Origin of the sequence: Cupriavidus sp. USMAHM13, from assembly GCF_001854285.1 — a bacterium.
In the GTDB taxonomy this organism is placed as follows: Bacteria; Pseudomonadota; Gammaproteobacteria; order Burkholderiales; family Burkholderiaceae; genus Cupriavidus; species Cupriavidus malaysiensis.
The window spans coordinates 1183559-1239333 of the sequence record NZ_CP017752.1 but is presented as its reverse complement, the minus strand read 5'-3'; the positions used below and the strand labels follow the sequence as shown (position 1 = coordinate 1239333).

Annotated in this window: 52 protein-coding genes and 1 pseudogene (1 of these 53 cut by a window edge); 19 read left to right on the top strand and 34 right to left on the bottom strand. The window is 70.6% G+C overall.

The genetic code is table 11. The features are described 5' to 3' along the window. Positions 1 to 35 precede the first annotated feature (35 nt). Entirely contained in the window at positions 36 to 995 is a 960-nt protein-coding gene (locus BKK81_RS23885; RefSeq protein ID WP_071018256.1) for an MBL fold metallo-hydrolase, read from the bottom strand. A 336-nt stretch (positions 996 to 1331) separates the two neighbouring features. Here BKK81_RS23885 and BKK81_RS23880 point away from each other — a divergent pair, with 336 nt between their 5' ends. Next, positions 1332 to 2120: an IclR family transcriptional regulator gene (locus BKK81_RS23880; protein ID WP_071018254.1), complete on the top strand. Its 789-nt coding sequence runs from the start codon at positions 1332 to 1334 to the stop codon at positions 2118 to 2120. After that, positions 2117 to 2974: an IclR family transcriptional regulator gene (locus tag BKK81_RS23875; protein ID WP_083384392.1), complete on the top strand. Its 858-nt coding sequence runs from the start codon at positions 2117 to 2119 to the stop codon at positions 2972 to 2974. The genes BKK81_RS23880 and BKK81_RS23875 overlap by 4 nt, the downstream gene beginning before the upstream one ends. 100 nt (positions 2975 to 3074) lie before the next feature. On the opposite strand, the gene BKK81_RS23870 is transcribed toward BKK81_RS23875, so the two are convergent. The 7 genes from BKK81_RS23870 to BKK81_RS23835 form a co-directional block, all read right to left on the bottom strand. Beyond that, positions 3075 to 3530, bottom strand: coding sequence for a GFA family protein (locus BKK81_RS23870; protein WP_071018252.1), 456 nt, complete (start codon positions 3528 to 3530; stop codon positions 3075 to 3077). Between the two features lie 352 nt (positions 3531 to 3882). Continuing rightward, on the bottom strand, positions 3883 to 4935 hold the full coding sequence (locus tag BKK81_RS23860; RefSeq protein ID WP_071018250.1) for an alpha/beta fold hydrolase: 1053 nt from the start codon (positions 4933 to 4935) through the stop codon (positions 3883 to 3885). A 241-nt stretch (positions 4936 to 5176) separates the two neighbouring features. Next, positions 5177 to 5731 carry a thioredoxin family protein gene (locus tag BKK81_RS23855; RefSeq protein WP_071018248.1) on the bottom strand — a complete coding sequence of 185 codons (555 nt, stop codon included), beginning with the start codon at positions 5729 to 5731 and terminating at the stop codon, positions 5177 to 5179. 82 nt (positions 5732 to 5813) lie between these two features. Next, positions 5814 to 6233 (bottom strand): organic hydroperoxide resistance protein, encoded by a 420-nt coding sequence (locus BKK81_RS23850; RefSeq protein WP_071018246.1) that lies wholly within the window; start codon positions 6231 to 6233, stop codon positions 5814 to 5816. A 69-nt stretch (positions 6234 to 6302) separates the two neighbouring features. Beyond that, complete coding sequence (locus BKK81_RS23845; protein WP_071018244.1) at positions 6303 to 6635, bottom strand: hydroxyquinol 1,2-dioxygenase; 333 nt, start codon at positions 6633 to 6635, stop codon at positions 6303 to 6305. A 372-nt stretch (positions 6636 to 7007) separates the two neighbouring features. Then, the gene (locus BKK81_RS23840) at positions 7008 to 8312 is read right to left on the bottom strand and encodes an ATP-binding protein (RefSeq protein WP_071018242.1); all 1305 of its coding nucleotides are present in this window, start codon (positions 8310 to 8312) and stop codon (positions 7008 to 7010) included. Beyond that, on the bottom strand, positions 8309 to 9052 hold the full coding sequence (locus BKK81_RS23835) for a response regulator (protein WP_071018241.1): 744 nt from the start codon (positions 9050 to 9052) through the stop codon (positions 8309 to 8311). The genes BKK81_RS23840 and BKK81_RS23835 overlap by 4 nt, the downstream gene beginning before the upstream one ends. A gap of 263 nt (positions 9053 to 9315) precedes the next feature. Between BKK81_RS23835 and BKK81_RS23830 the strand changes: the two are divergent. The 3 genes and pseudogenes from BKK81_RS23830 to BKK81_RS23820 form a co-directional block, all read left to right on the top strand. Further along, positions 9316 to 10110: pseudogene (locus BKK81_RS23830) on the top strand (cytochrome c biogenesis CcdA family protein); the annotation flags it as partial. 64 nt (positions 10111 to 10174) lie between these two features. Continuing rightward, a complete protein-coding gene (locus BKK81_RS23825; RefSeq protein WP_071018239.1) occupies positions 10175 to 10561 on the top strand; it encodes an ArsR/SmtB family transcription factor in 387 nt (128 codons plus the stop codon). Continuing rightward, entirely contained in the window at positions 10558 to 11637 is a 1080-nt protein-coding gene (locus BKK81_RS23820; RefSeq protein ID WP_071018237.1) for an SRPBCC domain-containing protein, read from the top strand. Before BKK81_RS23825 ends, BKK81_RS23820 begins: the two co-directional genes overlap by 4 nt. A gap of 85 nt (positions 11638 to 11722) precedes the next feature. Here BKK81_RS23820 and BKK81_RS34605 read toward each other — a convergent pair whose 3' ends face one another. From BKK81_RS34605 to BKK81_RS23805, 3 genes are all read right to left on the bottom strand, one after another. Further along, positions 11723 to 12445: a DUF6683 family protein gene (locus tag BKK81_RS34605; RefSeq protein ID WP_083384391.1), complete on the bottom strand. Its 723-nt coding sequence runs from the start codon at positions 12443 to 12445 to the stop codon at positions 11723 to 11725. 135 nt (positions 12446 to 12580) lie between these two features. Then, the gene (locus BKK81_RS23810; protein WP_071022161.1) at positions 12581 to 12850 is read right to left on the bottom strand and encodes a hypothetical protein; all 270 of its coding nucleotides are present in this window, start codon (positions 12848 to 12850) and stop codon (positions 12581 to 12583) included. A gap of 166 nt (positions 12851 to 13016) precedes the next feature. Further along, a complete protein-coding gene (locus BKK81_RS23805; protein ID WP_071018235.1) occupies positions 13017 to 14561 on the bottom strand; it encodes a DHA2 family efflux MFS transporter permease subunit in 1545 nt (514 codons plus the stop codon). A gap of 142 nt (positions 14562 to 14703) precedes the next feature. Between BKK81_RS23805 and BKK81_RS23800 the strand changes: the two genes are divergently transcribed. Then, positions 14704 to 15147: a MarR family winged helix-turn-helix transcriptional regulator gene (locus BKK81_RS23800; protein ID WP_071018233.1), complete on the top strand. Its 444-nt coding sequence runs from the start codon at positions 14704 to 14706 to the stop codon at positions 15145 to 15147. A 51-nt stretch (positions 15148 to 15198) separates the two neighbouring features. Here BKK81_RS23800 and BKK81_RS23795 read toward each other — a convergent pair whose 3' ends face one another. Next, positions 15199 to 16686 carry an SLC13 family permease gene (locus BKK81_RS23795; protein ID WP_071018231.1) on the bottom strand — a complete coding sequence of 496 codons (1488 nt, stop codon included), beginning with the start codon at positions 16684 to 16686 and terminating at the stop codon, positions 15199 to 15201. A gap of 146 nt (positions 16687 to 16832) precedes the next feature. Between BKK81_RS23795 and BKK81_RS23790 the strand changes: the two genes are divergently transcribed. Then, on the top strand, positions 16833 to 17711 hold the full coding sequence (locus BKK81_RS23790) for an AraC family transcriptional regulator (RefSeq protein WP_083384390.1): 879 nt from the start codon (positions 16833 to 16835) through the stop codon (positions 17709 to 17711). A gap of 31 nt (positions 17712 to 17742) precedes the next feature. Here BKK81_RS23790 and BKK81_RS23785 read toward each other — a convergent pair whose 3' ends face one another. After that, a complete protein-coding gene (locus tag BKK81_RS23785; RefSeq protein WP_071018230.1) occupies positions 17743 to 18153 on the bottom strand; it encodes an FKBP-type peptidyl-prolyl cis-trans isomerase in 411 nt (136 codons plus the stop codon). A gap of 148 nt (positions 18154 to 18301) precedes the next feature. Between BKK81_RS23785 and BKK81_RS23780 the strand changes: the two genes are divergently transcribed. Together BKK81_RS23780 and BKK81_RS35605 are read left to right on the top strand one after the other, a co-directional pair. Then, positions 18302 to 18937: a nucleotidyltransferase family protein gene (locus BKK81_RS23780; protein ID WP_083384389.1), complete on the top strand. Its 636-nt coding sequence runs from the start codon at positions 18302 to 18304 to the stop codon at positions 18935 to 18937. A 219-nt stretch (positions 18938 to 19156) separates the two neighbouring features. After that, positions 19157 to 19975, top strand: a complete 819-nt coding sequence (locus tag BKK81_RS35605; RefSeq protein ID WP_071018228.1) for an SH3 domain-containing protein — start codon at positions 19157 to 19159, stop codon at positions 19973 to 19975. Positions 19976 to 20098: 123 nt separating this feature from the next. Here BKK81_RS35605 and BKK81_RS23770 read toward each other — a convergent pair whose 3' ends face one another. The 12 genes from BKK81_RS23770 to BKK81_RS23715 form a co-directional block, all read right to left on the bottom strand. Continuing rightward, the gene (locus BKK81_RS23770; RefSeq protein WP_071018226.1) at positions 20099 to 21127 is read right to left on the bottom strand and encodes an FAD-binding oxidoreductase; all 1029 of its coding nucleotides are present in this window, start codon (positions 21125 to 21127) and stop codon (positions 20099 to 20101) included. A 75-nt stretch (positions 21128 to 21202) separates the two neighbouring features. Then, a complete protein-coding gene (locus BKK81_RS23765) occupies positions 21203 to 23134 on the bottom strand; it encodes a feruloyl-CoA synthase (protein WP_335582889.1) in 1932 nt (643 codons plus the stop codon). Continuing rightward, the gene (locus tag BKK81_RS23760) at positions 23131 to 24324 is read right to left on the bottom strand and encodes an ABC transporter substrate-binding protein (RefSeq protein ID WP_071018225.1); all 1194 of its coding nucleotides are present in this window, start codon (positions 24322 to 24324) and stop codon (positions 23131 to 23133) included. Before BKK81_RS23760 ends, BKK81_RS23765 begins: the two co-directional genes overlap by 4 nt. A gap of 75 nt (positions 24325 to 24399) precedes the next feature. Further along, on the bottom strand, positions 24400 to 25179 hold the full coding sequence (locus BKK81_RS23755; RefSeq protein ID WP_071018223.1) for a 2-keto-4-pentenoate hydratase: 780 nt from the start codon (positions 25177 to 25179) through the stop codon (positions 24400 to 24402). 179 nt (positions 25180 to 25358) lie between these two features. Next, a complete protein-coding gene (locus BKK81_RS23750; protein WP_083384388.1) occupies positions 25359 to 26393 on the bottom strand; it encodes an NAD(P)H-dependent flavin oxidoreductase in 1035 nt (344 codons plus the stop codon). Between the two features lie 75 nt (positions 26394 to 26468). Further along, positions 26469 to 27284 (bottom strand): 3-(cis-5,6-dihydroxycyclohexa-1,3-dien-1-yl)propanoate dehydrogenase, encoded by an 816-nt coding sequence (gene hcaB / locus BKK81_RS23745; protein WP_071018221.1) that lies wholly within the window; start codon positions 27282 to 27284, stop codon positions 26469 to 26471. 7 nt (positions 27285 to 27291) lie between these two features. Beyond that, entirely contained in the window at positions 27292 to 27852 is a 561-nt protein-coding gene (locus tag BKK81_RS23740; protein ID WP_083384387.1) for a 3-phenylpropionate/cinnamic acid dioxygenase subunit beta, read from the bottom strand. Next, positions 27849 to 29309, bottom strand: coding sequence for an aromatic ring-hydroxylating dioxygenase subunit alpha (locus BKK81_RS23735; protein ID WP_083384386.1), 1461 nt, complete (start codon positions 29307 to 29309; stop codon positions 27849 to 27851). Before BKK81_RS23735 ends, BKK81_RS23740 begins: the two co-directional genes overlap by 4 nt. Before the next feature lie 10 nt (positions 29310 to 29319). Next, positions 29320 to 29664 (bottom strand): non-heme iron oxygenase ferredoxin subunit, encoded by a 345-nt coding sequence (locus tag BKK81_RS23730; protein WP_071022142.1) that lies wholly within the window; start codon positions 29662 to 29664, stop codon positions 29320 to 29322. 42 nt (positions 29665 to 29706) lie between these two features. Next, on the bottom strand, positions 29707 to 30546 hold the full coding sequence (locus BKK81_RS23725; RefSeq protein ID WP_071018219.1) for a protocatechuate 3,4-dioxygenase: 840 nt from the start codon (positions 30544 to 30546) through the stop codon (positions 29707 to 29709). 72 nt (positions 30547 to 30618) lie between these two features. Beyond that, complete coding sequence (locus BKK81_RS23720) at positions 30619 to 30915, bottom strand: extradiol ring-cleavage dioxygenase (RefSeq protein WP_071018218.1); 297 nt, start codon at positions 30913 to 30915, stop codon at positions 30619 to 30621. 11 nt (positions 30916 to 30926) lie between these two features. Beyond that, the gene (locus BKK81_RS23715; RefSeq protein ID WP_071018216.1) at positions 30927 to 31748 is read right to left on the bottom strand and encodes an alpha/beta fold hydrolase; all 822 of its coding nucleotides are present in this window, start codon (positions 31746 to 31748) and stop codon (positions 30927 to 30929) included. Between the two features lie 188 nt (positions 31749 to 31936). On the opposite strand from BKK81_RS23715, the gene BKK81_RS23710 reads away from it, so the two are divergent. Together BKK81_RS23710 and BKK81_RS23705 are read left to right on the top strand one after the other, a co-directional pair. Then, on the top strand, positions 31937 to 32530 hold the full coding sequence (locus BKK81_RS23710; RefSeq protein ID WP_071018214.1) for a TetR/AcrR family transcriptional regulator: 594 nt from the start codon (positions 31937 to 31939) through the stop codon (positions 32528 to 32530). A 211-nt stretch (positions 32531 to 32741) separates the two neighbouring features. Further along, positions 32742 to 33251, top strand: coding sequence for a hypothetical protein (locus BKK81_RS23705; protein WP_231908206.1), 510 nt, complete (start codon positions 32742 to 32744; stop codon positions 33249 to 33251). A 161-nt stretch (positions 33252 to 33412) separates the two neighbouring features. On the opposite strand, the gene BKK81_RS23700 is transcribed toward BKK81_RS23705, so the two are convergent. Both BKK81_RS23700 and BKK81_RS23695 read right to left on the bottom strand, forming a co-directional pair. Further along, positions 33413 to 35389 (bottom strand): PhoX family protein, encoded by a 1977-nt coding sequence (locus BKK81_RS23700; protein WP_071018212.1) that lies wholly within the window; start codon positions 35387 to 35389, stop codon positions 33413 to 33415. A 220-nt stretch (positions 35390 to 35609) separates the two neighbouring features. Then, positions 35610 to 35975: an ArsR family transcriptional regulator gene (locus BKK81_RS23695; RefSeq protein ID WP_335582888.1), complete on the bottom strand. Its 366-nt coding sequence runs from the start codon at positions 35973 to 35975 to the stop codon at positions 35610 to 35612. Between the two features lie 233 nt (positions 35976 to 36208). Here BKK81_RS23695 and BKK81_RS23690 point away from each other — a divergent pair, with 233 nt between their 5' ends. From BKK81_RS23690 to BKK81_RS23675, 4 genes are all read left to right on the top strand, one after another. Then, positions 36209 to 38539, top strand: coding sequence for an FdhF/YdeP family oxidoreductase (locus BKK81_RS23690; RefSeq protein WP_071018210.1), 2331 nt, complete (start codon positions 36209 to 36211; stop codon positions 38537 to 38539). Between the two features lie 113 nt (positions 38540 to 38652). Beyond that, positions 38653 to 40047: a cytochrome ubiquinol oxidase subunit I gene (locus BKK81_RS23685; protein ID WP_071018209.1), complete on the top strand. Its 1395-nt coding sequence runs from the start codon at positions 38653 to 38655 to the stop codon at positions 40045 to 40047. A gap of 69 nt (positions 40048 to 40116) precedes the next feature. Continuing rightward, entirely contained in the window at positions 40117 to 41103 is a 987-nt protein-coding gene (gene cydB / locus BKK81_RS23680) for a cytochrome d ubiquinol oxidase subunit II (RefSeq protein WP_071018207.1), read from the top strand. A 36-nt stretch (positions 41104 to 41139) separates the two neighbouring features. Next, positions 41140 to 41910, top strand: a complete 771-nt coding sequence (locus BKK81_RS23675) for a hypothetical protein (protein ID WP_071018205.1) — start codon at positions 41140 to 41142, stop codon at positions 41908 to 41910. A 52-nt stretch (positions 41911 to 41962) separates the two neighbouring features. Here the strand turns inward: BKK81_RS23675 and BKK81_RS23670 are convergent, their stop codons facing one another. From BKK81_RS23670 to BKK81_RS23645, 7 genes are all read right to left on the bottom strand, one after another. Beyond that, positions 41963 to 44239 (bottom strand): FdhF/YdeP family oxidoreductase, encoded by a 2277-nt coding sequence (locus tag BKK81_RS23670; protein ID WP_071018203.1) that lies wholly within the window; start codon positions 44237 to 44239, stop codon positions 41963 to 41965. 196 nt (positions 44240 to 44435) lie between these two features. Continuing rightward, positions 44436 to 47279 (bottom strand): ATP-dependent Clp protease ATP-binding subunit, encoded by a 2844-nt coding sequence (locus tag BKK81_RS23665; protein ID WP_071018202.1) that lies wholly within the window; start codon positions 47277 to 47279, stop codon positions 44436 to 44438. 225 nt (positions 47280 to 47504) lie between these two features. Continuing rightward, positions 47505 to 47702, bottom strand: a complete 198-nt coding sequence (locus tag BKK81_RS23660; RefSeq protein WP_071018200.1) for a hypothetical protein — start codon at positions 47700 to 47702, stop codon at positions 47505 to 47507. Between the two features lie 157 nt (positions 47703 to 47859). Beyond that, positions 47860 to 48015: a DUF2474 domain-containing protein gene (locus tag BKK81_RS34595; RefSeq protein ID WP_083384385.1), complete on the bottom strand. Its 156-nt coding sequence runs from the start codon at positions 48013 to 48015 to the stop codon at positions 47860 to 47862. A 51-nt stretch (positions 48016 to 48066) separates the two neighbouring features. Beyond that, entirely contained in the window at positions 48067 to 48984 is a 918-nt protein-coding gene (locus BKK81_RS23655) for a bestrophin family protein (protein WP_071018198.1), read from the bottom strand. Positions 48985 to 49115: 131 nt separating this feature from the next. Beyond that, a complete protein-coding gene (cydB, locus tag BKK81_RS23650; RefSeq protein ID WP_071018196.1) occupies positions 49116 to 50123 on the bottom strand; it encodes a cytochrome d ubiquinol oxidase subunit II in 1008 nt (335 codons plus the stop codon). 4 nt (positions 50124 to 50127) lie between these two features. Beyond that, positions 50128 to 51528, bottom strand: a complete 1401-nt coding sequence (locus tag BKK81_RS23645) for a cytochrome ubiquinol oxidase subunit I (RefSeq protein ID WP_071018194.1) — start codon at positions 51526 to 51528, stop codon at positions 50128 to 50130. A 345-nt stretch (positions 51529 to 51873) separates the two neighbouring features. On the opposite strand from BKK81_RS23645, the gene fdhD reads away from it, so the two are divergent. The 4 genes from fdhD to BKK81_RS23625 all read left to right on the top strand — a co-directional run. Further along, positions 51874 to 52740, top strand: a complete 867-nt coding sequence (gene fdhD, locus BKK81_RS23640) for a formate dehydrogenase accessory sulfurtransferase FdhD (RefSeq protein WP_071018192.1) — start codon at positions 51874 to 51876, stop codon at positions 52738 to 52740. 6 nt (positions 52741 to 52746) lie between these two features. Next, positions 52747 to 53961 (top strand): molybdopterin molybdotransferase MoeA, encoded by a 1215-nt coding sequence (locus tag BKK81_RS23635; RefSeq protein WP_071018190.1) that lies wholly within the window; start codon positions 52747 to 52749, stop codon positions 53959 to 53961. A gap of 249 nt (positions 53962 to 54210) precedes the next feature. Beyond that, the gene (gene moaA / locus BKK81_RS23630) at positions 54211 to 55335 is read left to right on the top strand and encodes a GTP 3',8-cyclase MoaA (protein ID WP_071022135.1); all 1125 of its coding nucleotides are present in this window, start codon (positions 54211 to 54213) and stop codon (positions 55333 to 55335) included. Positions 55336 to 55378: 43 nt separating this feature from the next. After that, positions 55379 to 55775, top strand: partial view of a molybdenum cofactor biosynthesis protein MoaE gene (locus BKK81_RS23625; RefSeq protein WP_071018188.1) — the 5' portion only. 185 nt of this gene lie beyond the right edge of the window; 397 of the gene's 582 nt are visible here — the first part of the coding sequence; its start codon is at positions 55379 to 55381; the stop codon falls past the right edge of the window.

Genomic DNA, 55775 nt, shown 5'->3' with positions numbered 1-55775 from the left:
ATTCTTCTCGGCTGTCCCTGCGTCGCGTCGCTGCCTCAGTCCTGCAGCGCGGCCCACATTTCCTTGTCGCGCTCGGCGGTCCAGATGCGCGGGTGGCCGATGCCGCTGGCCTCGTCATAGGCGCGCGACACGTCGAAGGGCAGGCAGTGCTCGTAGATGAAGACCTGGGCGAACTTCGGGTCCATCGACTTGCGCGTATGCGCCATCGCGCCCTTCAGGTCGAGACGCTCGGCCACCGCTTCCTTGCCGGCCTGGTACAGCGTGGTGACGAAGTCCTTGGTGTAGGCGATGCCCTTGGCCACTTCCGCCGGCGTGGTCAGCGCCGGGCCGCGGCCGGGCACCAGCTTCTCGGGCTGCAGCGCGGCCAGCGCGTCCAGCGTGGCCGGCCATTCGGCGAGCTGCGCGTCGCCGCAATAGCAGGCGGCGTCGTACTCCACCAGGTCGCCGGAGAACAGCACCTTCTGCGACGGCAGCCAGACCACGGTATCGCCCTTGGTATGGCCCGAGCCCAGGTGGGCGATGCGCACTTCCAGCTTGCCGAGGAACAGCGTCATCTCCTTCTCGAACACCAGCGTGGGCCAGGTCAGGCCCGGCACCGTCTCGACGCCGGCGAACAGGCGCGGGAAACGTTCGATCTCCGACTTCATGTCGGCCTCGCCGCGCTCCACGATCATCTCGTAGGTGCCGCGGCTGGCGATCACCTGCTGCGCGCCCTCGGCGAAATAGGCCGAGGCGCCCAGCACGCGCACCGCGTGGTAGTGCGACAGCACCACGTACTTGATCGGCTTGTCGGTGACCGAGCGGATCCTGGCGATCAGGTCCTGCGCCATCGCGGGCGTGGCCGTGGTGTCGACGATCAGCACGCCGTCGTCGCCGATGATCACACCGGAATTGGGGTCGCCTTCGGCGGTGTAGGCGTAGGCGTTCTCCGAGAGCTGGGTGAAGGTGACTTTCTTGGCTTCCAGGTCGGCCTGGGACGCGAATGCTTTTGCCATGCTTGCCTCTCTCTAGGGGGGGTTGGATCGAGGCGGACAGCGTGGCGGGCGGCGGGCGGGCCGGCTGCGCGCGGGGGACTGTCTCGCCCCGTATTGGTCTTGGATCTTGGCGCCGCGATGGCGCCGGTATCGGGGTAGAGGCATCTTAGGAAAGCCCTCATTTTTAGTCAATAACAAATTGTGTTGTCTCTGACTAAAATGAAGAGGAGGACAGCCAGGAGGCCAGAACCCAGGGAAAACCCCGAGAGCGCCGGCTGCCCGGCGCGCAAGGCGCCCCGCTCACCGGCGGCGCGACCATCGCATCGATTACCATCTGGGCTTTCGAACGGGAGCAGCATGAGCACAGCAGCGCAAGCGAGCACCGCGGCAGCCGACAAGGCCCAGCGCGGCATCCAGAGCGTGGAGGTAGGCGGGCGCTTCCTGCGCGCGCTGGCCGACGCGCGCCGCCCGCTGGCGCTGGCCGAGCTGGCCGCGCAAACCCAGGTGACGCCGGCCCAGGCCCACACTTACCTGGTCAGCCTGACGCGCCTGGGCCTGATCAAGCGCGACCACCTGTCCGGCCGCTACGAGCCGGGACCGCTGGCGCTGCGGCTGGGCATGCTGCGGCTCGACCACGATCCCGCCTATCGCGCGGCGGTGCCGCGCGTCGATGCGCTGGCCGAGGCGATCCGCTTCAACGTGGCGATCAGCAGCGTGTCGCCGCGCGGGCCCACCATCGTGCGCTACGCGCACGCCGGCACACCGCTGCACGTCAACCTGCACGTGGGCACGCTGATGTCGCTGCCCGCCACCGCCACCGGACGCGTGTTCTGCGCCTTCCTGCCCGAGACCCGCTGGCATGCCGCCTGGGCCCACCAGCAGAGCGGCGCCGCCGCCGCGGCCGGCTTCGATGCGGCGCTCGATGCCATCCGCGCGCGCGGCATCGAGCGCGCGGTCGACGCCCCCAGCCCGGGCGTCAGCAGCCTCGCCGTGCCGGTGCGCGATACCGGCGGGCAATTGCGCCTGGTGCTGACCGCGATCGGCCCGAGCGGCTCCATCGACGTCGACTGGCAGGGCCCGGTCGCGCGGGCGCTGCTGGCCACCGCCGCGGACATCGGCGCGCAGATCCCGGCGGAGGCAGCATGAGCCGCACCCGCAATCTCCCCGACAACGGCGCCGCCCCAGACGACGCCAACGACGGCGGCACCAACGACGGCGGCAGGCCGCAACGCGGCATCCAGTCGCTGGACAACACCGGCCAGCTGCTCGCCGCGCTGGTCGCCGCCGGGCGCCCGCTGCCCTTGTCCGAGCTGGCGCGCGCAGCCGGCATGGCGCCGGCCAAGGCCTTCCCCCACCTGGTCAGCCTGCAGAAGACCGGCCTGCTGGCACGCGACGCTGGCGGAGACTTCATGGCCGGTCCGCTCAGCCTCGAACTGGGCCTGATCGCGCTGCAGCGTCTGTCGCCGGCACGCGAGGCCGAGCCCGAGGTGATCGAGCTGGCCGGCGCCACCGGCCTGAGCGTGGCGATGGCCGTGCTCGGGCCGCTGGGCCCGACCGTGGTGCGGCTGGAGGAGGCCGCGCGGCCGCAGCACGTCAGCCTGCGCGTGGGCACTGTGATGTCGCTGGTCAATACCGCGATCGGCCGTGTCTGGGCGGCCTGGCTGCCGCCCGAGGCGCTGGCCGCGCGGCTCGGCCAGGACAGCCTGCGCATGGCCGGCGGCGCGCCGCCGGCCGACTACCCGCAGCGCCTCGCGCGTATCCGGGCCGGCCACATCGACAACGCCCAGGGCCGGCCCGTGCCCGGCATCGATACGCTGGCCGCGCCGGTGTTCGACCATACCGGCAGCCTGGCGCTGGTGATCGCCGTGATGGGCAGCACCGGCAGCTTCGACAGCGATACCGGCAGCGCTACCGCGGACCTGCTGCGGCAGGCCGCGCGGCGGCTCTCCTGGCGCTTCGGCGCGCCGGCCGAGGCGAGCGGGACCGCCGGCGGCACCTGAAGCTCGCCGCCCCCGTCCCGTCAGCGGCCATGGCTTCCGCGCGGCCGGCGCCGCCCATCCGCGCGAGCGGCGCTACGCTCCGTGCGCCGTCCGGCCAGGCTCAAGCCGTGCCCTGCGCATCCGACGCGGACCGCTCGTACAGGGGCCCATCCCAGCCATCGAGGTACTTCGGCAGGGCGTCTTCCACCTCGATGACGCGCTCGCGATAGAACAGGTGCATGGCCGGCTGCAGCGCCGGCGGCAGCCCGCCGCCGGCGGCGCGTGCCAGCAGCGCGTTGGACAGCACGCGCATGCCCAGGCGGTTGGTGCCGTACAGCGTCTCGCCGCAGGCCGCGCAGAAGGCCCGCGACAGCCGCTTGTGCGGATGCGCGAAGTGCGCCAGCGTGCCGCGCACCAGGCTGACATCGTCGGCCTGCCAGGCCGTGGCCGCCAGCATCGGCGTCCCGTAGAAGTCGCGGCAGGTGCCGCAATGGCAGTTCGCGCGCGCGGCCGGCTGGCCGTCCAGGCGCAGTTCGACGGCACCGCACAGGCAGGCAAGCGATCGGGGAATCGGCATGGACAAGCGTCTCCTTCTTGGGAAATCCGGATGAGTGGGCCGGTCCGCGCATGGACCCGCCGCGGCCCCGGTCCTGACACAAAGTGTCGAGATGCTACACGCTGTCGCCCGGTCGCGCCGGGGCGTGAGTCCGGCATCGCTGGAGCGGCGTCCGCGCCCCGAGCGGGTCACGCCCGGGGCGGCCGATCATCCTGGCTTCCGCTCCGTCTTGTCCTCCCTATCCGCGCGCATCTGGCGCGGCAGGCCATGCCAGGCGCATCGGTGAGCCTGGCCGCCGAGTTCCGATGCGAGCGCCGGGAGTGCCATGGCAAGCAGGACCAGCAATCTGTTCAGCGCCTGCCTCCCGGATGCCTCAGTGCCCGTCGACATCGAGCACCGCCTGCGCAAACGCCGCGGGGGCTTCCTGCGGAAGGTTGTGGCCGATCCCGCCGCGCAGGTCCCGATGTTCGTACCATCCGGCGAACTTGCTGGCGTAGGCACTGGGCACGGGGTGCGGCGCGCCATTGGCGTCGCCTTCCATGGTGATGGTCGGCACACCGATGACGGGCGCGCTGGCGAGCCGCTTTTCGATCTCGTCGAACCTGGCTTCCCCGCTGACCAGCCCCTGCCGCCAGCGGTAGTTGTGCACGGTGATGTCCACGTGGTCAGGATTGTCGAAGGCGGCCGCGCTGCGCTCGAACGTGGCATCGTCGAACTTCCATGCCGGCGACGCCAGTTGCCAGATCAGCCTGGCGAACTGGTGCGTGTACTTCTGGTAGCCGGCGCGGCCGCGCTCCGTGGCGAAGTAGAACTGGTACCACCACTGGAGCTCGGCTTCGGGCGGCAGCGGCTGCTTGCCGGCGGCCTGGCTGCCGATCAGGTAGCCGCTCACGGAGACCAGCCCCCTGCAGCGCTCCGGCCACAAGGCGGCCATGATGTCGGCGGTGCGCGCGCCCCAGTCGAAGCCGGCCACCACGGCATCCTGGATATGGAGCGCGTCCATCAGCGCAATCATGTCCGCGGCGATGGCCGATGGCTGGCCGTTGCGCATGGTGTCGGCGGCCAGGAAGGTCGTCGATCCATAGCCGCGCAGGTAGGGAACGATCACTCGATAGCCGCGCGCCGCCAAGCGGGGCGCGACCTCGGCAAAGCTGTGGATGTCATAAGGCCAGCCGTGCAGCAGCAGCGCCACGGGCCCGTCGGCCGGGCCGGCCTCGGCATAGCCGACGTTGAGCACCCCGGCGTGGATATGCTTGATCGGTGCGAAGGCCGCCTGGGCGGCCGGCGCGACCGAGGGCAGGGCCCTTGCTTGCGCCGGACCGCCCTGGGCCCGGGCAGCCTGCGACAGGCCAAGCTGTGCCGCGGCCAGCGCCGCCGCCGCTGCGCCCAGAAAGCCCCGGCGAGGCATATTGACGTTCTCGGACATATTTCGCTCCTGTGTGTGTGATCAACCTGGGCACGAGTCTAGGAGGCCATCGCAAGCGCCATGTGTCGGGCCCCGGGGAGATTTGTATCGCCCGATGGATACGCGCGGCTGCCATACACGCAGATACAAAGCGGCGCGGCCAGGCCGGGCTGTGCGGCAATCATCGCCAAGCGTGACGAAGGCGGCGCAAGGCATCCGCGTTGCCGGAATGCCGGTGTCCTGCGTATCCATCAACGGGAAGCTAGCGCGCCGTCCCGGCCTTGCCCGCCGCCAGCAGCTTCTGGATCGCGGCTTCCGTTTCCTGGTACTGTCCCTCGCCATCGTGCCGATAGACGATGCGGCCGCTGGCATCGATCAGGTAGGTGGCGGGCCAGTACTGGTTGCGGTATGCCGACCAGGTCCCGTACCGATTGTCCTGCGCCACCGGATAGCGGATATCGAAGCGCTTGAGCGCGGCCTGCACATTGGCCGTCGATTTCTCGAACGGGAACTCGGGCGTGTGCACGCCCACCACCACCAGGCCCTGGTCCTTGTACTTCTCGTACCACTGCTTCACGTGCGGCAAGGTGTTGACGCAGTTGACGCACGCGTACGTCCAGAACTCGACCAGCACCACCTTGCCGCGCAGCTGCTGCATCGTCAGCGGCGCGGAGTTCAGCCAGTGCTCGATGTTCGCGAATTCCGATGCCTGGGCCTGCTCGGCCAGCGTGGGGCTCTCAGCGGCGGCACCTGTGCCGAAGGTATAGATGGCGGCAATGCCGGAAGCCGCCAGAAGAGCGCGGATGAGAAGGCGCATGGTTCAGGACTCAGCAGAAAATGCAGAAAATGGCGTCGGAGGGAATGCCCCTGGTCCGGCATGCCGGACCAGGGGACAGGGATCAGACCAGCACGGTCTCGATGTGGATGTTGCCGTGCAGCGCCTTCGAGTACGGACAGGTGCGGTGCGCGGAGTCCACCAGCGCCCGGGCCACTTCGCGCTCGATGCCGGGGAGGTGTACGCGCAGCCGTGCCTGCAGGAGGTACTCGATACCTGCCGTGCCCAGGTCCACTTCCGCATCCACCGACAGGTCTTCCGGCAGCTTGATCTTCTGCTTGCCTGCAGCCAGTCCGATGGCACCGATGAAGCAGGCGGACCAGCCGGCGGCCAGCAGCTGTTCCGGGTTGGTGCCGTGCCCCTTGCTGCCAGGCGAGGACAGCGCGATGTCGAGCCTGCCGTCGTCGCTGCGCGCCGAGCCGTCGCGGCCGCCGGAAGTGATGTGGACCTTGCCGGTATAGAGGACTTTTTCAATGCGGGTCATGGTGTTTTCCTTCTTGCGTTCAACAGGTATTCAGCGTCGGATTGCCGAGAGTTGAGAGACGTCCCGTGCTCAGGCGTAGGCGCCATCGAGATAGGGGTCGGCCGCGCGGGCCGGCTCGGCCGATACCCCGGTGCGGTCCATGCCCGCCACGGTGCGCGCGCCGTCGCCGTAGGCATTCACGTTGCGCGCGCCGTCGACGTACGGGCTGCGCTGGTCCTGCACGGCACGGGCACCCTCGCTGAACACGTCGCGGGAATCCTGGGCGGCGCGGGCGCCATCCGCGTACGGGCTGCGGGCACCGAGGACGGATGCCTGTGCGCCGGCGGCGGCAGTGGCGGCGGCGGTGGCGGCGACGACGAGGGAGGCAGCGAGAACGAGGCGCTTGGCGAAGTTGTTGGACATGATGGTTTTCCTTTGCATTGAATGCGGTTGCGTGGTTCGTGGCCTGGATTGCCGGCAGGTAAGTCGAAGCAGCGTTTTCGCTTTGTCCCTTGTGCGTTGCGCTGCCACGGAACGTATTTAAGGCGCCCCACGTATCGCGCCCGTAGCAGGATCGGGGCCCTTGTGTCTGGCCACGTATCGGTGCGACGCCTCGATACAAAGGCATACAAAAAGGCGGGGAGAAGCGGCGCGGCGTCAGGAGAACCGGGGAAGACGGCGGAGCGCCGTGTGCGCGGGAGGAGCGCTGAAACGACATGGCCGCGCCAGAAATCGGCGCGGCCATGGGAGGCGCGGCGAGGACGGGACCGCGCCGGCCGGAGGGGGGGCGGGCGGTCAGCCGATGCGGATCTCGGCCACCAGGCCACCGCCCTCGCGATTGCGCAGCTTCAGCGAGCCGCCCATGGCCAAGGCCAGCTGGTGAGCGATGGCCAGGCCCAGCCCTGTGCCGCCGGTTTCGCGATTGCGCGACGCCTCCAGCCTGACGAAGGGCTGCAGTACAGCCTCCAGCTTGTCTTCGGGGATGCCGCCGCCACGGTCCATCACCGCGATGATCACCACGTCCCGATCGCGGCGCACGCTCAGCTCGGCGGCTCCGCCGCCGTACTTGATGGCGTTGTCGACCAGGTTGGTCAGCACGCGCCGCAGCGTATTGGGCCGCGTCACGAGCGCTCCGCCGGCGTTCTCCACGAGTGACACGGCCTTGCCGGTGTCCTGGTAGTCGTAGACCAGGCTCTCGACCAGGGAGCCGAGGTCGATCCGCGACGCCTTCTCGCCCTCGCCGCCCGCGGTGCGCGCGTACGCCAGCCCTTCCTGAACCAGTGTCTGGATCTCGCCCAGGTCGCTCATCATCTTGCGCCGCTCCTCGGAATCCTCGGCCATCTCGGCGCGCAGCTTCATCCGCGTGATAGGTGTCTGCAAATCGTGGGAGATGGCCGCCAGGATCTGCACGCGCTCGGCGACGAATTGCGCGATACGGTCGCTCAGGGCATTGAAGGCCCGCGCCGCGCGCGCCAGCTCGATCGGTCCGTTTTCGTCGAGCGGCGGCGATTTCGCATTCGGGTTGAGCGTGTCGGCGGCATCGGCCAGGGCCACCAGCGGGCGGATGGCCAGCCGCACGGCGAACCAGCAGCACACGATCAGCAGCAGCAACTGCAGTACCAGCACATAGGGCAGCCACTGTGCGATCGGCGTCATGCGCGGATGCACGTCGATGGTCAGCGGGCTGCCATCGCTCAGGGTCAGGTGGGCCTGCACGCGCTTGCCGTCGCCGGGAATCGATTGCACGATCACGGGAAACCGGCCGCCGCTGGCATCCATGATGCGCTGTGCGATGTCCTTGCCGCGCTGGGTCATTTCGGGTACGCCCGGCAAGCCCGGCCCCAGGATGTACTGGTAGTTGCCACGGTTCACGCGCGGCAGCCATTGCGGCCGCTCCGCCGCGGGCAAGCGGTCGAGGATGGCCACCGATGTGGCCACGTCTGTTTCCAGCGTGCCGAGCATCACCTGTCGCGCCGAAATATAGCGTTCCGCGAACAGTACCGCGAACGACAGCAGATGGGCGACGATGATGCCCGCCAGCAGGACCAGGAACAGCCGTGCTCCCAGCGTGCGTGGCCAGCGCCAGCGGCGCGTGTTCACTGGCGCGCCTCCTTGATCTCCACCGGCATCGAGAATACGTAACCCTCGCTGCGCACGGTCTTGATATAGGCCGGCTCGCGCGCATCGTCGTTCAGGCGTTGGCGCAGGCGGCTGACCAGCAGGTCGACCGAGCGCTCGAAGATGTCCGCTTCGCGGCCTTGTGTCAGGTTGAGCAACTGGTCGCGGTTGAGTACGCGTTGCGGATGATCGACGAACACGCGCAGCAGCCGGTATTCCGCTCCGCTCAGCGAGGCGATGGTGCCTTCGCGGTCGATCAGGTGGCGCGCGGTGGTGTCCAGCTGCCAGTCGCCGAAGGCCAGGAGCTGGCCCGCCTCGGTGATCTGCAGGTTGGGCGGCAGCATGCGCGTGCGGCGCAGCACGGCCTTGATGCGCGCCAGCAGCTCGCGCGCGGCGAAAGGCTTGGTCAGGTAGTCGTCGGCGCCCATTTCCAGGCCGACGATACGATCGGTCTCGTCATCGCGCGCGGTCAGCATCAGGATGGGCGTGGCCTTGTGCTTGCCGGCGCGCAGTTCGCGGCACAGTACCAGGCCGTCGTCGCCGGGCATCATGATGTCCAGCACGATCAGGTCCACGGTGCTGGCCTCCAGGAACTGGCGCATATGGCGTCCGTCGGGCGCCATGGTCACGCGCAGGCCATTCTTGGTCAGGTAGGTCGAGACAAGCTCGCGGATTTCCCGGTCGTCATCGACGATCAGGACGTGGTCTACATGCGTATCCATCGGTGTCACCCCTGGAGAATGATCTGGAATGGTCTCGGCCGGGAAAGTGGACGATCCGTCTGTTGGCGAGTCTGTTGGCGAGTCTGTTGGCGAGATTGTATGGGCGTCGGAGTGCTTCCGTGTATCGCAATGTATCTGGCCGCACCAGGCCCACAAAGCGGTACAACTTCCCGGGCTTGACGACACATTGATGGTAGATGCGGGGCGCCCAATCGGAGGCATGCCAGAACCTTGGCCAGCCTGTTGACAAAAGGAACCCGATCATGATCCTGCCGATCCTCGCCTACCTGGGCGGCGCACTCACTATCCTGAGTCCCTGCATCCTGCCCGTGCTTCCCTTCGTGCTCAGCCGCAGCGGCCAGCCATTCCTGCGCGGCCCGCTGCCGATGCTGGCCGGCATGGCGCTCACCTTTGCCGCCGTGGCCACGCTGGCATCGGTTGGCGGCGCGTGGGCCGTGCGCGCCAATGCGTATGGCCGCTACGGCGCGCTGGCGCTGCTGGCGCTGTTCGGCCTGTCGCTGCTGGTGCCGAGACTGGCCGACGTGCTGACGCGCCCGGTGGTGGCGCTGGGCAACCGTCTGGCCGGCGACGGCAGCCGCGCGGCGTCCTCGCCCTGGGCGTCGCTGCTGCTGGGTGCGGCCACGGGCATGCTGTGGGCGCCGTGCGCAGGCCCGATCCTCGGCATCGTGCTGACCACCGCCGCGCTGCAAGGCGCCAGCGTGCAGAGCTCCCTGCTGCTGGTCGCTTATGCGGCGGGCGCGGCGACATCGCTGGCAGCGGCGCTGGGCATCGGCGCTTATGTGTTCGCGGCGATGAAGCGCTCGATCGGCGCCGGCGCATGGCTGCGCCGCGGACTGGGCGTGAGCGTGCTGGGCGGCGTGGCAGCCATCGCCGCCTGCGCGGACGCTGGACTGCTGGCCCGCGTGTCCACGGGCAGCCCGGCGCGGCTGGAACAGGCGCTGGTCGATCGGCTGCACGGACCGAAGCCCGCCATGCGCGCCGCCGGCGCCGCCGGCGCTGCCCGGTCCGCCACCGCGCCGATGATGCCGGCGGCCGCCAGGCAGCGCACGGCGGCCGCATCGCCCCCTTGACTTTCATTTAACCAACAAGTTAAATGAGAACATGCCTTCTCCCGATGACACCCTCTCGATCGTCTTCGCCGCCCTGGCCGATCCCACGCGGCGCGCCATCCTGGCGCGCCTGGCCGAAGGCGGGGCGCCCGTGACCGAGCTGGCGCGGCCGTTCGCAATGTCCGCGCCGGCCGTCTCCAAGCACCTGCGCGTGCTGGCCGAGGCCGGCCTGATCGAGCGGGAAGTGAACGCGCGCTGGCGCATCTGCCACCTGCGCGCGGAGGCGCTGCGCGGCGTGCATGACTGGCTCGACAGCTACCGCCGCCACTGGGAAGGCAATCTCGACCGGCTTGTCGAGTATGTCGAAGGAACCAGCGCGGCGGGCCCCGCCACAGGCGGCCGCGCGACCGCCAACAAGACGCGAGGAAACAAGCCATGACCCAAGCCGCCACGTTTTCCCTGGAAATGGAGCGCTTCATCCGCGCCCCCCGCGAGAGAGTCTTCGATGCCTTCACCGACCAGGACGCCCTGGCCGCCTGGCACTGCCCGCGCGGCCTGCGCGTGCTGGAGGCGAGCGCCGACGCGCGCGTGGGCGGGCGCTACCGCATCGTGATGGGCGAGCGCGACGGCGCGCGGCACACGGTCGCCGGCGAGTACCAGGCGGTCGACCGTGCCGACTTCCTGGCCTACACCTGGACCTGGGAGGACGGACCGCTGCCGGCCGGCGTGAAGACGCTGATCGAGGTGACGCTGACCAGCGCCGAGGGCGGCACGCACCTGCGTATGCGGCACAGCGGCTTCCCCGAGCAGGGCGAGCGCGATTCGCATGCGAGCGGCTGGCGCTCCGTGTTCAACCGGCTCAGCGACTACCTGGACCCCGCCGGCAGCGCCGGCACGGTCACCGTGCTGGGCGATCCGCGCAGCAGCTTCTGCCGCACGGTACGCATGGCACTGGCCGAAAAAGGCGTCGCCTACACCCTGCAGCCGGTGCCACCGCAAACGCCCGAGATCCTGGCGCACAACCCCTTCGGCCGCATCCCGGTGTTCCTTGACGGCCCCATCTCGCTCTACGAGACGCGCGCCATCCTGGGCTACATCGAGGAAGCGTTCGAGGGCCCGAGCCTGCAGGCCCACGGCGTCACCGCGCGGGCACGGGACGAGCAATGGGTCAGCGTGATCGCCTGCCACGCCTACGACGCCATGGTGCGCCGCTACGTGCTGCAGTACGTCTTCCCCAAGGGCGCCGGCGGACAGCCGGACCGCGGTGTGATCGAAGCCGCGCTGCCCGACATCGACCGGCACCTGGCCGCGCTGGAGCAGGCCTATGGCGAAGGCCTCTACCTGGGCGGCAGCCGCGCGGCGATGGCCGACCTGTACCTGGCGCCCATCGTGGCCTGCCTGGGCATGTTCGCGGAAGGCGCGGCGCTGCTGGAGAAGTACCCGGCGGTGCGGCGCGGGCACGGCGCGATGCGCGAGCGACCCAGTTTCGCCGCCACCGAACCGAAGCTTGCATAAGGTCGCATAAGGCATCCGCCGGCGCCACGGGGCGGCGCCTCGGCGATCCGAAGCCGCGCGACTTGCGCGGCGTGAAACGCGGTGACTAGCGCGGCGTGAAACCGCTGTCGTCCAGCAGCACGCCGCCCAGGTCGACCCCGGCGAGGTTGCGCGCGGTCTTGCGCACGCCCTCGCGCAGCTCCGCCAGCGCCACCGGGTTGCCGGCCTGCGCCAGTTCGCGCTGCGCGGCCACCGCCACCATGGCCAGGTAGCCCAGGGTCTCGGCCACGGTCTGCTTGTCGGCATCCGGCAGCGCGCGCATGCGGGCGTTGGCGGCGAAGGCCTGCCGCACCGCATCGCGCACGGCCTGCACGCCGTCCGCTGCCTGCATGGCGTCCGCGGCGTTGACCACCTCCCAGGACAACACGAGGTAGGCCGTGAAGACGTCGGCCAGGTTGCGGCTGTCGTAGCCCTGCTGGCGCAGCAGCGCGTCGAACTGGCCGAGCGGATCCGCCTGGTCCAGCCGGTGCGCGATCAGCGGCCGCCGGGCGGCGTCGCCCTGGGTGAAGAAGCCGGTCAGGCGCGCCACCACACGCTCGTGCACGCCGGTGTCCGGCCGGTAGCTGAGCTGGGCCACGGCGGCGGCCGGAGCCGGGGCGGCAGCGGCACGCGCCGGCTTCGCGCTGCCGGCCACGGCGTCGGCGGCGGCCCGGATACCGCTTACCGGTACGCCGAGGTAGGTGTCATCGCCGCCCGCGCCATCGCCCATCGACGGATGGGCCACGGCGCATGCGGCCACGCCGAGCCACGCGGCGATGGTTGCCGCCATCCTGCACCTGCTCATTTTCCCTCCCTGGGAACGGATGCCCGTATGAGTGGCCGTATGGGTGCCCGTAGGCTGCCCGCATGGGTACCTGTATCGATCCCTGGAGCCCTGCCATGCAGGCCGGGCAGCCCGGCGGCGTCAGCCGCCCGACGGCGGGCCGGCGAACACGCCATCCTCGAGATCGCGGCGCCAGCGTGCCAGCCAGCCGGGATCGAAGCCGATCGGGTATTCGCGCCGGAACCCGGTGGAGCGGCGCATGACCGCGGCGAAGCCGCGCTGGCCTTCGATCTCGTCTCCCTTGGGATCGGTGGTATCGGCGCACTCCAGCACAAAATCCGATTCAGGCAGGCCATGGCGCCGCAGCAACTCGATGAAGATCCGGCGCTCGGCCGTCTCGATCAGTTCCATGTTCGCCTCCTGCGCAGCGCCGCGCGGACCTGCGCCACGCGGGCAGGCGCCGGCGCGCGCGGCCGCCGCCTGCCCATCCATAGTAGGCGGCAAACAAGACGGCGCCAGCTTCATTGCATATGGCGGAACACCAAGGTCCGCCGCGCCGGCCGCCTGCGGCCTGGCGTCAGTCCATCGCCGCGTGGGCGGTGGAGGCGTCCTGCGCCGCATGGCGCGTCGGCCGGATCAGCAGGATCAGCGGCGCCACCAGCAGCGTGGCCACCAGCATCACCTTGAAGTCGTCGAGGTAGGCGATCATCGCGGCCTGCTGGTTCACCACCTGGTTGAGCACGGCCAGCTCGCGCGCGCCGCCACCGCCAGCCAGCATCGATTGCGCGGCGGGGTTGAAGACGCTGACGTGCGCGGCCAGGTCGGCGTGCGCCACCTGGGTATTGCGCGTCAGCAGGGTCTGGATCAGCGAGATGCCGATACTGCTGCCGATGTTGCGCATCAGGCTGTAGGTGGCGGTACCGTCGGCGCGCAGGGCCGGGGCCAGCGTGGAGAAGGTCAGCGCGCTCAGCGGCACGAACACCAGCCCCAGGCCGAAGCCCTGGACGATGCCGGGCCAGACGATGTCGGCCGGCGACAGCACGATGGTGTACTGCATCATCTGCCACAGCGCGAAAGCCGAGATGGCGAAACCCGCGGCCAGCAGCGCGCGCGCGTCGATCCAGCGCAGCAGGCGCCCGGCCAGCAGCATGGCGACCATGGTGCCGGCGCCGCTCGGCGCGGTGACCAGCCCGGTGGTGGCCACGGGATAGCCCATCAGGTTCTGCAGCATCGGCGGCAGCAGCGCGCGCGTCGCGTACATCACCGCGCCGATGACGAAGATGAAGCAGGCGCCGGTGGTGAAGTTGCGGTCCTTCAGCAGCTCGTAGCGGAAGAAGGAACGCGGGCCGGCCGTGGCCGTGTGCACCAGGAAGTAGGCGAAGCTGAGCGCGGCGATCAGCGCCTCGACGCGGATCTCCAGCGAGCCGAACCAGTCGAGCTGCTCGCCGCGGTCGAGCATGGCCTGGAAGGCGCCGATGGCCAGGCTCAGCGTGACGAAGCCGAAGGCATCGAAGCGCATGCTGCGGGTCGGATCGCGCCGCGGCAGGTAGGTCATCACGCCGAACATGGCGAAGGAACCGATCGGCACGTTGATGAAGAACACCCAGCGCCAGTTGTAGCTGTCGGTCAGCCAGCCGCCCAGCGTCGGCCCGAGGATGGGGCCGACCATCACGCCCATGCCCCACACCGCCATGGCCTGGCCCTGGCGCTCGCGCGGGTTGATGTCGAGCAGGATCGACTGCGACAGCGGCACCAGCGAGGCGCCGAAGATGCCCTGCAGCAACCGCGAGGCGACGATCTGCGTGAGCGTCTCGGACAGGCCGCACAGCGCCGAGGCCACCGTGAAGCCGGCGATGGCGATGCCCAGCAGGCGCTTGACGCCGAGCCGGTCCGACAGCCAGCCGGTCAGCGGCGTGGCGATCGCCGCCGCCACGATATAGGAGGTCAGCACCCAGGTGATCTCGTCCTGCGAGGCCGACAAGGTCCCCTGCATGTGCGGCAGCGCCACGTTGGCGATGGTGCTGTCCAGCGTCTGGATCAGCGTGGCCAGCATGATCGACAGCGTGATCATGCGGCGGTTGAGCGGCGCCTCGGGATGCGCCGCCGTGGCCGTGGAAGACATGGGGGGGGTCCGGCGGGAAGGTGAAGGTGCAGGCCTTAATAATAAGCAGGCTTATTATACGCGCAAGCCGGGACCGGGCAAGGCAGGCTCCCCCCGGGCCGGCGATCGGGCCCGCCCTGCCCGCCCTCCCTATAATCACGCGATGGAAACGAAACTCGAAAAGCGCTTTGGCTTCCTCGTCGCCGACGTCGGCCGGCTGTCCGGGCGGCGCTTCGACCAGCTGGCGCGCGCCTCGCTCGACCTGACGCGGGCCCAGTGCCGCGTGCTGGCCTACCTGTCGCACTACGGCGAAGTCAACCAGGCCCGCCTGGCCGACCTGCTCGAGGTCGCGCCGATCTCGGCGGCCCGCCTGCTCGACCGCATGGAGGAAGGCGGCTGGATCGAACGCCGCCACAATCCCGCCGACCGCCGCGAGCGCGTGCTGCGCATGACGCACAAGGCCGAGCTGTCGCTGGACAGTGCGCGGCGCCTCGGCGACGCCGTCACCGACGAGGCCCTGGCCGGCTTCAGCCACGCCGAGCGCGAGCAGCTGATGGGCCTGCTGCAGCGCGTGCGCGCCAACCTGTGCGGGGCGGACGAGCCCTGACCCCCGCCCGCCTTTCCCCTGTCTTGCGCACCGCCAGCCGGCGCACCGGCCTCAGTGCAGGTAGCCCAGCACGCGCCACCACAGGTAATCCAGCGGCAGCAGCACCAGCACCGTGATGCCCGCCAGCGCCAGGCACAGGCGCGTACCATGGCGCAGGCCGACGCCGCCCAGTTGCATGGCGATCATGATCGGCGGCGACTGGTAGGGCAGGATCACCGTCGAGAACACCGGCACCTGCAGCATCAGCACCGTCTCCAGCGACAGCCCGCTGGCGGCGGCCAGCTCGCGCGCCAGCGGCGTCATCACCGCCGGCAGGCCCGGCAGCGTGGTCATCAGGCCCAGCCCCGCGCCCACCGCGCCGATGGCCGCCGCATTGGCGGCGTCGTGGCCCGGCGCCAGCGGCAGCCAGCGCAGCAGCGCCGCGCTCACGGCGCTGCCCAGGCCGCTCGACTCGACCACGGCGCCCAGGCCGAGAAAGCCCGCCACGTACAGCAGCGGCGGCAGGTGCACCTGCTCGGCCAGTGCGCGCGGCGACACCAGTCCCACGCCTGGCAGCAGGCAGACGATGCAGGCCGCCAGCGAGATCCAGGCCGGCGAGATGCCGTGCAGCGCATCGGTGGCGAAACCGGCCACGGCCAGCGCCAGCACGATGGCCAGCCGGGTCTCCGCGCGGCTCATCGGCGTGCGCGCGCCTTCCGACTGCGCCAGCAGCGAGCCCTGGTGCGGAAACAGCCGGCACACCAGCCACACCAGCACCACCGTCTTGAGCAAACCCAGCACGGGAAAATGCAGCAGCAGGTAGGCGCCGTAGCTGAGGTTGATGCCGTACAGCGAACTGGCCGCGCCCAGCAGCACGCTGTTGGGGATGTTGGCGGGCAGGATGGTGGTCGGCGGCATGTAGCTGGCCGCGGCCACCGTCAGCACCATGCCGATGCGGCCGTTGGAGCCGGGCGCGAAGCCGAGGCGGTCGGCCACCGCCAGCACGATGGGCATCAGCAGCAGCACGCGCCCGGTGGTCGACGGCATCAGGAAGGCAAGCCCGACCGCGCTCACCGCGATGGTGGCGATCAACTGGCGGTAGCCGGCCAGGCGCCGGCCGAACACCACATCCGCCAGCCGCTGCGCCAGGCCGGTGCCGCGCAGCGCCACGCCGGTGGCGGCGCCGCCGAACATCAGCCACCACGCCGGCGAGGCGAAGCCGGAGAACACCACCTGGGCCGGCGCCACGTGGAACAGGATGGCGCACAGGAAGAACAGCAGGGTCGCGGTCGGCTCCGGCAGCACGCCGAGCGCCCAGCAGCAGACGGTGGAGAGCACCAGCGCGGCCGCCCAGACCAGGGGCGCGGCGGCGCCGGCCAGGCTGCCGCCGGCCCAGGCGATGACCACGCACAGGCCGATCACGCCGGCCGCGCGCAGCGTGTCGGCCGCGCCGCCGCCGGCCGGTGGCGGGCGCAGCGGAGCCGAGGGAGCCGGGTGAGCGGAGGGAGCGGTGGGTGTTGCGGAAGGCGGCGCGGCGGTGGCGTCGATCGGGGTGGCCATGGTCGGATCTCCTGTACGGCCCCGGCCGTCCTGCCCGCGCCCCGCTGGCGGCGGCTTCCCGACGGCGGGTGCCAAGCTGATGCACGTGATCCTAGAGCCGCGCGCGATGGCCGGGTTACACTTACCGGGCAATTTCTTACGAATTCATGCCATCCCCCGCCACCCCCTCGCCAGCGGCCGCGCGCAAGCCGCGCCCCGGCTACGCACCGACCTCGCGCGAGCATCCCAGCGCCGCGCAACCGGTGGTCGCCTACCTGCGCGAGCCGCCGCCCAATGCGGTGATCCAGCGGCACCGCCACCCCTGGGCCCAGGTCTCCTTCCCGCTGCACGGCAGCCTGCGCGTGCAGGCCGCGCACTGCGCCTGGGTGGTGCCGCCGATGCGGGCGGTGTGGATCCCGCCCGGCGTGGAGCATGAGGTGACGGTGCTGGGCGACGTGGATTTCTATGCCTGCTATATCGCGCCGCAGGCCTGTACCTTGCCGGCCGGCGCCTGCGCCGTACTGGAAGTGTCGCCGCTGCTGCGGGAACTGGTACGGGCACTGGCCCGGGACGGGCACCTGGCGGGGCGCCGCGGCGAACTGGCCGCTACGCTGCTGCTGGAAGAACTGGCCGCCGCACCGACCCTCTCGCTGGGCCTGGCCCTGCCCGCCGACCGCCGCCTGAAGGCGCTGTGCGATGCCTTGATGGAAGACCCGGGCTCGGCGCTCAGCCTGGCGCAATGGGCCACCCGCACGGGTGCCAGCGAGCGCACGCTGGCGCGGCTGTTCCGGGAGGAACTGCACATCAGCTTCGGCGCCTGGCGCCAGCAGCTGCGGCTGGCGCACGCGATCGACCTGATGAGCCGCGGCAGGCCGCTCGGCCGCGTTGCGGCCGAGACCGGCTACGCCAACGCCAGCGCCTTCTCCACCATGTTCCGGCGCGCGCTGGGCCAGGCGCCGCGCGACTTCATGGCAAGCCGGCAGGCCGACGACACCGGTGGGGCCGGTGGGACCGCCGAGGCCGCCGAGGCCGGGCCAGGCGCGTAGCCCGGCGGCCGCGCGCCGGGCCGGCCGGGGCTCAGCCGCCGATGCCCAGCAGCTCGACCTCGAAGTTCAGCGTGGCATTGGGCGGGATGGTGCCCGGCACACCGCGCGCGCCATAGGCGGTGGCCGGCGGGCAGACCAGCTTGGCCTTGCCGCCTACCTGCATCTTCTGCACGCCTTCGGTCCAGCACGGGATCACGCGGTTCAGCGGGAAGGAAATCGGCTGGCCGCGCTTGTAGGAGCTGTCGAACTCGGTGCCGTCCGGCAGCGTGCCGCGGTAGTGCACCTTGACCGAGTCGGTGGCCTTGGGGGAGGCCCCGCTGCCCTTGACCAGGGTCTGGATGGTCACGCCCGAAGGCAGGGTCTCGACCGGCGCGGCAGGCGCGGCGGCGTGTGCGGCAACGGACAGCGAAGCGGTGCAGATCAGCAGCGAAAGACGTTTCATGGCGATTCGGCGTTGTGGATGGAATGACAGCCGGTGCGCGGCATGCGGCATGAGACTCAGGCTGCGCCGGCCGGCTGGCCAGCCGGCAGTGTACTCGACCGCGCGCGGCGCTTTGCGCGGCGCCCGCCACGTGGAAGAATGAGCGCCAATGGCAAACCCGGCCCCGATCCCTCCCGCCCCGTTCGTCCTGCCCGGCACACCGGTCTCGCCGGATGCCGCCTCCCAGGCCGCCCGCCTGCGCGCCCTGCTGCTGGCCGATGCGCGGCGCCTGGCACTGCTGCGCGCCGCGGCCGCGCTGGCCCTGCCCGACTGCTGGATCGCCGCCGGCTTCGTGCGCAACGCGGTCTGGGACCACCTCGCCGGGCGCGCGCCGGCCCCGCCCGACACGGACATCGACGTCATCTGGTTCGACCGCCCGGCGGCCGGGCCGGCGCACCCCGGCCTTGATCTCGCCCTGGCGCAGCGCTTGCGCGCGCTCGAACCCGCCGCCGACTGGTCGGTCAAGCACCAGGGCCGCATGCACCGGCGCAACGGCGACCCGCCCTATGCCGACGCCACCGACGCCATGCGCCACTGGCCCGAGACCGCGACCGCGACAGGCGTGCGACTGGGCCCCAGCGGCGATCTGGAGATCGCCGCGCCCTACGGACTGGATGACCTGTTCGCCGGCATCGTGCGGCCGACCCCTGGCTTCCGCACGCGCAAGCGCGACATCTTCGACGCCCGCCTGGCCGCCAAGGGCTGGCTGGCGCGCTGGCCGATGCTGCGCCTGGCAGTGGACTAGGGTCCCGCGTCGCAAGGGCGTCGGCCCGGGCTACCAGGCGGCCACCGGCGGTGCCGGCAAGATCCGGTCACAACTCATACAAAGGCGCATTGGGGTCCACCTCCGCCATGCCTTATGCTGGATAAGACGCCCGCGCCGCCGCGCGGGCGCCGGCTTTCCGCCGCCGGCGGCCGGTTTCCGGCACGGCATGCGGAACAGGCTCTCCGAGGAGGACAACGCATGCGCAAGAACCGACTCGCCCCGGCCGCGCTGGCCGGCCTGGCCGGCCTCGCTGCAATGCTGGCGCAGCCCGGCACCGCCAGCGCCCAGGTGCTCGCCTATACCAACGGCCCGGTGATGATCTATGCCGGCCCCTCGGCCGGCTACCCCGCCGTGGCCCAGCTGGCCCCCGGCACCGCCGTCACCGTGATGGGCTGCGTGAGCGGCTACAGCTGGTGCGACATCGGCGTGTCCAGCCTGCGCGGCTGGGTCTACGGCGGCAGCCTCACCTATCCCTACCAGGGCCGCAGCGTGCCGCTGCTGGGCTATGGCGCCATGATCGGCCTGCCGATCCTGTCCTTCTCGCTGGGCGCCTACTGGGGCGACTACTACCGCGGCCGTCCCTGGTACGGCGACCGCGACCGCTGGTCACGCTACCGGCCGCCCGGCGGCTACGGCCCGCCGCCGCACCCGGGACCGCGCCCGCCGGCCTACGTGCGCCCGCCCGGCCTGCCTCCCGGCCACGCCGGCCCGCTGCCCGGGAGGCCGCCGGGCGGCCATGCCGGCGGGCGACCGCCCGGCCCGGGCCCCGGCGGCTGGCATGGTGGGCCCGGCGGCGGGCACGGTGGACCGGGCGGCCCAGGCGGCTGGCAAGGCGGAGGGCCGCACGGTGGAGGCGGCCACGGTGGGGGCGGTGGCCCTGGCGGTGGTGGACATGGCGGCGGACCGGGCGGTGGTGGCCCTGGCGGTGGTGGCCCTGGCGGTGGTGGCCCTGGCGGTGGTGGTGGCCATGGCGGCCATGGCGGTGGCGGACACGGCGGCGGGCATGACCGGCGCTGACACGCGGCCGGCGCGCGGCGCCTTCGGCCGGGCGCGCCCGCCGGCCACGCCCGCGCGTACCGTCTCCGACCGCTCCGGACCGGCCCGCGCCCGTGCGGCGGCTATGCGGGAAATCCGCCCGCGCTAAGCTGCCTGCGCCGCCTCGCGCGGCTCGCAGCGCGTGACGAAGGCATCGCTGTGGAAGCGCGCCGGCGGCAGTCCGTGATCCTGGCAGTAGACGGTGCGCGCCGCGTCCACCATCAGCGGATTGCCGCAGGCATAGACTTCGTGGCCCGCCAGGTCCGGGATATCGGCCACCACGGCCTCGTGCACGAAGCCGGTACGCCCGTGCCAGCCGGGCGCCGGGTCCGACAGCACCGGCACGAAGCGGCAGCCGGGATGGCGCTGCGCCCAGTGCTCGGCCTCCTCGCGTGCATAGAGGTCCTCCAGCCGGCGCCCGCCCCAGTACAGCACGGCGCCGCGCCGCGCCAGCGCGTCGGCCTGGCTGCGCAGCATGGCGGCGATGGGCGCGAAGCCGGTGCCGGAGGCCAGCAGCACGACCGGTGCCTCGCTCTCGGCAAGCCCGAAGGCGCCGAACGGCCCCTCCACGCGCAACAGGTCGCGCGGTTTCAGCCGTTCGTACACATGCGGCGAGAAGCGGCCGCCGGGCATGGCGCGCACATGCCACTCGATCAGCCCGTCCGCGTTAGGTGGATTGGCCATCGAATAGCTGCGCCGGCTGCCATCGCGCAGAATCACGTCGGCATACTGTCCCGCCTTGAACTGGAAGCCGGCGGATGCCGGCAGCTGCAGGCGCACCACCGCCACGTCGTGGCAGACCCGCTCCACCTCCAGCACGCGTGCGCTGGCCTGCACCACGCGGCGGCCGGGCTCGGCCAGCACCTCGGGCGCACGGATCGCCACGTCGGAACGCGGCACGGCCTGGCAGCTCAGGCACTCGTCCGCCGCCAGCGCCGCCGCGCCATCCGGCCGGCGCCCGGGCGCATAGCCGACCTCGCCCGACAGCAGCTGCACGCGGCAGGCGCCGCACTCGCCGCGGCGGCAACTATGGTGCGGGAAATAGCCCTGCGCCAGCGCGGCGTCGAGCAGGCTCTGCCCGGCATCGCACTCGATCTCCACGCCCGCGGGCTCGATCCTGATCCTGTACTTCACGAATGCTCCTTACGGCTTGGTCCTCGCGGCGCGCGCCGGGGCCGGGACCTGCCCGCCGCGGCACGCGCCGTTGCATCATCGCGGCCGGATCACCGACACGCAGTCCGAATACAGCCGCGCCAGGTCGTCGGCGCGGCGCGCCAGCACGGCGCGCTGGTTGATATAGCCCTTGTCGGTGATCTCGCCCTCCTCGATCGACGGCGGCGCCGACAACAGCACCGCGCGCACGGGCCGCTGCGCCGAGCCCGCGCCCCGGCACAGTTCGGCCAGCACGGCCGCCAGCGCCTCCTGCACGGCCGGATGGCTGCCGAGCGACTTGCCGCACAGCGCGCCGGCCGCGTCGCCGGCGAGCTGCCGCAGCGGCGCCGCGGGGAAGATCATCAGGCCGATCTCGTCGCGGTCGTGGCCGGCCACCACCACGTCCATGGCGTAGGGCGACAGCGCCGACACGGCGCGCACGCGCAGGGTGCCGACCGAGACCCAGGTGCCGGTGGTCAGCTTGAAGTCCTCCGAGACGCGGCCGTCGAAGATGACGCCGCCGTCCGGATCGCCCGGATCGGCCAGCAGGCCGGCGTCGCCCATCTTGTAGAAGCCCTCCTCGTCGAAGGCCTCGCGCGTCTTCGCTTCGTCGCCCAGGTAGCCGGGGAAGATCGACGGGCCGCGCACGCGCAACTCGTACTTCTGCTGGCAGGGCGCGAACTTCAGTTCCAGGCCCGGCACCGGCACGCCGATATTGCGCGTGTCGGTGGTGGCGAAGTGGGCGCTGGTGATCACCGGGGAGGTCTCGGTCGAGCCCCACTCCGTGGTGAAGAACAGCGGCGCCTGGCGCGCGCGCCGCGCCACCGCGCGCAGGCGCTCGGCGATCGGCTGCGGCAGCGCCGCGGCGGCGAAGAACAGCATGTCGAGCCGGCCGAACAGCGCCTCGGCCAGCGCCGGGTCCGCTTCCAGGTAGGGCAGCAGCACGTCGTAGCCGCGCGGCACGTTGAAGAACAGCGTGGGCCGCACCTCGCGGATGCCCTGCATGGTCTGCTCGATGGCGCCGGGCGCCGGGCGGCCGGCGTCGATGTACAGGGTGCCGCCGTTGCGCAGCACCAGGTTGAAGTTGTGGTTGGCGCCGAAGGTATGGCTCCACGGCAGCCAGTCCAGCACCACCGGGCGGGCGCGGTCGACGAAGGGCCAGCACTGCGCGATCATCTGCTGGTTGGCGCACAGCATGGCATGCGTGTTGGGCACCAGCTTGGGCGCCCCGGTGGAGCCCGAGGTCAGCAGCACGCGCGCCACCGTGGCACCGTCGACCGCGGCAAAGGCGGCGTCCACCTCCGGCCCGGGGCGCGCGGCCAGCAGGTCGTCGAAGCTGAGCGCGCAGACGATGCCGCTGCCCGCCGCGCCGCCGCCGAAGGCGACCGGGCAGGCCGGACGCCAGCCGGCGATGGCGCCGCCGTACTGCGCGCCGTCCTCGGCGTAGAGCAGGCCCGGCCCGAGCCGGTCGAGGATGGCATGGAGCTTGGCATGGTCGCGCGCCAGGCGCGTATAGGCCGACGACACCACCGCGATGCGGCGCCCCACGTGCATGGCCGCGAGCGACAGCAGCGCCAGGTTCACGCTGTTGTCGGACAGGGCCACCACCGGCGCCTCGGGCGCCACGCCCAGGTCGAGCAGCGACTGTGCCAGCGCGCGCACCGCCGCCAGCGCCTCGCCGTAGCCGACGCGGCGCCAGCCCGCGCCGCCCGGCGCGCGCTCGGCCAGGAAGGGCTGGTCGGGAGCCACGCGCGCCCAGTGTTCGAGCCAGTCGCCGATGCAGCGGTCGTAGGGCTGCAGCGGCTCGGCCGAACGCAGCACGAAGCTGCCGTCGGCGCGGTCCTCGCGCAGGATGCGGGGCCGTGCCAGCGCCACCGGCATGTCCGGCACCAGCCCTGCGCCGCCGTGCGTGGCAGCGGGCGTGGCAGCGGCGGCAGGAGCCGCGGGGATCGCGGCCCGCAGTGCGGTCTGTGCGGTCTGTGCGGTCATGGCTGCAGCCTCCAGCCACCGTCCTGTACCTTGACCAGCACGCGGCCGCGCGTGTCGTAGGCGGAATGGTCGCTCTTGCTGACGGTGATCACGCCATGCGAGCCGGGCAGGTCGGCGGTGGCCTCGATGGCATCGCGCAGCGCCTGGCGGAATTCCGCGGTGCCGGGCTGGGCACTCTTGCCTGCCGCCGCCACCGCGCGCTCCAGCACCAGGTAGGCGTCATAGGCGTAGCCGGCGAACAGGTCGCGCGAGCCGGCGCCGTAGCGGGCCTCGTAACGCTTGACGAAGTCGCTCGCCACCGCCTTGCTGGGATGCGCGGCCGGCAACTGCTCGGCCACCAGCAGCGCGCCGGCGGGCAGCACCACGCCATCGGCGCTCTTGCCGCCCACGCGCAGGAAATCGTTGTTGGCCACGCCGTGGGTCTGGTAGATCGGTCCCTGGTAGCCACGCTCGCGCAGGGTGCGCATCGGCAGCGCCGCCGGCGTGCCGCTGCCGGCCACCAGCACCGCGTCCGGGCGCGCCGCCAGCAGCTTGACCGCCTGCCCGGTGACGGCCTGGTCGGTGCGCGCATAGCGCTCGCTCGCCACCAGGCGGATGCCGGCCGCCTGCGCGCGCTGCGCCACGTCCTTGAGCCAGGACTCGCCATAGGAATCGCTGTAGCCGATGAAGCCCAGCGTCTTGACCTGGCGCGCGCGCATATCGTCGAACAGGGCCGCCGACATCACCGCCACCGACTGCGGCAGCGAGAAGGCCCACTGCAGCCATTCCGGCTTGGGCACGAAGGGGCACAGCCCGATCGAGGGCGTGCGGCTCTCGGCGGCGACGGCGGCCACCGCCAGGCAGGCCGGCGTGGTGGAGGAACCGACCACCGCGTCCACCTTGTCCTCCTCGATCAGCTTGCGCGCGTTGCGCGACGCCGCCGAGGGATCGGTGGCGTCATCCAGCACCACATAGCGCACCGGCTTGCCGCCCAGCGTCGCGGGCAGCATGCCGATGGCCTGCTTCTCCGGGATGCCGAGCGAGGCGCCCGGCCCGGTGGCCGACACGGTCACGCCGATCGTCACCGCCGCGCCCTTGGGCGCCTGCGCGTGCAGCGGCACGCACCAGGCGGCCAGCGCAAGGGAAAGAGAAAGGGCCAGCGCCCGGACCGGGGCCAGCCCGGCACGGTGGCCCGCGCGGCGTGGCTGCATGGGGTTCTTCCTGTGTTCAACTCGCATTGCGGTCTCCTCTGGCCCGTTCTGGCGACGGGCGCTTGCGTCCATCGATCAATCGGCCCGGCACTGCACCTTCCCCAGGCCGTCCACCTCCAAGTGCAAAGCATCGCCGCGCGCCAGCGCGAACATCGGTCCCAGCGCGCCCGACAGCACCACGTCGCCCGCGCGCAGCGGCTCGCCCAGCGCAAGCAGCGTGCGCGCCAGCCACCAGGCGGCGTGCAGCGGGTGGCCCAGGCAGGCCGCGCCGCTGCCCTCGGAGGCGGGTTCGCCGTTGCGCGTGAAGCGCATCGCGCAGTCCGCCAGCGCCAGGTCGGTGATGCGGCGCGGGTCCGTGCCCAGCACGTAGAGCCCGCAGGAGGCGTTGTCGGCGACCGTGTCGACCAGCGTGATGCGCCAGTCGGCGATCGCGCTGTCGACGATCTCGATGGCGGGCAACGCGTACTCGACCGCGCGCAGGAAGCGGCCCCAGGTGGGCGCTTCGTCAAGGTCGCGCCCGATCACGAAGGCGATCTCGCCCTCCGCCTTGGGCTGGATCAGCGCGCTGGCCGGGATCTCGGCCCCGCTGACGTACTCCATGTCGGCAAACAGCACGCCGAAGTCCGGCTGGTCGACGCCGAGCTGCTGCTGCACGGCGCGCGAGGTCAGGCCGATCTTCTTGCCGCTGAGCACGCGGCCTTCGGCCAGCGCGCGGCGGGTGTTGGCGGCGGCGACCGCGTAGGCGGCCTCCAGGCCGGCGATGCCGAAGGTCTCGGACACCCGTGCGATGGGCGTGCGGGTGCGGCGGGCCTCATGGAGGGCATCGGCCGCTAGTTGGATGGGCTTGGCTGTCATGCTGTGTCTACCTCTTGGGTTCTGTAGCCGGTCCGGATGCCGGCGCTCTGGCCGGCGCAGTTGCCGGCGCAGTTGCCGGTGCGCATACCGGGACGAATGTGCAGGCGGAAACGGATGCGGAAACGGATGCGGATGCCGTGGCGGGACCCGCGCGGGGGATCGCCCGCGCCACCCGCCGCTCAGGCGGCGAGGCGGGGCCCGGCGGCCCGGGCGTGGCGCTCCAGCAGCGCCGGCAAAGCGCGTGCCTCCTGCCGCAGGCAGTCCGCATAGCCGTCCGCCAGTTCGTCGACCACCTGCCGCACCGGCGCCACCGCGCGCACGGCGCCGACGCCGTGCCCGGCCGACCAGACGTGTTTCCAGGCCTTGGGCGCGGCGGCGATATCGCCGGAGAAATCGATCCTGCCCGGCTGCCGCAGCTGCTCCTCGCTGAAGCCGGCGGCCTCCAGCGTGGGGCGCAGCCAGTTGGCGGGCACGCCGGAGACGGCCGAGGACAGCACCAGGTCGTCCATCTCGCTGGCCACCAGCAGGTCGCGGTAGGCCGGCGCGGCCAGGCTCTCGGGCGTGGCGATCAGGCGCGTGCCCACCACCACGAAGTCGGCGCCGAGCAGTTGCGCCGCGCGGATCTGCGCGCCGCTGGAGATGGCGCCGGCCAGGCCGAGCGGGCCGTCCCAGAAGCGGCGCACCGCCTCCAGGAAGGCAAAGGGGTGGTACTGGCCGGTGTGGCCGCCCGCGCCGCTGCTGACCAGCACCAGGCCGTCCACGCCGGCATCGATGGCCTTGCGCGCCAGCGCGGGCGTGATCACATCGGCCATCACCAGGCCGCCGTAGCCGTGCACGCGCTCGAGCACGCGGCGCGGGCTGCCCAGCGCGGTGGTCACGATGCCGGGACGGTAGCGCTCGACCAGCGCCATCTCGGCGTCGAAGCGGTCGTAGCTGCTGTGCACGATCATATTGAGCGCCCAGGGCGGGCCGTCGGCCGCCGCGGCATGCGCGGCGATCCGCGCCAGCGCGGTCTCCAGCGCGCCGATATCGCGCGCGTTGGGCGCCGCGTAGGTGCCGACGATGCCGGCGTCGCGGCTGGCGCAGACCAGTTCCGGACTGGACACCAGGAACATGGGCGCTGCCATCACCGGCAGGCGCGCGGCGCCGAAGGCGGCGCGCAGCGCGGCCTGCGCGGCGGTGCCACTGGCGGGCGGGGATTGGGGGGCGGTCATCGTTGTCTCTTTGTCGTTGTCTTCGGTGAGTCTTCGGTGAGTCTTCGGTGATTCGTCGGGCTGCCGGCGGCGGCCTCAGGACTGCGGCTTGCGCCCCGGCCTGCCGCGCACCTCCCAGCCGCCGTCGCTCTGCAGGATGGCGGCGGTGGTGGCCGGCGAATTGCTGCGCGAGGCCAGCAGCACGTAGTGCCCGGCGTGGTCCTCCGGCTGGGCGATGAAGCCGAGCGGCATGGCGTTGGCCACCGCCTCCGAGAAGCCCGGGATCTCCGACAGCCGGGCGTCCTGCTTGCCGAGCGCCTCGGGCCCCTTGAGCGGGGTCACGGTGCCGCCGGGCGCTACGCCGTTGACGCGCACCTCGGGCGCCAGCTCGTAGGCGAGCTGGCGGATCAGGCCCACGCCCGCATGCTTGGAGGCGACGTAGGCCGCGCCGCCGCCGCCGGCGTAGAAGGCCGCGTTGGACAGCGTGAAGATCATGCTGCCACGGCTCTCGCGCAGCGCCGGCGCCGCCGCATAAGCGGCCAGCAGATAGCCCAGCACATTGACGTCGAACACCTCGCGGTAGGTGCGCGCGAGCTGCTCGCCGTCGCTGAACTTGCGCAGCGGTGCGAAGTAGTCCCACACGCCCGCGTTGCCCACCAGCGTATCGAGCTTGCCGAAGGCGGCCACGGTGGCGGCCACCGCCGCTTCGTTGGCCTGCGGCGAGCGCACGTCGCCCACCGTCACCGCCACGCGCGCGCCGAACTCGGCGCGCAGCGCATCGGCCGCCGCGGCATTGCGCACCAGCGCGCCCACGCCCGCGGCGCCCTCGGCGAGGAAGCGCCGCAGCACCGCCAGGCCGATGCCCGAGCCGGCGCCGGTCACCAGCGCCACGTCCTTGTCTAGCCAGCCCATGTCGGTGTCAGAGGAAAGTGTTGAGGTTCTTGGACAGGAACAGCGACTGCGTGATGACGATCTTGCGCCGGGCGATGCGGAACTCACCCGCCTCCGGCTCGCCGTGCACGCGCAGCAGGTCCTCGCGCCGGCCCAGCAGCAGGTCGTTGTCGGCCTCGCCGCGGCTGCGGTAGTTGACGAAGACCGAGTGCACCAGGTACTCGCCGGCGGCCGCGCCGTGCAGCGCCTCCACATTGCTGATCACGTGCACGTGGCGGGTGGGCGGGTCCTCGGCCCAGGCCGACGGCTGCTGGAAGCGCGCCACGCGGCGCGACAGGTCCAGCAGGTTGTCGTCGAAGTAGGCGCCGCGCCCCGGCGCATAGGCACCCAGCTTGTCCGCGCGCCGGCGGTTCTCGATGGCGGGCATCCAGTAGTGGATGTCCTCGCTCATCAGCGCCAGCCAGTCCTGCCAGCGCTCGGCGTCGAGCAGGCGTGCCTCGCGGTAGAGGAATTGCGTGATGCGATGGGCGGTGGGCAGGTCGACCGGAGCGGCCGCGTCGATGCCGGCTTCCTTGGGCAGCGCGCTCATGCGGCCTCCTTGGCCTGCTGGCCGTAAGTGAAGGCGCTGTCGGGCAGGGCCGGCTTGTCGCGCTCCGGCACCTCGTGCCAGGCGCGCGCCTGCATCAGGTCCAGCCAGCGCTGGTAGAAGGCGCGGTGGTTGGCCTCGTTGACCTGGTTGCGGTAGACGTTGCCCGGCAGGCCGCTGCCGTCCAGGCGCGTGCCGCGCCCCAGGCCCATGTACAGGTCCTGCTGGCGGGTGACGAAGCCGGCGTTGGTGCGGGTGGAGAACTCGAAGTTCTCGCCATCGTCCATCTCGAACACGCCGGAAGGCGAGAACGTCATCATGGTGCCCTTCAGCCAGCGGTCCTTGATGTCCTGCGGCGCGCTCTTGTTGACGATGGTCCAGGTGTGCAGTTCGATCTTGCCGGGACCACGCGGATGCCACACGCGGAAGGTGTTCTGCCCCGGCAGGAAGGACAGGTTGGGAAACACGCTGACCGAGGAGATCGAGCCGATCATCTTGGAGCGGAACTCGCCCAGGCGCTGCGCCACCTTGGGCTGGATGCCGTACAGGTACTTGCGGATCTCCTTGTCGCCCAGCGTGGCGGCGTTGCCGACCACGTCGAGGTTGAACTCCCAGCCATGGCCGTTGACGTTGACGTGGTAGGAATCGGGATCCTTGTACACCTCGGCCACCGGGCCGCCCAGCATGGCGCGCGCGGCCGAGTCGTGGGTCCACAGCGCGTGGTAGATGTCGCCGATGAAGTTCTCCACCGGCACCTTCCAGTTGCAGCGGATCTCCGACTTGACGCAGCCGCCGATGAACTCGGTGCCCTCGCCATCCATGTCCAGCATCACGTCCAGGTAGTAGCGGAAATCGCCCAGGAATTCCTCCAGCGAGGGCGCGTCCGGGTCCATGTTGCCGAACACCAGGCCCTTGTAGCTGGCCACCTGCGCCACCGGGTGCAGCCCGTGCTCGGCACGGTCCATGCCGCTGGCCTCGAACAGCTCCTGCCCCGCCATGCCGCGCAGCGCGCCGTCGATGCCGAAGCTCCAGCCGTGGTAGTTGCAGATGAAGCCGCGCGCATTGCCGGCGTCGGTGAAGTTGAGCTTGTTGCCGCGGTGCGGGCAGGTGTTGAGGAAGGCCTTGATCGAGCCGTCCTTCTGGCGCACCACGATGACGTTGTCCTCGGCCATGTAGGTGGTGACGTAGTCGCCGGCCTTGGGAATCTGCGATTCGTGCGCGAGGAACAGCCAGCTGCGCGCGAAGATCTTCTCCAGCTCCTGCTCGTAGACGCGCTGGTCCCAGTAGACGCGGCGCGACAGGCGGCCGCTGTCCAGGTCGATCAGGCGCTCCAGCCCCGGCAGCGGCTCGCTGGCGGGATCCTTGCGCAGGCGTTCGCAGTTGCCGGTGCAGTCGTGCGCCGGCGTGCCGGTCGATGCGGTCGATGCGGTCGATGCGGTCGATGCGGTCGATGCGGTCATGTCGTCCTCCTCAAATGGCCGAAGCGGCTGCCTCGGACTCCTGCTCGAGGTCGGCGTAGATGGCGTCGCCCTCCTCGATCACCTTGTAGGTGCGCAGGTCGACCGTGCAGGGAAAGCCCATGGCCTGCCCGGTGGGGATATGGAACTGCCCGTCGTGCAGCGGGCAGGCGATCAGGTCGCCGTCGACGATCTCGCCCGCCGACAGCGAGGCGGTCGCGTGCGTGCACACATCGCTGGTGGCGTAGAAGGTGCCGTCGACGTTGTAGACGGCGAGCGGGCAGCCCGGCGTCTCCACCTTGCGCACCTCGCCAGGCTGCAGCGCATCGCGCTGGATCAGGAAAATCTTCTTGCTCATCATTGCTATCCGGTTACCCTGCCGGCCCGCATCGCGGCGGCCTCACTGCAGGTGCAGTTGGACGAAACCCAGGCCGGTGACCCACTCGGGCACCGCCTCGTAGGCGATCACCTCGCCGCGCGCGCCTTCCAGCGCGCCCATGGCACAGGCCCAGTTGCGGATCTCCATGCCGCCATTGCCGCCGTGGGCCAGGATGTAGTCGTCGCGCAGCGCGGCCAGCGCCGCCAGGTCGCCGCGCACGGCGTAGTCGAGGATCTCGCGGTCGAAGGCCTCGTTGACGCGGCCCATCTCCGCGGTGCCGACCCAGTGGCTGATGCCGCCGCTGCCGATCACCGCGACCCGTTCGCCGGCGTCGAACGATGCGACCGCGTCGCGGATCTGCCGGCCCACCTCGATGGCGCGGCCGATACGGATATAGGGATCGACACCGGCGGCCAGGTAGACCGGGATGGTGCCGACCGCGTGGCCGGCTTCGCGCAGCGGCTGCACGATCAACTGGTTGGGAATGGCGATGGCGTGGTCCACCGTCAGCGCGCGCGCCACCGCCCAGTCGAAGCCGCGCGCATGGCCGTCGGCGGCGATGTGGGTGGCCAGCGCCTCGCTGTTGGGAATCACGCCGCGCTTGAGGCCCGGCATGGCATCGAGCGGCCCGTCGACATCGCCGGTGCCGATCAGGTAGCTCGGCAGGCAGGCGGTGCCGAACAGCATGTAGTGGTCGGCACCGACGATCACCACGCTGGTGGGCGCCAGCTCCGCCAGGCGCCGCGCGCACTGGCCGAAGGCACCCCACATGCGCGCCTGCACCGCGGCCGCGGGAGCCTGCGGCGCGACGAACATCACGGGATCATGCGGCACCAGGAAGCCGCCTACGATCTGTCCCATCTTCTTCCTCTATCCTCGTCCGGGTGGCGCGGCGGGTGTCCCCGCCCGCCACCGATGGCCTGCTGTGGCCGGCTATGGCTTGAGCGCCGCGCTGTGCACCGGTTCGTGCGCACCGAGCGGGCGCAGCTTGCGCATGTAGGCACGCATGTCGCGCTCGGGCGACAGCTCCTGCCAGAAACCCATGGTCAGCATCGGGTTGACGCCGGCCTGCTGCAGGCCGAGCACGTCGAAGCCGGTCAGCATGGCGCGCTCGGCCTCGCTCAGCGCGAAGCGCTGCAGGTAGGCAGCGGCGTCCTCGCGGAAACGCTGCTTGGCGGCGCGGTCCACGGTGAGCTGGTGCAGCACGCGCTCGAGTACGTTGCGGCTCATGGCGTGCGTCCTCAGGCGCAGAAGTCGGCGACCAGCTTGAGGAAGGTGTCGCGCCGCTCGGTCTGCACCCAGTGGCCGCAGCGCCCGAACAGGTGCAGGTCGGCGTTGGGGATGGCACGCGCCAGCAACTGGCCGCAGGCCGGCGGCACCACGCGGTCTTCGCGGCCGTGCAGCACCAGCGTGGGCGCCTCGATCTTGGCCACCACATGCTCGGGGAAGCCCTTGACGACGGTGGGGCCGTCGGCATTGGGGCGGGGAATCAGCTTGCGCAGCGCGTCCTGCGCGCCCGGACGGGCGCTGGCTTCGTAGCGCGACTGCACCATCTCCGGCGTGATGATCGACTGGTCGAAGGGGAACAGGCGCATGGTGCGCTCCATGTTCTCCGGCGAGGGCTCGTACTCCCAGGCCGAGCGCAGGCCCGGCGTCTGCTCGAACTCGCCGGCCGGCGTGCCCAGCAGCACCAGCTTGTCGACGCGCTTGGGATCGAACACGGCCAGGCCCAGCGACAGCGCGCCGCCGAAGGAGTTGCCGACGAAGGAGGCCTTCTCGATCTCGAGCGCGTCCAGGATGCCGACCAGGTGGCGCACCCACAACTTGATGTCGTACTTGGCGTCGTCCTTGAACTCGGTGAAGCCGAAGCCGGCGATATCGGGAACGATCACGCGGAACGACTGCGCCAGCTCGTTCATCACGCCCTTCCAGTTGGTCCAGCCCGACACGCCGGGGCCGGAGCCGTGCAGCAGGAACAGGGGCTTGCCCTGGCCCAGGTCGAAGTAGTTGGTCTGGTGCTCGGCGGCCAGCAGCGTCTTGCCCACGCCCTCAAACTTGCCCATCGGTTTCTCCATACACATACGTATGTGTATGGTATGGAGGCAATCGGCGATGGTCAAGGCGATATCCTTCGTAATTCCTAGGTGTTAACGCGCATTGCGATGACAACCATACAATACATTACCGTATGGAACAGGGACGGTAGAATGCAGGGCAGTCCTTGCCCGCCGCCCTGAAGTCTGGAGTCCACATGCCGAGAAGTCCCGCCGAGCCCTCCCCGCAGCCGCGCAGCCAGCTGACGCCGGAAGACTGGATCCGGGCCGCCCGCAACCTGCTGGTCAGCCGCAGTGTCGACGCCGTGCGCGTCGAAGTGCTGGCCAAGGAGATGTCGGTCACGCGCGGCAGCTTCTACTGGCACTTCAAGGACCGCGACGACCTGCTGCACCGCATGCTGATGGCCTGGCGCGACGAGGCCACCGAGCAGATCATCTACCGGTTCGAGCGGCGCGGCCTGCCGCCGCGCGAGCTGATCCGCGACCTGCTGTCGCTGCCCTTCCGCGGCGAGGCGGCGCAGGAAGCGGCCTCCACCGAACTCGCCATCCGCGCCTGGGCACGCCGCGACGAGCGCGTGCGCCAGATCCTCGACGAGGTCGATGCCAAGCGCCTGTCCTATATCGCCCAGTGCTTCAGCGCGCTCGGCTTCGGCATCGCCGAGGCGCGCGGGCGCGCCTTCGCGCTATACAGCTATGAATTGTCGGAGTCACTGCTGGCCAACCAGGGCACGGCCGCGCAGAAGGAAGAACGCAAGGCGCTGATGGAGCGCCTGCTGCTGGCGCCAGCCTAGCCGCCCCCCCGATTCCCGCCCCCCCCCCCCAATTGCTTGCGCCGGCGGAATAAGCGCGCCGCCCGCCCCGTTTACCGTACAGCGGGGCAGCATCCCTGCTGCCCCGCGGGTAAACCGGTGCGCCGCGCAAGACGGCCCGGCAAGGCAATCATGGCGCACGCGCCTGTGACGGCAGCGCGGGCGCCGGCATTCCGCGCTCGGGGTGGCAATCATGGGCAAGTATTGGACTGGGCGCCTGGCGGACCTGGCCGCGCGTGCCAGGCGTCCGGCGATCCTCGCGGCGGCCTTGGCGGCGGCCGCCTTCGGCACCGCAGCTAGCGGCCAGGACATGGATGGCACCCCCTGCCAGGAGATGACCGGCCAGGTCGTGGTGGACGGGGTCCTGCAGCAGGTCACGGGGCTGGCGTGCCTGCAGCCTGACGGCACCTGGCAGATGGTCGACGCCAGCGGCGGCATGGTCAGCTATGGCGAGCCGCCCTATTATGCCGATCCCTGGTACTGGGCACCGTTCGGTGCCGCTGTCGGCGGCGTGATCTTCATCGACCGCTTCCATCACTTCCACCGTATCAACCACGTCTTCCTGCACGCACCCGGCATGCGCTTCCACGGTGGCATGGGCGGTTTCCACGGCAACCCCGGTGGCTTCCACGGCGGCGGCTTTCATGGCGGCGGCGGCTTTCATGGCGGCGGCGGGTTCCACGGCGGCGGCCATCACCGCTAGGCCCTTGCGTCAGGGAAAGCGCCCCCGAGCGGCGGTGCATCCAGCGCTGTCGATCGGGGGGCCTTTCGAATGACGCAGAGGACCAGCGTCGGCGCCGGACGTGAAAAACCCCACAGGCTACCGGCCTGCGGGGTCGTATCCTGCGCGCCGTGCGCGCGGGCTCAGCCCTTGGACAGCCGGATCGCCGACATGTCGGCGGTCAGGTAGCCCACGGCCGCGCCGAAGCGGTCCTTGTAGTTGGCGCGCACCAGCGGATCGAGCGTGGCCTGCACCTTGTCGTGCAACGGCGCTTCCCAGTCGCCCGGGTGCTGGAAGTTGCTCATGATGTAGGTCCAGCCATGGATCTCGTCGACCGCGTGCAGGCCGGTCGACTCCGCGCCGGCCGGGCAGGACAGCAGCCGGCTCAGGGTCTTGGTGTCGACGTTGTAGGCCCACAGGAAGTTGTTGACGTGGGTATTGCTGTCCTCGCCGATGAAGAGGGTGCGCAGCTTCTCGGAGAACTTCAGGTTGTCCGGCGTGGCGATCTTGTCCGGGTTGGCGAAGTTGCCCAGCGCGTCCTGCTGTTTCTTGGCGCCACCGCCGAGATCCTCGCTGACCAGTGCCGGCACCGCGGCCATGTCGACCGGCACCCACGCGCTGTCCATCGCCGCGCCGTCGCGGTCCTTCTGGCCGCCGCTCAGGTTCAACTCGTAGACGGCGCCCGAGTACGGGCCCTCGACCTGGATGTCGCCGCCGTTGGCCGCGTTGCCCTTGAGCATGCTGCTCTCGATGCGCGAGATGGCCGAATAGGCCTTCTTGTCGCGGATGTTGACGGTGGTGCCTTCCATCTTGGTGAAGCCCAGGCTGCCGCCCACCAGCGCGGCATAGCGGTGCGTCTCGAGGAAGGCGGCCGCCTTCTCCTGGCCCGGCACCAGCTTGACCCAGTTGTCCTTGCCGTTGTACTTGATGCGGGTGTAGGCGGCATCCTGCGGATCGGCCGTCTTCACGTCCATGATGTCGCCCGACTTGATGCCGCCCTCGACCAGCGCGCGGATCTCGTCGCTGGCGGCGTGGCCCAGGCGGATCCAGCTCAGCGTGGCCGCACCCGGGCCGGTGCCCGAGGTCTGGTGCCACTTGGCCACGTAGAGCGTGCCGCTGGAGAGATCGCGCGGGCGATCGGCGATGAACAGGAACAGGCCGCCGTTGGTGGCATCGTCGCCCATCAGCACGGTGCGCTCGTCGGGCATCACCTGCACCAGTTCGTGCGAAATGCGGCCGACGTTGTAGTGCTTGCGGATGGTGCCGGTGCCGTCCGGGTGCACCGTCACTTCAGGCAGGTGGCCGTAGTGGTAGGGGCTGGCCTTGCCGGCGTCGCCGTACAGGTTCTGGCTGAAGCCGCGCAGCTGCGGGTCGGTCGCCGCCTTGGTGGCATCCGGCTCGTACTCTTCGCTCGACAGGTGCGTGTTCCACGGCGACAGGCTGGCGCCGCAGGTGATCCACAGCCCGTTGACGCCCGAGGTATCGACGTTGTGGTACTTGACCAGGCGCAGGCTGCCGGTGCGGGGATCCTGGTCCAGCGTCAGCACGGCGATCGGCGACGGCAGCAGGCCGTACATGCTGCCGCCCTTCTGGTCGCGCGTGGTGTACTCGAACTGCACCACGGCGAACACCGGGTTGCCCTTGACGCCCGGCACCTTGCCCCTGGCCGCCTTGCCCAGCGACAGCAGCGAGGTGCCGTCCGGGCTGTCCGAGAAGAACTGGCGCTCCTTGCCGGCCACCGAGTTGTCGAGGATCGGCTGGTTGGCGATGTTGTAGTAGCCACCGGCCAGGACCTTGCCGCCCTTGCCGTCCGGCACCAGGTCGCCGGTGGTGAAGAAGGGATGGTAGGCCAGCTTGTAGCTGCGGCGGCTGCCATCGGCGAACGACACGGTCAGGCCGGAGCCCACGGTGGTGGTCGCCATGGCGGCCGCGTCGGCCAGCGTCGGCGCCGCCATGCCCTCGAAGGCGGCCCCGCTGAAGGCCGCCTTGGGCGCGGCGGCTTCGGCGGCGCCCGAGCCGGCCAGCAGGGCGGCGGCGGTGGTGGCGCCGAGCGGCAGCATCGGGGCAGCGGCCAGGAACTTCAGGGCCTTGCGGCGGGACACGTCGGGTTGGTCGGACATGGTGTTCGGATCTTGGCGTGGGGAATGCGGGAAGGGAGGAAAGGGCGCCATGGACTGCGCAGGCCGAGCCGGCCGGGCCGGCCGCGCAGTCAGCGGCCGGCGCCGGCAGCAGCGCGCCCCATGCGATGCATCCTATGCAGTATTGATGACATTCTGGTGACAAGGCGATGACAGCCATGCCGCGTTCCCCTCGGCAAGCCTCCCGCCTGATGCCGCGCGCTCAGCTATGCCCGCCGGCGACCGCCTCCCTGCCTTCGGCCGGCGGCGCCACCGTTGCGCACAGCGCCTCGCCCTCCGCGCTCAGCGCGGCGAAGCCGCGCCCCGCCTCGTCGAGCTCGAAATCGGCCAGGCCGGCCGCCTGCAGCAGGGTCAGGGTGCGCCGCAGCACGCTCATCGGCAGGCCCGCCCGCTTGGCCAGCTTGGCCAGGGACCAGGGGTGGCCCGGGCTCTCGCGGCGCGCCGCCCACAGGTGCTCGAGCACCAGCGCCACGCCGGCATCGACGCCCTCGGCACCCTTGGCGCTATCCATGCCATCGGCGGCATCGCTGCTCCCGCCGCTCTCCGTGGCCGGCCGTCCTGCTTCCATGCCTGTTCTCTCCGCGCCTTGTCGTCACGGGCCGATTCTAGCCCCGGCGCGCCGCACAGACATACAGTCCGGCCACCAGCGCGGCCGCCGGCGCAACTGTACTCTTCCACGCCGTCGTCAAGTGTGCGTTCCGCCTGCGCGCCAGACCCTTACGCTTGCGGTCATCCAATCCAGCGCGTGGACCGTCCCGCCCCCGGGACAGCGCGGCGCGCCGTCAACGTGGAGTCCAGTACATGGATAGCAACAGGGAACCGAAGGGCAAGATCGAGCCCTACCACCATCCGGCCGCGGGCTGGGGCGCCCTCAAGTACGTGGCGATCAACCTGGTCAAGGAACGGGTCACCGGCGGCAACTACCGCATGTTGTTCAAGCAGAACCAGCCCGACGGCTTCGATTGCCCGGGCTGCGCGTGGCCGGACCGCCAGCACGCCTCGACCTTCGAGTTCTGCGAGAACGGCGTCAAGGCGGTCGCCGCCGAGGCCACCACCAAGCGCGTGACGCCGGCCTTCTTCGCCGAGCACACCGTCGCCGAGCTGATGAAGCAGACCGACTTCGAGCTCGAACAGCACGGCCGCCTGACCGAGCCGATGGTGTACGACGCGCGGACCGACCGCTACCGCCCGATCGCCTGGGCCGACGCCTTCGCGCTGGTCGCGCGGCACCTGAACGGCCTCGCCTCGCCCCACCAGGCGGCCTTCTATACCTCGGGCCGGGCCAGCAACGAGGCCGCCTTCCTCTACCAGCTGTTCGTGCGCATGTTCGGCACCAACAACTTTCCCGACTGCTCGAACATGTGCCACGAGGCGACCAGCCGCGGCCTGCCGGACGCGGTCGGCATCGGCAAGGGCACGGTCACGCTGGACGACTTCGAGCTGGCCGACACCCTGATCATCTTCGGCCAGAACCCGGCCACCAACCATCCGCGCATGCTCGGCGAACTGCGCGAGGCCTCGCGCCGGGGCGCCACCATCGTCTCCGTCAATCCGCTGCGCGAGCGCGGCCTCGAGCGCTTCGCCAGCCCGCAGCATCCGCTCGAGATGCTGACCCTGGGCAGCACGCCGATCGCCTCGACCTTCATCCAGCCCCGCCTGGGCGGCGATTTCGCACTGATCAAGGGCGTGGCCAAGCACCTGCTCGAACTCGACGACAAGGCCGTCGCCGATGGCACCGAGCGGCTGCTCGACCTCGACTTCATCGCCGAACACACGCTCGGCTTCGAGGCCTTCGCCGCCGACCTGCGCCAGGAAAGCTGGCCGCTGCTGGAATCGGAGTCCGGCGTGGCGCGCGAGGACATCGAAGCGCTGGGCCGCCTGTACGCGCGCGGCAAGCGCGTCATCGCCACCTGGGGCATGGGCATCACGCAGCACAAGCATTCGGTGCAGACCGTCCAGATGCTGGCCAGCCTGCTGATGATGCGCGGCAACATCGGCCGTCCCGGCGCGGGCCTGTGCCCGGTGCGCGGCCACTCCAACGTGCAGGGCAACCGCACCGTCGGCATCGAGGAGAAGCCTTCGGCCGCCTTCCTCGACCGCCTCGGCACGGTGTTCGGCTTCGACGCGCCGCGCCAGCACGGCCTCGACGTGGTCGAGACCATCGAGCAGATGATCGAAGGCCACGTCAAGGTCTTCCTGGGCCTGGGCGGCAATTTCGCCATGGCCACGCCCGACACCTACCGCACCTTCGACGCGCTGCGCTCCTGCGACCTCACCGTCCACATCGCCACCAAGCTCAACCGCAGCCACCTCGTGCACGGCGCCGACGCGCTGATCCTGCCCACCCTCGGACGCACCGAGATCGACGTGCAGGACGGCGTCGCGCAGGGCGTCACGGTGGAGGACTCGATGAGCATGGTCCATGTCTCCTACGGCATGAACAAACCCGCCTCGCCCCACCTGATGTCGGAGACCGCCATCATCGCCAACCTCGCGCACGCCACGCTCGGCAGCGCGAAGGTCGACTGGCTGGCCATGGCAGGCGACTACGCCAGGATCCGCGACGCCATCGAGCAGGTGCTGGACGGCTTCGAGCAGTACAACGAACGCATCCGGCAGCCGGGTGGCTTCCACCTGCGCGTGGCCTCGCGCGAGCGCGACTGGCAGACCCCCACCGGCAAGGCCAACTTCATCGTCCACCCGGTCCAGCAGGACACGCCCATCGTGCGCGCGCGCCGCCAGCACGGCGAGCGCCTGATGACGCTGATGACGACCCGCTCGCACGACCAGTACAACACCACCATCTACGCGATGGACGACCGCTACCGCGGCGTGTTCGGCATGCGCCGCGTGGTCTTCATCCACCCGGCGGACATCGCCATGCTCGGTTTCCGCAACGGCGACTGGGTCGACATCACCACCGTGTGGGACGACGGCATCGAGCGGCGCGCCAACTATTTCCGCCTGGTCGAGTACGACATCCCGCGCGGCTGCATCGGCGCCTACTATCCGGAGACCAATCCGCTGGTGCCGCTGGACAGCGTGGGCGACGTCTGCAACACGCCGACCTCCAAGTCCATCCCGGTGCTGCTGCACCGCTCGGCGCAGCCCGCGGAACTGCCGGCATTCTGAGCGGCACCACCAGGTGCCGGCGTGGGCGGCAAGCCCCCCACGCCACCCTCCACGCAGCCGCGCCCGCCACCGGCGGACGCGGCCGCCCTCCCTCATCCTCGCGGTAGTCCCCCATGACCATCGAAGCCCTAGACCTCGCGCGCGGCCAGTTCGCCATGACCGCGGTCTTCCACATACTCTGGCCGATCCTGACGATCAGCCTGTCCGCCTTCCTCCTCGTCGTCGAGATCCTCTGGGTGCGCACCAGCGACGTCGCCTGGTACCGCCACGCGCGCTTCTGGAGCAAGCTGCTGCTGCTGAACTTCGCCGTGGGCGTGGTCAGCGGCATCCCCATGGAATTCCAGTTCGGCACCAACTGGGGCCCGTTCTCCGAGTACACCGGTCAGTTCTTCGGCAATATCCTCGGCTTCGAGGGGGCCATGGCCTTCATGCTGGAGGCGGGCTTCGTCGGCATCATGATGCTCGGCTGGGAACGCGTGCCGAAGGGCGTCCACCTGTTCGCCACCGCGATGGTCGCGCTTGGCTCCTCGCTCTCCGCCTTCTGGATCATGGTGGCCAACTCCTGGCTGCAGACGCCGGGCGGCATCGCGCTGGTCGACGGCAAGCTGGTGGTGACCGACTATGTGCACGCCATCTTCAACCCCGACATGGCCTGGGGCGTCTCGCACATGTGGTTCGCCGCGCTCGAGACCGGGCTGGTGGTGATCGCGGGCATCTCGGCCTACTACCTGCTCAAGCGCCGCCATGCCGAGTTCTTCGCGCGCTCGTTCAAGCTGGCGCTGCTGCTGCTCGCCTTCGTCGCCCCGCTGCAGGTCTGGCTCGGCGACGCCAGCGGCGTCGACGTGTTCGAGACCCAGCCGGCCAAGGGCGCCGCGATCGAGGGCCACTGGGAAACCAATGCCCCCGGCACCGGCGCCAGCTGGTCGCTGCTGGCCTGGCCCGACGCCGCGCAACAGCGCAATGACTGGTCGCTCGAGGTGCCGGGCATGCTCAGCATCCTGGGCACGCACAGCCTGCACGGACAGGTCAAGGGCCTGAAGGACATCCCGGTGGCCGACCAGCCACCCATGATCCCGCTGCTGTACTACACCTTCCGCGCCATGGCGGGCATCGGCTTCCTGTTCCTGGTGCTGGCGCTGTGGACCGTGGTCGCCCTGCGCAAGACACGCGGCCGCGTCGACGCGCTGCTGGCCCGGCGCCACCTGCTGCTGGCCTGGGTGCTGGCGATCCCGCTGCCCTATATCGCGGTGGAATGCGGCTGGATCGTGCGCGAGGTCGGCCGCCAGCCCTGGGTGGTGTATGGGCTGCTGCGTACCGACCATGCCGCCTCGGCCATCCCGGCCGCCGCCATCAGCGGCAGCATGCTGATGTTCAGCGCCTTCTTCGTGGCGCTGCTGGCGGCCTTCTTCGTCTTCGCGCGCCGCTGGCTGCGCAAGGGCCCCGACCTGACCCTGATGCCACCGCGCGTGCCGGCCCGCGTGGCGGCAGCGCACGCCGTGGACTACTGATCCGTACCCCATTTCCATACGGCGGCGCCACCTCGGCGCCACCTCGCCCCTTCTTCGCAGGAACCTTCCATGACACCCCTTTCCACCCAGGCCCTGCTGAGCCAGGCCTGGTTCGGCCTGATCGGCCTCATGCTCGTCTTCTACGTCGTCACCGACGGCTTCGACCTCGGTGTCGGCATGCTGACGCTGCTGCGCGGGCGCGCCAGCGAGCGCGACGTCATGATCCAGTCCATCGGACACGTGTGGGACGCCAACGAAACCTGGCTGGTCGCGCTGGGCGGCGCCCTGTTCGGCGCCTTCCCCAAGGCCTACGCGACCATCCTCTCCGAGCTCTACGTACCGGTGATGCTGCTGATCGCCAGCCTGATCATGCGCGGCGCCGCCATCGAGTTCCGCCACGCCGCCCAGCGCAGCAGGACCGCCTGGGACCGCGTCTTCGGCGCCGGCAGCCTGCTCGCCGCGATCGCGCAGGGCATCGTGCTGGGCAAGGTCCTGACCGGCTTCGTGCCGGGCGCCGCCAGCATCGGCTTCGTGATCATCACCGCCATCGGCGTGGTGTCCGGCTACGCCTTGCTGGGCGCCACCTGGCTGGTCAAGAAGACCACCGGCGCCATGGAAAGCGCGGCCCGGCGCTACACCGTGATGGCGCTGGCCACCACGGTCGCGGCGGCGCTGGCGGTGTCGTACGCGACCCTGCGCTTCAGCCAGGTCGGCGCCACGCGCTGGCAGGACGCGGGGGTGTTCCACGTGCTGGCGGCACTCGCGGTGGTCGCCGCCCTGGCCTGCGCCTACGTGCTCTACGCGGTGGCGGTGCGGGGCGAGCACGGCCCCTTCGCGGGCGCGACGGTGCTCTTCATCGCCTCTTTCGCGGGCCTGGCGCTGAGCCTGTTCCCCTACCTGGTGCCGGGCCGGCTGAGCGTGGCGGCCGCCGCCTCGGACAGCCCGACGCTGGCCTTCATGCTGTGCGGCATCGGCCTCGTGTTCCCGGTCATGATCGGCTACAACCTCTACCAGTACCACCTGTTCCGCGGCAAGGTGGTGCCGGCGCAGCATTGAATCGGCCATCGAATCGATGCCTGCCGGCGCGAGACCATGTACAACGCCCTGATCCAAGCCTTCCACGACGCGCAGGAACAATCGGCGCGCGCCTTCCGCGCCGTGATGGTGCTGGAAAGCCAGCTCGGCCTGCGCATGGAGGCCTCGGCCGTGCCACCGCTGCCCGATGCCGCCGCCGAGCGCAAGCGCTTCTGCCGGCGCATCGCCGCGCGCATGATCCGGCGCGCGGCCGAGCGCTTCGGCGCCAACGGCCTGCCGGTGCGCGTCGACGAGACGCGCATCGCGGTGGACGGCCACGCCAATATCTGGGAAGCGATCGAGACCGGCCGCCTGCCCGACCTCGACCGCTTCTGGGCCGCGCTGCGCGCGGCCTGCGAGACACGCACCGCCGAACCTCCGCGCGCTGCCATGGTGCAGGCGCTGGCCCGCTCGCTGGGCCTCGGGCAGCCGGCCGCGGTACGCTGGCACGCCAGCACCGCGCGCCTGCGGCTGGATGCGCCATCGGAGCCGGTGCCGGGCGGGCCCTGCCGCCGGCTGGCGGCGCCGGCGCAGGAAACGGTGCGCCAGTCCCTGCTGGCCCTGGCCGCCTTCGCCCAGGAGGCCGGGGCGGGCGCGCTGGCCGGCTGCCTGCGCCAGTTCGACCACCGCGCGCCCTTCCGTTCGCCGCAGCGGCGCACCTTTCCCGCCCTCGATATCACCCAGTACAACGCCTATTGGGAAGTGCGGCTGGAGCGCGCGCTGGCCGAGGCGCTGCTGCGCTTCGTCGCGCGGCAGGGGGGAATCCCGCTGCCGCCGTGCGCTGCGTGAGCGCCTCAGCGGGCCATGCCGCGCGCTGGCGCGGCATGGCCGGCCGGAACGCTCAGGCCGCCGCCGCGCGCCGCACGCGCACGGGAATCGACTTGTAGGAGGGCGTGCCGCTCTCCTTGTCGATATAGTCGAGCGGCACCAGCACGTTGGCTTCCGGGTAGTAGGCCGCCACCGAGCCCTGCGCGATACCGTAGGCGATCGCGGTCAGGCCCGCCAGCCGCAGCGGCCGGCCCGGCACCAGCGTTTCCAGCTCGACCAGGTCGCCGTGCTCCAGGCCCTGCGCGGCCATGTCGGCTTCGTTCATGAACAGCACGTCGCGCCGCCCGAACACGCCGCGGTAGCGGTCGTCCATCGCGTAGATGGTGGTGTTGTACTGGTCGTGGCTGCGGATCGTGATCAGGCGCAGCACGTTCTCGCCACCCAGCACTTCGGCATCCTCGTGCACGCCGCCGTAGACCGAGAACTCGGCCTTGCCCGACGGTGTATGCCACTGGCGCTCGGTCGGCGGCAGCGGCAGGCGGAAGCCGCCGGGCTGCCGGATGCGTTCATTGAACGCCTCGAAGCCGGGAACGGTCTTGTCGATCAGGTCGCGGATGCGGTCGTAGTCGGCCACCAGTTCCTGCCAGGGCACCTTGCTGGCCGGCAGCGTGGCGCGCGCGATGCCGGCGACGATGGCCGGCTCGGAGCGCAGGTGCTCGGAGGCGGGCGCCAGCTTGCCGGCCGAGGCATGCACCATCGACATCGAGTCCTCCACCGTCACCGACTGGGGGCCGGTCTCCTGCACGTCGAGTTCGGTCCGGCCCAGGCAGGGGAACAGGAAGGTCTCCTTGGCCACCAGCAGGTGCGTGCGGTTGAGCTTGGTGCCGATGTGCACGCTCAGGTCCAGCCTGCCCATGGCCGGGAAGGCCTGGCCGGGATCGGGCAGCGCCACGGCGAAGTTGCCGCCCAGGCAGATCAGCGCCTTGGCGCGGCCGTCGACCATCGCCTGCATGGCCTGCACGGCATCGTGCCCGTGCTGGCGCGGCAGTTGCAGGCCGAAGGTCTCGTCCATCTGCTTGAGGAAGGCCTCGGACGGCTTCTCCGTGATGCCCACCGTGCGGTTGCCCTGCACGTTGGAATGGCCGCGCAGGGGGCAGATGCCTGCGCCCGGCTTGCCGAAGTTGCCGCGCAAGAGCAGCAGGTCGGCGATCAGGCGCACATTGGCCGTGCCCTTGTTATGCTGGGTGATGCCCATGCCATAGGTCACGATGGTCGCCTTCGCCTTGGCGTAGGCGATGGCGACCTGCTCCAGGTCGGCCCGCTTCAGCCCGCTGGCTTTCTCGATGTCCTCCCAGGTGGTCGCGTCCAGGTCGGCGGCGAAGGCTTCGAAGCCGGTCGTATGGGCGGCGATGAAATCGCGGTCGAGCACGCCGCCCTGGTCGGCCTCCATCGCCAGCAGGGCCTTCATGATGCCCTTGAGCGCCGCCGCGTCGCCGCCGGCATTGACCTGGAAATAGGTGGAAGCGATGCGCGTCGAACCGTAGGTGGCCATCTCCACCCAGTTCTGCGGGTCGGCGAAGCGCTCCAGCGCGCGCTCGCGCAGCGGATTGAAGACGATGATCGGCACATTGCGGCGCGAGGCCTCGTGCAGCGTGCCCATCATGCGCGGATGGTTGGTGCCCGGATTGTGGCCGATCGACAGGATCAGGTCGCAGGCGTCGAAGTCCTCCAGCGATACCGTGCCCTTGCCGATGCCGATCGATTGCGGCAGCCCGACGCTGGTCGGCTCATGGCACATGTTCGAGCAGTCCGGGAAGTTGTTGGTGCCGTACTCCCGGGCGAACAGCTGGTACAGGTAGGCGGCCTCGTTCGAGGCGCGACCCGAAGTGTAGAACTCCACCTGCTCCGGCGCCAGGCCTTGCAGGATCTCGCCGATGCGGCGGAACGCGGCATCCCACTCGACCGCGCGGAAGGTGTCGGTGGCGCGGTCGTAGACCAGCGGATGCGTCAGGCGGCCCTGGTCTTCGAGCTCGAAGTCGGAACGCTGCAGCAGCGAGGTCACCGTGTTGGCAGCGAAGAACTCCGGCGTCACGCGCTTGGTGGTGGCCTCCCAGGTGACCGCCTTGGCGCCGTTCTCGCAGAACTGGAAGGTGGAGCGGTGCTCCTTGTCGGGCCAGGCACAGCCGGGGCAGTCGAAGCCGTCGGGCTGGTTGGTCCGCATCAGCGTGATCGGGGCCTTGATGGTCTCCATCTGCAGGCGGATAGCCTGGGCCGTGGCGCGCAGCGCGCCCCAGCCGCCGGCCGGACCTTCGTACTCCCGGATGCCGGGCACTTCGCGTCGATTGCTCATTGGATGCACTCCATGGACTGGCCCGTAAGAACGGGCGGTTTCGCTGAGGTCTGGCCATGCGGCGCGGCGGGCCGGCGGATACGATGGCCGGCCGCGCCACATGTGGGTCGATATGTGTGGCGGTATATGGGTCGCTTTGCAGGTCCGTATGCAGGTCCGTATGCAGGTCGATCAGTAGGTCGGTGCTGCAGCCCTCCTATCCAGGCTGCCCGGGGCGGTCGCCGTTCGCGCGCGCCGCCCGCTTGGCAGGCTTGGCCGCCGGGGGCCGCGCCGCCTTGTGCGCGGCCGGCGCGCCCGCGCCGTCGGCTCCGGACGCCGGCGCCGGCCCGGCGGCGGAGGCGGGTCCGGAGGCCGCGCCGGCAGCCGCAGCCAGCTTGTCGAAACGCACTTCGCCGCTGTCCTGGTCGAAATCGATGCGCACGCTGTCGCCCGACTGCAGCGCATCGCCCAGGATCTGCTTGGCGAGCCGCGTCTCGATGACCTGGCGGATCTGCCGCTTCAGTTCGCGCGCGCCGAACTCGGGCTGGTAGCCGAGCTCGACCAGGTGCGCGACCAGCCCCTCGCCGAACTCCAGCCGGATGTCCTGGGCGGCCGCGGTGCGCGCGATGCGGTCGAGCTGGATCTGCACGATGGCGCGGATGTTCGCCTCGGACAAGGCGTGGAACACGATGATCTCGTCGATCCGGTTGAGGAACTCGGGACGGAAATGCCCCTTGAGCACGCCCATCAGGGCCTCGCGGATGGCCTTGTCGGACTGGCGCGAGGCCTCGGGCCGCGCCAGGTTCTCCATGATGATCGAGGCACCGAGGTTGCTGGTGGCGATCAGGATGGTGTGGGTGAAGTCCACCACCCGTCCCTTGCCGTCGGTGAGGCGGCCATCGTCGAACACCTGCAGCAGCACGTTGTAGACATCGGGGTGCGCCTTCTCGATCTCGTCGAGCAGGATCACGCTGTAGGGACGCCGCCGCACGCGCTCGGTGAGCTGGCCGCCCTCTTCGTAGCCGACGTAGCCCGGCGGCGCGCCGATCAGCCGCGCCACCGCGTGGCGCTCCATGTACTCGGACATGTCGATGCGGATGATGGCCTGCTCGTCGCCGAACACGGTCTCGGCCAGGGCCTTGGCCAGTTCGGTCTTGCCGACGCCGGTCGGGCCGAGGAACAGCAGGGTCGCGATCGGCCGGTTGGCATGCCCGAGCCCGGCGCGCGACAGCCGCACCGCATCGCTGACCGCGACCACGGCATCGTCCTGGCCGATCACCCGTTCGCGCAGCGTGGCTTCCATGGCCAGCAGCTTCTGCCGCTCTTCCTGGGTCAGCTCGGCGACCGGGATGCCGGTCAGGCGCGACACCACCTCCGCCACCACGGCCACCGTCACTTCCAGCGTCTCCGAGCCGGTCTTGCGCTGCCACGCCTCGACCTGCTCGTCCAGCTCCTTGCGCCTGGCGCCGATGCGCTCCTCGAATCCCTTCGCCTCGTCGAAGCGCTTGCGCGAGGCCGCATAGTCCTGCTCGCGCTTGAGCTGGGCCACCTCCGCCTCCAGCTCCTGGATCGCCGCAGGGCGCGAGGTCGCGCCGATGCGCACGCGCGCGGCGGCCTGGTCGATCAGGTCGATGGCCTTGTCCGGCAGGAAACGCGAGGTGACGTAGCGATCGGCCAGCTCCGCGGCCGCGACGAAGGCCTCGTCCGAGAAGGTCACCTGGTGATGGGCTTCGAGCTTGTCGCGCAGGCCGCGCAGGATCACGATGGTCTGCTCCACCGTGGGCTCCGGCACCAGCACAGGCTGGAAGCGGCGCTCCAGGGCCGCGTCCTTCTCGATGTACTTCTGGTACTCGTTCAGCGTGGTGGCGCCGATCAGGCTCAGCTCGCCGCGCGCCAGCGCCGGCTTCAACACGTTGGCGATGTCCAGGCCGCCTTCGCCGCCGCCCTGCCCCGCGCCGACAATGGTGTGCAGCTCATCGACGAACAGGATCAGCTCGTCCTGCCTGGCGGTGACTTCGTCGATCAGCTGCTTGGCGCGCTCCTCGAACTCGCCGCGGTATTTCGCCCCGGCGACCATCGCGTTGATGTTCACCTCCACCAGCCGCTTGTCGCGCAGGACCTCCGGCACATCGCCGTTGACGATCCGCTGCGCGAGACCTTCGACGATCGCCGTCTTGCCGACGCCGGGCTCGCCGATCAGCACCGGATTGTTCTTCTTGCGCCGCGCCAGCACCTCGATCGTGCTTTCGATCTCCTGCGAGCGGCCCAGCACCGGGTCGAGCTTGCCCTGCCGCGCCATCGCGGTGAGATCGCGCCCGACCTTGTCGAGATGCGGGGTGCCCGTGCCTTGCTCGATCCGTCCATCCTCCGCGCCCTTGCCGACCACCTTGACCACCTTCTGGCGCAATGCCTCCGGTGTCACGCCGTACTTCCTGAGCAGGGCGCCGGCGATGCTGTCCGGCACCGCCGCCAGCCCGATCAGAAGGTGCTCCGGGCCGACGTAGGAGTGGCCGAGCTCGTGCGAGGCCTGGAAGGCGAACTGGAGCGCCTTCTTCAGGCGCGGCGACACCGTCATGCGTTCGAGCGGCATGCCGGGATCCGCCCGACCGGTGTGCGCATGCTCATCGATATAGGCACGGATATCGGCGGCGGACAGCTTCAATTCCTTGAGCAGGGCGGCGGCGATATCGTTGTCGGCCAGCACGTAGAGGAGATGCTCGCTGTCGAGCTCGCCGCGGCGCAGCTCGTGCGCCTTCTCCGCGGCACGCTGCAGCAGCTCCAGCGTCTGCTCGCTGAAGGCGTCGGTGGGATCGACCGACTCGCGCGGCACCTCGGCGGCGAGCGATGCGCCGTACCCCGCCTCGCCCGCCTCGCCGAGCCAGCGGGACAGCCCGCTGCCCGCGCCGAGCAGGGAATCGAATGGATTGAGCATCTCCTGGTGCCGCAGCAACTGCCGGTAGTGGTAGTCGCAGATCGAGAGCGTGCGGCGCGCACCGTCCTCCGTCACCGAGACGCGGGCAACGGCGGGGCGGGCATGGCAGAGATCGCAGAGCGCTGGCATGGTGTGATGTCCCTGGAGAATGAAGCGTTCACATGATTCGCCGTCGATGTGGGCAGCCTGTCGCAACGGCTCCGGCGCCGCACCCGGCGGGCCGGATGTGCGGGCAATTTCCTGTAGGCAACATAGGCCATCGCCGTCCGGCCGGAAAGATACAGTTGGCGATGGCTGGCGATCGCTGGCGATGGCCGGCGGCCCGCGTGGCGCCGGTGCATGGCATCGCAAACCTCACCCTCCCAGCTCCTGGAAGGCATGGCCATTGGCCTCCAGTTCCCGCAGCAGGCCGGGCGGCAGCTCGTTCTCCCAGACCTGCCCGGCGAGTTGCCACTGATCCGCGCCCTCCAGGTCGGAGAGGCCGGCGCCCTTGCGCACATAGAGCCCCAGCGTCGGCTTTGCCGGCCGGATATAGAGATCGAATTGCTGCATGCTTGTCTCCCAGGCGAGTCGTGCCAGGGGCACGATGCCGAACGCTCCGCCAACGCCCCCACCGGGCAGCGTGAGCGTGTCCATGTACCGACCGGCGGGTGACGCAGCGGGTCGCGCACCGGCCCGCTTCCCGCCCGCCGCGTCGCAGCGCGATATCTCAGTGCGATTTCATTCCCGCGGCCTGCATCGCCAGCCGGATCAGTTCGGCCACCAGCGCCACCGAAACGACACCGCCCGCCCACAGCCCGACCATCCAGGCCGCCTGGCGCCAGCGGCGGCGCCACGTTTCCCTGCGTGCCGCCCTCTCGTCCATGTCCGTGCTCCTCGCCATGCCTCATCCCCCCGCGGCCGCCGCCTGCAACGGCTAGGTGTACTGGTACGGCCGCACCGGCGCAACCTCCTCCGGCAACTCGCGGCCGCACAAATCGAGGATAGACCGCTCGATATTGCGCGACATGGTGTCGAGCGCCAGCGCGTTCGGCGCCAGCCCGAAGGGCTCGGCAACCTCGCTGGCGATCGCTTCCAGCGCGATCAGCGTGTAGGAGATGAAGACGCACAGCAGCGGCGTGAAGAACTCGGTGGCGTCGACCAGGCCGAACGGCAGCAGCATGCAGTAGCCGTACACGGTCCGGTGCAGCAGCACGTTGTAGGCGAACGGGATCGGCGTGGAGGCGATGCGCTCGCATCCGCCCAGGGACTTCTCCAGTTCGTTGAGCTGGGCATCGAAGATCCAGCGCGTGGTGCCGGCGGCTCCCGGCCCTGCATGGCGCTCCAGGCCGTGGCGGATCTCGTTCAATACGGCCGCGGGCCGGTAAGCCTTGGCGCGCAGTGCCTCTGCCGACGCAGGCCCCAGCAGGCGGCGCAGGTCGTCGCCGGGATCGGTCCTGCGCAGCTGGTGCTTGAGCGCATAGGTGAAGGCGATCAGGGTATCGGCCAGCCGTCGGCGTTCGGCCGCCGCCAGGGCATCCGGCAGGTAGCACAGCATCTGCGACGTCAGCGTGCGCGAGGCGATCAGCATATTGCCCCACAGGTGCCGCGCCTCGTTGTAGCGGTCGTAGCTGGCGTTGTTGCGGAAGGCGAGGAAGATCGCCAGCGCCAGGCCGAACAGCGTGAACAGCGCGGTGTTGAGCGGGATCTTCTCGCCGAACACGCGCCCGTGCGTGAACACCGCCAGGCTGCTGACGGCGCCCATGAAGACGAGCTGGGGAATGATGGACTGCAGCACCGAGCCGTTCCACACGAACAGCATCAGGAACCAGTTCTGTCTTGGCCTTACGATCATCTGGCTTGGTCTTGTCGGGCGATCCTTGCGGGCGGCGAGGGCGGCGCGGGCGCATGCCGCGCCGCCCGCAAGGATCGGGAGTCAATTCAGGAAAGCATGCCGTCCGGGCGCACGGGGCCCCGGCGGCGGCGTCAGTGATAGCCGGCGTCGCCTTCACGCACCTTGCCGTGGAACACGCGGTACTGCAGCGCGTTGTAGACCAGGATGATCGGCAGCACGATCACGGTGCCGACCAGCGCGAACAACTGGCTGGAAGGACTGGACGAGGCCTGCCAGATCGTCAGCGACGGCGGCACGATGTTCGGCCAGATGCTGATGACCAGCCCCGTATACCCGAGGAAGCACAGCGCCAGGGTCAGCAGGAAGGGCATGGCCTCGTGCCGCAGCCGTACCGAGCGGAAGATGCCCCACACGCAGGCCAGCACCAGGATGGGCACCGGCAGGAACCAGCCCAGGTTGCCGCTGCCGAACCAGCGCTGCGCCACCGCCGGCAGGCCCATCACGGTCCACAGGCTGACCAGCGCCATGGCGCCCAGCAGCGCGCAGGCCAGGGGCCGCATCAGCAGCCGCATGCGGCGCTGCAGGTCGGCGTCCGTCTTCAGGATGAGCCAGCCGCAGCCGAGCGTCGCATAGGTGATCAGCACGCCGAAGCCGCAGAACACGCTGAAGGGCGACAGCCAGTCGAAGGGGCCGCCGGCAAAGCGGCCGTCCACGATCCGGATGCCCTGCAGCAGCGACCCCAGCACGATGCCCTGGCAGAACGTCGCCAGCGCGGAACCGCCGATGAAGGCCAGGTCCCACAGGTGCTGGGTGCGCCGGGCCTTGGCGCGCAGCTCGAAAGCGGCGCCGCGGAAGATCAGGCCGATCACCATCAGTATCAGCGGCAGGTAGTTCGCCGGCAGCAGCGTCGAGTAGACCACCGGGAAGGCGCCGTACAGTCCGGCCCCGCCGAGCACGAGGAAGGTCTCGTTGCCGTCCCAGACCGGCGCGACGGTATTGAGCATCACATCGCGATCCGCCTTGGCGTCGAAGAAGGGAAACAGCAGGCCGATGCCGAGGTCGAAGCCGTCGAGCATCACATAGAGAAACACGCCGAGGCCGATGATGGCGGCCCAGATCACGGGCAGGTCGATGGTCATGGCATCACTCTCCTTCCAAGGCGTCCGACGGCGCGGCCAGCGCGCGGTTGCGCAGCCCGGGGTGCTTGAGCGCGGCGGCCGCATGCGAGTTCAGCTCCGGCCCGCGTTTCATCAGTTTCCACATGTAGTAGATCCCCATGCCGAACACCATGAAGTAGACGATCACGAACAGCAGCAGCGATACGCCCGCCTGCTGCGCGGAAATGGGCGATACGGAATCTTCCGTGCGCAGCACGCCGTAGACGGTCCACGGCTGCCGGCCTACCTCGGTGGTGATCCAGCCGGCCAGCAGGGCCACCACACCCGACGGCCCCATGCACAGCACCAGCCACTGGAACCAGCGCGCCTCGTAGAGCCGGCCGCCCCGGCGCAGCGCCAGCCCCAGCAGCGCGGTCAGCAGCATCAGCATGCCGAGCCCGGCCATCACGCGGAAGGTCCAGAACACGATCGGCGAATAGGGACGGTCGCGCGGCGCGAACTCCTTCAGGCCGCGGATCTCGCCATTCCAGCTATGGGTCAGGATCAGGCTGCCGAGGTGCGGCACCTGCAGCGCGTAGCGGGTCTGCTCCGCTTCCATGTCGGGCAGGCCGAACAGGTTCAGCGCCGTGCCGCCCTTCTCGGTTTCCCACAGCCCTTCGATCGCCGCGATCTTGGCCGGCTGGTACTCGCGCGTGTTGAGGCCGTGCGCGTCGCCGACGGCGATCTGCACCGGCGCCAGCACCAGCAGCATCCACAGCGCCATCGAGAAGCTGCGCCTGACCGGCGCGTCGCGCCGCCCCCGCAGCAGGTGCCAGGCGCCGCAGGCGGCCACGATGAAGGCAGCCACGATGAAGGCGGCGATCGTCATGTGCACCAGGCGGTAGGGGAAGGAGGGATTGAAGATCACCTGGAACCAGTCGACCGGGACGATGCGCCCGGCCTCGACGGCAAAGCCCTGCGGCGTCTGCATGAAGCTGTTCGACGACAGGATCCAGAAGGTGGAGATCAGCGTGCCCACCGCCACCATCAGCGTGGCGAAGAAATGGGCGCCGGCGCCGACCCGCTGCCAGCCGAACAGCATCACGCCGAGGAAGCCGGCCTCCAGGAAGAAGGCGGTCAGCACCTCGTAGGTCAGCAGGGGCCCGGTGATATTGCCGGCCACCTGGGAAAATCCGCTCCAGTTGGTGCCGAACTCGTAGGCCATCACCACGCCGGACACCACGCCCATGCCGAAGCTGACCGCGAACACCTTGGACCAGAACAGGAACATGTCCTTGTAGCTGCTGTCGCCGGTGGCGAGCCAGCGCCACTCCAGCACGGCCAGGAAGCTCGCCATGCCGATGCTGATCGCGGGGAAGACGATGTGGACGGAAACCGTGAAGGCGAACTGCAGCCTGGCAAGGTGTAGGGCGTCGAAGATTTCCATGATTCGCACCGGCACAGTGAGTGGGGGACGGACGCCGTGCCGCGGCGCACAATGCGCCGCCGCCAGGCCTGACCGGCTGCGCGCGCCGTGGCGGCGGTGCCAGGTCTGCGCTCGACGATAGTGCAGGCTTGCGCGTGCTGGCAATCGAATCCCGGCGCGCGCGAACTGTACTTCTCCCTGCCGCGCGCAGGTGTACCGGGAATCGGCGCCGGCGCCCCGCTACCATGCGCACTGTGCTCTCGCGGCCATGCGCGGGCGGCCGCGCGCGACGCGCTCCGTCGTCGCCGCGCCAGCCGCCGCCGGCCGCCGCGGGCGCGAGCGCCTCACTACAAAAGGAGTCCCCCAATGCCGGAAGCCCTGTCCACCGCCGACCAGCGCGGCCATATCGAGCTCGACGTGCTGCGCCACCAGCACGGCGCCGCGCGCGCGGCGCGCGACCGCGTCGCCGAGGAAATTCCCGTCGCGCTGGTGTTCAACGGCATCTCGCATGCGGTGATGATGGCCACGCCGCTCGACCTCGAAGCGTTCGGGCTGGGCTTCGCACTCAGCGAAGGCATCGTCGAGCGGGCTTCCGACGTGTTCGACATCGAGGTCTCCTGCTGTGCCGCCAGCGCCGCCAGCGCCGAAGTCCAGCTGACGGTGGCCCAGGAGGCGTTCGCCGCCCTCAAGGGCCGGCGCCGGGCCCTGGCGGGGCGTTCTGGCTGCGGGGTCTGCGGCGTCGAAAGCCTGTCGCTGCTGGACCTGCAGCCGGCGCGCATCGCGCACGCCGGCGCGGCGGCGGACATCGCCGCCGAGGCGGTCCACCGCGCCGTGCGCGAGCTGCCCGGGCAACAGGCGCTGATGCGCGAAACCGGCGGCGTGCATGCGGCGGCGTGGTGCGGCCGCGACGGCGCCGTGCTGGAGGTGTGCGAGGATGTCGGCCGCCACAATGCGCTCGACAAGCTGATCGGCCGGCTGGCCCGGCGCCGGGTGGACACGCGCGACGGCTTCGTGCTGATGTCCAGCCGCGCCAGCTACGAGCTGGTGCGCAAGGCCGCGCGCCTGCACATCCCGATGCTCGCCACCGTCTCGGCGCCCAGCTCGCTGGCGATCGACATCGCCGCCCAGGCCGGCATCCGCCTGCTGTGCTTCTGCCGCGGCGATGGCTTCGTCGAGTACCCCGCGCCGATCTCCGCGGAGGCCGGGCCCACGGCTCTCCGCGAGCCGAGGTGACCAGCGATGCCGCACGCCCTTGCCTTCGCCGACGCACAGCAGCGCTTCGTTTCCGCCTTTCCCGCCCCCGCGCTGTCGATGCGCATAGCGCTGGCCCACGCGCGCGGCCGCGTGCTGGCGGTCCCGCTGCGTGCCGCCTTCGACCAGCCGCCGGCCGACCAGAGCGCGATGGACGGCTATGCGGTGCGCCACGCCGATCTCGGCGCCGGCCGCCCGCTGCGCATCCAGCAGCGCTGCTATGCCGGCGAGGTGCCGCTGCCGCTGGGCGAGGGCTGCGCCACCCGCCTCTTCACCGGCAGCCTGCTGCCGGCCGCCGCCGACACGGTGATCATGCAGGAGCAGGCGCGCGAGGCTGACGGCCATGTCGTGTTCGACGCGGGCGTGCGGCCCGGCCTGCATATCCGCCGCCAGGGCGAGGAGTTCCGCGCGGGGCAGTTGCTGATCGCGGCCGGTACCTGCCTGGGCCCGCTGCACGTCGGCCTGGCCGCCGCCCAGGGCATCGACGCGCTCAACGTCTTCCCGGCGCTGCGCGTCGGCATCCTCACCAGCGGCGATGAACTCGTGCCACCGGGACGGATCCGCATGCGCCACCAGATCTACGACAGCAACGCGCCGATGCTGGCCGGCCTGGTGGAGAACATGGGCGGCGTGGTCACGCAGGCGCTGCACGCGCCGGACACGGAGCAGGCGATCCGGCAGGCCCTGAGCGAACTGCGCGCCCGCTCCGACCTCGTGCTGAGCGTGGGCGGCGCCTCGGTCGGCGAGAAAGACCGGGTGCGGCCGGCGCTGGCGTCGCTCGGCGCCCAGGTCCTGCTGTCCGGCGTCGCCATGAAGCCGGGCAAGCCGGTCTCGCTGGCGCGCCTCGACGGCGCTCCCGTGGTGGTGCTGCCCGGCAATCCGGGCGCGGCGCTGGCGGTTTTCGCACTGCTGGTCGGCCCGCTGATGCGGCGGCTGCAGGGTCGCGCCGAGCCCTTGCCTGCCGCCCTGCCGCTGCCGCTCGGCTTCGCGCCCGGCGTCGACGCGGCGCGCGAGCGCTTTTTCCGCGTCCGCTGCGCCACCGGCCCGGACGGACGGCCGTGCCTGGAACGCTTGCCCGAGCAGGGCGCCGGCGCGGTGCTCGGGCTGGCCCGGGCCGACGGCCTCGCGCGCATCGCCGCGGGCGCCAGCCTCGCCCCGGGCGACAGCGCGCCCTATCACGACTTCGCGCACTGGCTGGCCTGAGCGTTCGTGCCGGGCGCGGCGTGTGCCGCGTCCGGCGCCAACTGTACCCCGGACAATGCCGCCGAACTGTGCACGCTGCACCGGCGCGCGGCCGCCTATTCTGGCTGGGGATCACCACCCTTTGGCAGGCCGGCCGCGCAAGTCTCCCACCCGGGAGACGCGGTGCGGCGGCCTGCGCCTTTTCGGCCCTGCCGACCGCATGTCACCGGATCGATCGTGAGAGCCTTCGCCCCAGACCTCGCCGCCCGCCTGCCGGGCTTTGCTCCCCGCCTCCTTCCCCCTGCCGGCTCGCCTGCGGGCCCGGCCAGGCCGACCGCCGCGGCCGACGAAGACGCCGCCCGCGGCACCGTCGTCGACCGCCGCGGCCGCCCGCTGCGCGACCTGCGCCTGTCGGTGATCGACCGCTGCAATTTCCGCTGTACCTACTGCATGCCGCGCGAGGCCTTCCCCGCGGACTATGCCTTCATGCCGCCGGCCGAGCGGCTGTCGTTCGCGCAGTTGCTGAAGATCGCGCGCGCCTTCACCCAGCTCGGCGTCGAGAAGATCCGCATCACCGGCGGCGAACCCCTGCTGCGGCGCGGCCTGGAGAACCTGGTGGAGCAACTGGCGCAGCTGACCACGCTGGCGGGCAAGCCGGTGGAGATCGCGCTGACGACCAATGGCGCCCTGCTGGCAGCCAAGGCGCGCTCGCTCAAGGACGCCGGCCTGCAGCGCGTGACGGTCAGCCTCGACGCGCTCGACGACGCCGTGTTCCGCCGCATGAGCGATACCGACCTGCCGGTCGCGCGCATCCTCGACGGCATCGAGGCGGCGCGCGCGGCCGGGCTGGCGCCGCTCAAGGTCAACACCGTGGTCCAGCGCGGCGTCAACGACGACCAGATCCTGCCGCTGGTGCGCCATTTCAAGGGCACCGGCGTCAGCGTGCGCTTCATCGAGTACATGGACGTCGGCGGCGCGGACCGCTGGTCCGACGGCGACGTGCTGACGGCCGCGCAGGCGCGCGACCTGGTGGCGGCAGCCTTCCCGCTGGTCCCGCTCGACCAGGCCCGCGGCGCCGACACCGCGATCCGCTACCGCCACGCCGACGGCGGCGGCGAAGTGGGTTTCATCGCCAGCGTCTCGCAGCCGTTCTGCGGCGCCTGCACGCGCGCACGCGTCGCCGCCGACGGCACGCTCTACACCTGCCTGTTCGCCACCCGGGGCCTGAGCCTGCGGCCGTGGCTGGACGACCATGCCTGCGCCACGCAACTGGCGCAGGCCGTGCGCCAGCGCTGGGCGCAGCGCGACGACCGCTATTCCGAATTGCGCGCCTCGCCCCGCCCCCGGCCGGGCAAGGTCTATCCCACCGTCCGCATGTCGCTGGTCGGCGGCTGACGCCGCGCCGGCGCGCGCGGCGGGCCACCAACGGAGCAACGCTATGACATCGCCACTCCCTTCGCGCTTCCCCTTCTCCGAACCCGGCGGCACGCCCGCCGCGGCCGCCACGGCCGCCGATGACGATGGAGCCGCCGAACTCGCCGGCTTCACGCGGCGCGCCATCGAGGCCGGCTTCGAGGTGCGCGTGCAGCACGAGCCGATCGCGCTCGGCGCGGAGTTCGAGCCGATCCTGCGCAAGCCCGAGGTGGGCGCGATCGCCAACTTCATCGGCGTGGTGCGCCGGCATGGCGACAGCGACGACGTGATAGCGCTGGAGATCGAACACTACCCGGGCATGACCGAGCAATCCCTGTGGACCATCGTCGAGGAAGCGAGCGCGCGCTGGCCGCTGGAAACGGTCAGGATCGTGCACCGGACCGGCCGCGTCGCGCTGGGGC

Coding starts and splice junctions, on each gene's coding strand:
- BKK81_RS23875 (WP_083384392.1), top strand. CDS start 2,117: ATGAGCCGCACCCGCAATCTCCCCGACAACGGCGCCGCCCCAGACGAC.
- BKK81_RS23870 (WP_071018252.1), bottom strand. CDS start 3,530: ATGCCGATTCCCCGATCGCTTGCCTGCCTGTGCGGTGCCGTCGAACTG.
- BKK81_RS23645 (WP_071018194.1), bottom strand. CDS start 51,528: ATGGAAATCTTCGACGCCCTACACCTTGCCAGGCTGCAGTTCGCCTTC.
- BKK81_RS23670 (WP_071018203.1), bottom strand. CDS start 44,239: ATGAGCAATCGACGCGAAGTGCCCGGCATCCGGGAGTACGAAGGTCCG.
- cydB (WP_071018207.1), top strand. CDS start 40,117: ATGACACCCCTTTCCACCCAGGCCCTGCTGAGCCAGGCCTGGTTCGGC.
- BKK81_RS23780 (WP_083384389.1), top strand. CDS start 18,302: ATGGCAAACCCGGCCCCGATCCCTCCCGCCCCGTTCGTCCTGCCCGGC.
- BKK81_RS23755 (WP_071018223.1), bottom strand. CDS start 25,179: ATGACAGCCAAGCCCATCCAACTAGCGGCCGATGCCCTCCATGAGGCC.
- BKK81_RS23850 (WP_071018246.1), bottom strand. CDS start 6,233: ATGACCCGCATTGAAAAAGTCCTCTATACCGGCAAGGTCCACATCACT.
- BKK81_RS23675 (WP_071018205.1), top strand. CDS start 41,140: ATGTACAACGCCCTGATCCAAGCCTTCCACGACGCGCAGGAACAATCG.
- BKK81_RS23785 (WP_071018230.1), bottom strand. CDS start 18,153: ATGAAACGTCTTTCGCTGCTGATCTGCACCGCTTCGCTGTCCGTTGCC.
- BKK81_RS23855 (WP_071018248.1), bottom strand. CDS start 5,731: ATGCGCCTTCTCATCCGCGCTCTTCTGGCGGCTTCCGGCATTGCCGCC.
- fdhD (WP_071018192.1), top strand. CDS start 51,874: ATGCCGGAAGCCCTGTCCACCGCCGACCAGCGCGGCCATATCGAGCTC.
- BKK81_RS23660 (WP_071018200.1), bottom strand. CDS start 47,702: ATGCAGCAATTCGATCTCTATATCCGGCCGGCAAAGCCGACGCTGGGG.
- BKK81_RS23710 (WP_071018214.1), top strand. CDS start 31,937: ATGCCGAGAAGTCCCGCCGAGCCCTCCCCGCAGCCGCGCAGCCAGCTG.
- BKK81_RS23720 (WP_071018218.1), bottom strand. CDS start 30,915: ATGAGCCGCAACGTACTCGAGCGCGTGCTGCACCAGCTCACCGTGGAC.
- BKK81_RS23860 (WP_071018250.1), bottom strand. CDS start 4,935: ATGTCCGAGAACGTCAATATGCCTCGCCGGGGCTTTCTGGGCGCAGCG.
- BKK81_RS23765 (WP_335582889.1), bottom strand. CDS start 23,134: ATGACCGCACAGACCGCACAGACCGCACTGCGGGCCGCGATCCCCGCG.
- BKK81_RS23885 (WP_071018256.1), bottom strand. CDS start 995: ATGGCAAAAGCATTCGCGTCCCAGGCCGACCTGGAAGCCAAGAAAGTC.
- BKK81_RS23750 (WP_083384388.1), bottom strand. CDS start 26,393: ATGACCGCCCCCCAATCCCCGCCCGCCAGTGGCACCGCCGCGCAGGCC.
- BKK81_RS23715 (WP_071018216.1), bottom strand. CDS start 31,748: ATGGGCAAGTTTGAGGGCGTGGGCAAGACGCTGCTGGCCGCCGAGCAC.
- BKK81_RS23735 (WP_083384386.1), bottom strand. CDS start 29,309: ATGACCGCATCGACCGCATCGACCGCATCGACCGCATCGACCGCATCG.
- BKK81_RS23705 (WP_231908206.1), top strand. CDS start 32,742: ATGGGCAAGTATTGGACTGGGCGCCTGGCGGACCTGGCCGCGCGTGCC.
- BKK81_RS34605 (WP_083384391.1), bottom strand. CDS start 12,445: ATGGCGGCAACCATCGCCGCGTGGCTCGGCGTGGCCGCATGCGCCGTG.
- BKK81_RS23725 (WP_071018219.1), bottom strand. CDS start 30,546: ATGGGACAGATCGTAGGCGGCTTCCTGGTGCCGCATGATCCCGTGATG.
- BKK81_RS23800 (WP_071018233.1), top strand. CDS start 14,704: ATGGAAACGAAACTCGAAAAGCGCTTTGGCTTCCTCGTCGCCGACGTC.
- cydB (WP_071018196.1), bottom strand. CDS start 50,123: ATGACCATCGACCTGCCCGTGATCTGGGCCGCCATCATCGGCCTCGGC.
- BKK81_RS23665 (WP_071018202.1), bottom strand. CDS start 47,279: ATGCCAGCGCTCTGCGATCTCTGCCATGCCCGCCCCGCCGTTGCCCGC.
- BKK81_RS23655 (WP_071018198.1), bottom strand. CDS start 48,984: ATGATCGTAAGGCCAAGACAGAACTGGTTCCTGATGCTGTTCGTGTGG.
- BKK81_RS23635 (WP_071018190.1), top strand. CDS start 52,747: ATGCCGCACGCCCTTGCCTTCGCCGACGCACAGCAGCGCTTCGTTTCC.
- BKK81_RS23700 (WP_071018212.1), bottom strand. CDS start 35,389: ATGTCCGACCAACCCGACGTGTCCCGCCGCAAGGCCCTGAAGTTCCTG.
- BKK81_RS23835 (WP_071018241.1), bottom strand. CDS start 9,052: ATGGATACGCATGTAGACCACGTCCTGATCGTCGATGACGACCGGGAA.
- BKK81_RS35605 (WP_071018228.1), top strand. CDS start 19,157: ATGCGCAAGAACCGACTCGCCCCGGCCGCGCTGGCCGGCCTGGCCGGC.
- hcaB (WP_071018221.1), bottom strand. CDS start 27,284: ATGGGCTGGCTAGACAAGGACGTGGCGCTGGTGACCGGCGCCGGCTCG.
- BKK81_RS23790 (WP_083384390.1), top strand. CDS start 16,833: ATGCCATCCCCCGCCACCCCCTCGCCAGCGGCCGCGCGCAAGCCGCGC.
- BKK81_RS23795 (WP_071018231.1), bottom strand. CDS start 16,686: ATGGCCACCCCGATCGACGCCACCGCCGCGCCGCCTTCCGCAACACCC.
- BKK81_RS23690 (WP_071018210.1), top strand. CDS start 36,209: ATGGATAGCAACAGGGAACCGAAGGGCAAGATCGAGCCCTACCACCAT.
- BKK81_RS23730 (WP_071022142.1), bottom strand. CDS start 29,664: ATGAGCAAGAAGATTTTCCTGATCCAGCGCGATGCGCTGCAGCCTGGC.
- BKK81_RS23685 (WP_071018209.1), top strand. CDS start 38,653: ATGACCATCGAAGCCCTAGACCTCGCGCGCGGCCAGTTCGCCATGACC.
- BKK81_RS23760 (WP_071018225.1), bottom strand. CDS start 24,324: ATGCAGCCACGCCGCGCGGGCCACCGTGCCGGGCTGGCCCCGGTCCGG.
- BKK81_RS23695 (WP_335582888.1), bottom strand. CDS start 35,975: ATGGAAGCAGGACGGCCGGCCACGGAGAGCGGCGGGAGCAGCGATGCC.
- BKK81_RS34595 (WP_083384385.1), bottom strand. CDS start 48,015: ATGGACGAGAGGGCGGCACGCAGGGAAACGTGGCGCCGCCGCTGGCGC.
- BKK81_RS23740 (WP_083384387.1), bottom strand. CDS start 27,852: ATGAGCGCGCTGCCCAAGGAAGCCGGCATCGACGCGGCCGCTCCGGTC.
- BKK81_RS23825 (WP_071018239.1), top strand. CDS start 10,175: ATGCCTTCTCCCGATGACACCCTCTCGATCGTCTTCGCCGCCCTGGCC.
- BKK81_RS23805 (WP_071018235.1), bottom strand. CDS start 14,561: ATGTCTTCCACGGCCACGGCGGCGCATCCCGAGGCGCCGCTCAACCGC.
- BKK81_RS23880 (WP_071018254.1), top strand. CDS start 1,332: ATGAGCACAGCAGCGCAAGCGAGCACCGCGGCAGCCGACAAGGCCCAG.
- BKK81_RS23845 (WP_071018244.1), bottom strand. CDS start 6,635: ATGTCCAACAACTTCGCCAAGCGCCTCGTTCTCGCTGCCTCCCTCGTC.
- BKK81_RS23810 (WP_071022161.1), bottom strand. CDS start 12,850: ATGGAACTGATCGAGACGGCCGAGCGCCGGATCTTCATCGAGTTGCTG.
- BKK81_RS23820 (WP_071018237.1), top strand. CDS start 10,558: ATGACCCAAGCCGCCACGTTTTCCCTGGAAATGGAGCGCTTCATCCGC.